Source organism: Pseudomonas sp. NPDC089396, assembly GCF_044749545.1.
Taxonomy (GTDB): Bacteria; Pseudomonadota; Gammaproteobacteria; order Pseudomonadales; family Pseudomonadaceae; genus Aquipseudomonas.
Window position 1 is genome coordinate 53,321 of the sequence record NZ_JBIVIC010000015.1, and the last position, 57,671, is coordinate 110,991.

The 57,671-nt window shown below is 60.9% G+C and carries 40 protein-coding genes, 1 tRNA gene and 1 pseudogene (2 of these 42 running past the window's edge); 31 read left to right on the forward strand and 11 right to left on the reverse strand.

All coding sequences use genetic code 11. The features are described from left to right. Positions 1-41: transfer RNA gene (locus tag ACIPZB_RS23010), tRNA-Gly, on the forward strand (it extends 35 nt beyond the left edge of the window). A 90-nt stretch (positions 42-131) separates the two neighbouring features. Here the strand turns inward: ACIPZB_RS23010 and ACIPZB_RS23015 are convergent. From ACIPZB_RS23015 to ACIPZB_RS23030, 4 genes are all read right to left on the reverse strand, one after another. Continuing rightward, a complete protein-coding gene (locus ACIPZB_RS23015; RefSeq protein ID WP_400642836.1) occupies positions 132-1,217 on the reverse strand; it encodes a fimbrial protein in 1,086 nt (361 codons plus the stop codon). A gap of 43 nt (positions 1,218-1,260) precedes the next feature. After that, positions 1,261-3,786 carry a fimbria/pilus outer membrane usher protein gene (locus ACIPZB_RS23020; protein WP_400642838.1) on the reverse strand — a complete coding sequence of 842 codons (2,526 nt, stop codon included), beginning with the start codon at positions 3,784-3,786 and terminating at the stop codon, positions 1,261-1,263. A 256-nt stretch (positions 3,787-4,042) separates the two neighbouring features. Further along, positions 4,043-9,136 (reverse strand): RHS repeat domain-containing protein, encoded by a 5,094-nt coding sequence (locus tag ACIPZB_RS23025; RefSeq protein WP_400642840.1) that lies wholly within the window; start codon positions 9,134-9,136, stop codon positions 4,043-4,045. Positions 9,137-9,160: 24 nt separating this feature from the next. Beyond that, positions 9,161-10,324, reverse strand: a complete 1,164-nt coding sequence (locus ACIPZB_RS23030; protein WP_400642841.1) for a hypothetical protein — start codon at positions 10,322-10,324, stop codon at positions 9,161-9,163. A 275-nt stretch (positions 10,325-10,599) separates the two neighbouring features. Between ACIPZB_RS23030 and ACIPZB_RS23035 the strand changes: the two genes are divergently transcribed. The 7 genes from ACIPZB_RS23035 (at position 10,600) to ACIPZB_RS23065 (ending at position 27,804) form a co-directional block, all read left to right on the forward strand. Then, positions 10,600-12,450, forward strand: coding sequence for a hypothetical protein (locus tag ACIPZB_RS23035; RefSeq protein ID WP_400642842.1), 1,851 nt, complete (start codon positions 10,600-10,602; stop codon positions 12,448-12,450). A gap of 47 nt (positions 12,451-12,497) precedes the next feature. Continuing rightward, the gene (locus ACIPZB_RS23040) at positions 12,498-14,921 is read left to right on the forward strand and encodes a hypothetical protein (RefSeq protein ID WP_400642843.1); all 2,424 of its coding nucleotides are present in this window, start codon (positions 12,498-12,500) and stop codon (positions 14,919-14,921) included. 2 nt (positions 14,922-14,923) lie between these two features. Further along, positions 14,924-17,863: a hypothetical protein gene (locus tag ACIPZB_RS23045; RefSeq protein WP_400642845.1), complete on the forward strand. Its 2,940-nt coding sequence runs from the start codon at positions 14,924-14,926 to the stop codon at positions 17,861-17,863. A 70-nt stretch (positions 17,864-17,933) separates the two neighbouring features. Beyond that, positions 17,934-21,668 carry an RHS repeat domain-containing protein gene (locus tag ACIPZB_RS23050; RefSeq protein WP_400642846.1) on the forward strand — a complete coding sequence of 1,245 codons (3,735 nt, stop codon included), beginning with the start codon at positions 17,934-17,936 and terminating at the stop codon, positions 21,666-21,668. Positions 21,669-21,779: 111 nt separating this feature from the next. Next, positions 21,780-23,885 (forward strand): hypothetical protein, encoded by a 2,106-nt coding sequence (locus ACIPZB_RS23055; RefSeq protein WP_400642848.1) that lies wholly within the window; start codon positions 21,780-21,782, stop codon positions 23,883-23,885. A gap of 180 nt (positions 23,886-24,065) precedes the next feature. Then, positions 24,066-26,273: an autotransporter outer membrane beta-barrel domain-containing protein gene (locus ACIPZB_RS23060; protein ID WP_400642850.1), complete on the forward strand. Its 2,208-nt coding sequence runs from the start codon at positions 24,066-24,068 to the stop codon at positions 26,271-26,273. Positions 26,274-26,328: 55 nt separating this feature from the next. Next, a complete protein-coding gene (locus ACIPZB_RS23065; RefSeq protein WP_400642851.1) occupies positions 26,329-27,804 on the forward strand; it encodes a hypothetical protein in 1,476 nt (491 codons plus the stop codon). Between the two features lie 6 nt (positions 27,805-27,810). Here the strand turns inward: ACIPZB_RS23065 and ACIPZB_RS23070 are convergent, their stop codons facing one another. After that, positions 27,811-28,554, reverse strand: a complete 744-nt coding sequence (locus tag ACIPZB_RS23070) for a molecular chaperone (protein ID WP_400642853.1) — start codon at positions 28,552-28,554, stop codon at positions 27,811-27,813. Between the two features lie 71 nt (positions 28,555-28,625). Beyond that, complete coding sequence (locus tag ACIPZB_RS23075; protein ID WP_400642854.1) at positions 28,626-29,162, reverse strand: fimbrial protein; 537 nt, start codon at positions 29,160-29,162, stop codon at positions 28,626-28,628. A 209-nt stretch (positions 29,163-29,371) separates the two neighbouring features. On the opposite strand from ACIPZB_RS23075, the gene ACIPZB_RS23080 reads away from it, so the two are divergent. Next, the gene (locus ACIPZB_RS23080; RefSeq protein WP_400642856.1) at positions 29,372-30,844 is read left to right on the forward strand and encodes a hypothetical protein; all 1,473 of its coding nucleotides are present in this window, start codon (positions 29,372-29,374) and stop codon (positions 30,842-30,844) included. 29 nt (positions 30,845-30,873) lie between these two features. Here ACIPZB_RS23080 and ACIPZB_RS23085 read toward each other — a convergent pair whose 3' ends face one another. Together ACIPZB_RS23085 and ACIPZB_RS23090 are read right to left on the reverse strand one after the other, a co-directional pair. Continuing rightward, positions 30,874-31,284: a PA2817 family protein gene (locus tag ACIPZB_RS23085; protein ID WP_400642857.1), complete on the reverse strand. Its 411-nt coding sequence runs from the start codon at positions 31,282-31,284 to the stop codon at positions 30,874-30,876. A gap of 192 nt (positions 31,285-31,476) precedes the next feature. Next, complete coding sequence (locus ACIPZB_RS23090) at positions 31,477-33,924, reverse strand: acyl-CoA dehydrogenase (protein WP_400642859.1); 2,448 nt, start codon at positions 33,922-33,924, stop codon at positions 31,477-31,479. A gap of 279 nt (positions 33,925-34,203) precedes the next feature. Between ACIPZB_RS23090 and ACIPZB_RS23095 the strand changes: the two genes are divergently transcribed. The 3 genes from ACIPZB_RS23095 to ACIPZB_RS23105 all read left to right on the forward strand — a co-directional run bounded on the left by ACIPZB_RS23095 (position 34,204) and on the right by ACIPZB_RS23105 (position 36,671). Then, a complete protein-coding gene (locus ACIPZB_RS23095; protein WP_400642860.1) occupies positions 34,204-34,827 on the forward strand; it encodes a glutathione S-transferase in 624 nt (207 codons plus the stop codon). A gap of 135 nt (positions 34,828-34,962) precedes the next feature. Next, positions 34,963-35,895 (forward strand): ABC transporter ATP-binding protein, encoded by a 933-nt coding sequence (locus ACIPZB_RS23100; protein ID WP_008096463.1) that lies wholly within the window; start codon positions 34,963-34,965, stop codon positions 35,893-35,895. Continuing rightward, positions 35,892-36,671, forward strand: coding sequence for an ABC transporter permease (locus ACIPZB_RS23105; RefSeq protein WP_027919460.1), 780 nt, complete (start codon positions 35,892-35,894; stop codon positions 36,669-36,671). The genes ACIPZB_RS23100 and ACIPZB_RS23105 overlap by 4 nt, the downstream gene beginning before the upstream one ends. A 12-nt stretch (positions 36,672-36,683) precedes the next feature. On the opposite strand, the pseudogene ACIPZB_RS23110 reads toward ACIPZB_RS23105, so the two are convergent. Further along, positions 36,684-37,181: pseudogene (locus ACIPZB_RS23110) on the reverse strand (DUF2062 domain-containing protein); the annotation flags it as partial. A gap of 142 nt (positions 37,182-37,323) precedes the next feature. Between ACIPZB_RS23110 and ACIPZB_RS23115 the strand changes: the two are divergent. The 8 genes from ACIPZB_RS23115 to murB all read left to right on the forward strand — a co-directional run bounded on the left by ACIPZB_RS23115 (position 37,324) and on the right by murB (position 44,165). Next, complete coding sequence (locus ACIPZB_RS23115; protein ID WP_400642861.1) at positions 37,324-39,552, forward strand: DNA internalization-related competence protein ComEC/Rec2; 2,229 nt, start codon at positions 37,324-37,326, stop codon at positions 39,550-39,552. 68 nt (positions 39,553-39,620) lie between these two features. Next, positions 39,621-40,256 (forward strand): MotA/TolQ/ExbB proton channel family protein, encoded by a 636-nt coding sequence (locus tag ACIPZB_RS23120; protein WP_027596066.1) that lies wholly within the window; start codon positions 39,621-39,623, stop codon positions 40,254-40,256. After that, entirely contained in the window at positions 40,253-40,687 is a 435-nt protein-coding gene (locus tag ACIPZB_RS23125) for a biopolymer transporter ExbD (protein WP_008096452.1), read from the forward strand. The genes ACIPZB_RS23120 and ACIPZB_RS23125 overlap by 4 nt, the downstream gene beginning before the upstream one ends. Then, entirely contained in the window at positions 40,687-41,694 is a 1,008-nt protein-coding gene (gene lpxK / locus ACIPZB_RS23130; RefSeq protein ID WP_400642863.1) for a tetraacyldisaccharide 4'-kinase, read from the forward strand. The genes ACIPZB_RS23125 and lpxK overlap by 1 nt, the downstream gene beginning before the upstream one ends. 44 nt (positions 41,695-41,738) lie before the next feature. Then, positions 41,739-41,924: a Trm112 family protein gene (locus tag ACIPZB_RS23135; protein WP_003247142.1), complete on the forward strand. Its 186-nt coding sequence runs from the start codon at positions 41,739-41,741 to the stop codon at positions 41,922-41,924. Beyond that, the gene (kdsB, locus tag ACIPZB_RS23140; RefSeq protein ID WP_400642864.1) at positions 41,921-42,685 is read left to right on the forward strand and encodes a 3-deoxy-manno-octulosonate cytidylyltransferase; all 765 of its coding nucleotides are present in this window, start codon (positions 41,921-41,923) and stop codon (positions 42,683-42,685) included. The genes ACIPZB_RS23135 and kdsB overlap by 4 nt, the downstream gene beginning before the upstream one ends. Further along, positions 42,685-43,149 (forward strand): low molecular weight protein-tyrosine-phosphatase, encoded by a 465-nt coding sequence (locus ACIPZB_RS23145; protein WP_400642865.1) that lies wholly within the window; start codon positions 42,685-42,687, stop codon positions 43,147-43,149. The genes kdsB and ACIPZB_RS23145 overlap by 1 nt, the downstream gene beginning before the upstream one ends. Continuing rightward, positions 43,146-44,165, forward strand: a complete 1,020-nt coding sequence (gene murB / locus ACIPZB_RS23150; RefSeq protein WP_400642866.1) for a UDP-N-acetylmuramate dehydrogenase — start codon at positions 43,146-43,148, stop codon at positions 44,163-44,165. The genes ACIPZB_RS23145 and murB overlap by 4 nt, the downstream gene beginning before the upstream one ends. Positions 44,166-44,357: 192 nt before the next feature. Here the strand turns inward: murB and rne are convergent, their stop codons facing one another. After that, positions 44,358-47,633 (reverse strand): ribonuclease E, encoded by a 3,276-nt coding sequence (gene rne / locus ACIPZB_RS23155; RefSeq protein ID WP_400642867.1) that lies wholly within the window; start codon positions 47,631-47,633, stop codon positions 44,358-44,360. Positions 47,634-48,442: 809 nt separating this feature from the next. Between rne and rluC the strand changes: the two genes are divergently transcribed. The 3 genes from rluC to ACIPZB_RS23170 are packed head-to-tail and all read left to right on the forward strand — an operon-like array spanning position 48,443 to position 51,075. Continuing rightward, positions 48,443-49,399, forward strand: a complete 957-nt coding sequence (rluC, locus tag ACIPZB_RS23160; protein WP_400642868.1) for a 23S rRNA pseudouridine(955/2504/2580) synthase RluC — start codon at positions 48,443-48,445, stop codon at positions 49,397-49,399. A gap of 3 nt (positions 49,400-49,402) precedes the next feature. Further along, a complete protein-coding gene (locus ACIPZB_RS23165) occupies positions 49,403-50,083 on the forward strand; it encodes an HAD family hydrolase (protein WP_400642869.1) in 681 nt (226 codons plus the stop codon). 2 nt (positions 50,084-50,085) lie between these two features. Beyond that, the gene (locus ACIPZB_RS23170; protein WP_400642870.1) at positions 50,086-51,075 is read left to right on the forward strand and encodes a S49 family peptidase; all 990 of its coding nucleotides are present in this window, start codon (positions 50,086-50,088) and stop codon (positions 51,073-51,075) included. A gap of 98 nt (positions 51,076-51,173) precedes the next feature. Here the strand turns inward: ACIPZB_RS23170 and ACIPZB_RS23175 are convergent, their stop codons facing one another. Then, the gene (locus ACIPZB_RS23175; RefSeq protein WP_400642871.1) at positions 51,174-51,752 is read right to left on the reverse strand and encodes a Maf family protein; all 579 of its coding nucleotides are present in this window, start codon (positions 51,750-51,752) and stop codon (positions 51,174-51,176) included. A 96-nt stretch (positions 51,753-51,848) separates the two neighbouring features. Between ACIPZB_RS23175 and ACIPZB_RS23180 the strand changes: the two genes are divergently transcribed. From ACIPZB_RS23180 to pabC, 8 genes are all read left to right on the forward strand, one after another. Beyond that, entirely contained in the window at positions 51,849-52,376 is a 528-nt protein-coding gene (locus ACIPZB_RS23180; protein WP_008096418.1) for a YceD family protein, read from the forward strand. A gap of 13 nt (positions 52,377-52,389) precedes the next feature. After that, positions 52,390-52,572: a 50S ribosomal protein L32 gene (rpmF, locus tag ACIPZB_RS23185; RefSeq protein WP_008096416.1), complete on the forward strand. Its 183-nt coding sequence runs from the start codon at positions 52,390-52,392 to the stop codon at positions 52,570-52,572. A 3-nt stretch (positions 52,573-52,575) separates the two neighbouring features. Further along, positions 52,576-53,586: a phosphate acyltransferase PlsX gene (gene plsX / locus ACIPZB_RS23190; RefSeq protein WP_400642872.1), complete on the forward strand. Its 1,011-nt coding sequence runs from the start codon at positions 52,576-52,578 to the stop codon at positions 53,584-53,586. A 127-nt stretch (positions 53,587-53,713) separates the two neighbouring features. Then, positions 53,714-54,652: an ACP S-malonyltransferase gene (fabD, locus tag ACIPZB_RS23195; protein WP_400642873.1), complete on the forward strand. Its 939-nt coding sequence runs from the start codon at positions 53,714-53,716 to the stop codon at positions 54,650-54,652. A gap of 16 nt (positions 54,653-54,668) precedes the next feature. After that, on the forward strand, positions 54,669-55,409 hold the full coding sequence (fabG, locus tag ACIPZB_RS23200; RefSeq protein ID WP_400642874.1) for a 3-oxoacyl-ACP reductase FabG: 741 nt from the start codon (positions 54,669-54,671) through the stop codon (positions 55,407-55,409). Positions 55,410-55,612: 203 nt separating this feature from the next. Next, a complete protein-coding gene (acpP, locus tag ACIPZB_RS23205) occupies positions 55,613-55,849 on the forward strand; it encodes an acyl carrier protein (protein ID WP_008096410.1) in 237 nt (78 codons plus the stop codon). A gap of 174 nt (positions 55,850-56,023) precedes the next feature. Further along, entirely contained in the window at positions 56,024-57,268 is a 1,245-nt protein-coding gene (gene fabF, locus ACIPZB_RS23210; protein WP_400642876.1) for a beta-ketoacyl-ACP synthase II, read from the forward strand. Next, positions 57,268-57,671, forward strand: the 5' end (the start) of a protein-coding gene (gene pabC, locus ACIPZB_RS23215) for an aminodeoxychorismate lyase (RefSeq protein WP_400642878.1). It continues 412 nt past the right edge of the window; the window shows 404 of its 816 coding nt (coding positions 1-404); its start codon is at positions 57,268-57,270; its stop codon lies off the right edge, out of view. The genes fabF and pabC overlap by 1 nt, the downstream gene beginning before the upstream one ends.

Below are 57,671 nucleotides of genomic sequence, written 5' to 3' on the forward strand. Positions count from 1 at the left end.
CAAGGTCGGGGTCGCGAGTTCGAGTCTCGTTTCCCGCTCCAAACATCGAAACGAAGAAAGGGACGAAAGTCCCTTTCTTCGTTTTCGTTCGTCCGGTTTTCGGCGGGGCATGCGTACATGCCCCCAAGCGTTCAGCGGTAGCTGATGGTGAAACTCAGCGTGCCTTTGGCCAGCCCCGGCTTGACGCTGTCCTCATGCTGGAAATACCGCGCATGAAAATCCAGTCGAGTATTGGGAATCGACAGACCGATTACCGGTACATCGCGGTTCAACACCATCGGTGTAATCCCATCACTGGCCAGCATTTGTATGCCGATACCCTCTGCCGTCGAGTCGCTGGTCAAGCTGAACAGGCCAAGGTCAGGATCCAGGGGCATTGAACCATTTCGCCCGTCCAGGCGGATATGGGCTCTGGCCGTGATGTTGCCGGGGTCGTCTTCGCAGTCATTGAGCATGATGAAAAAGGGCACTGCCATCGTAGTAGTGCCTTTGCCGCTGAAGTGGCTCAGGTCGTGATCACCCAGCTGCACCGGGTTGGCACTGACCGCATCCGCCTTGAGTGTGCACTGGGCCTGATTGATGACCCCGCGCAATCTGAATGTCAACGCATCGGGAATATCGGTCATGCGACCCCTGAGCATTTCCTGATCAAGGGGCTGCGGGCCTGGGGCGATCGGGCCTGTCTTGACCAGGGTGATGGTCGTTCTGAGCCTGTTCACCTGAATGGGCACGGGAGTCACGTTCCAGTCGTTGTAGCCTTGATAAGGTACGTGCTGGTCGCCATTGGCCGGCCGGAAGCTGTTGTTGGAAGCACCATCGAAAGGAATGCCCAAGGTGATTTGTGCGCCTACCCCGGTGATGTTGGTCTGGATGATCCTGGCTGCGTTGAGCCCGCTGCCGAACCGCGCAGGCGGGGCAGGCAGCAAGGGAGGCACGTTGTCGATGTAGACGTCCAGCCGGCTAGCGCCATCGTTGTAACAGCGCGCTTCGCGGCCACCGGTATCCACGCTGTTGAACGACCTCTGCGCAATGGGCGTACCGACAGGTGCATCCCTCGGAATCCACACGGTATTGAAGTCTGCTGCAAAGCTCATCGGGCCGGGAATGCTGTTGTGCCAGTTGCATGTGCCGACCAGTGCATGGGCACTGGACCCCAATAGCAGGGTGATGGTTGCCAGTGCAGCCTTGGCGCCGGTTAACGGGTGAATCGATGTCATGGTGTGATCCTGGTCTTGAGGGTGTTACGGGCGGCAGGGCGCTTCAGGCGTTGTCGCAACGCAGTGTCTGCAGGTGGTAACCGTCCTGCTCCCGCATGCTGTCGGGGTCTACGTTCACTGAGCAGCTCTGTTCCTCACCCGCTTGCCAATGCACGTTCAAGGTCTGTGCTTGCGCGTGGGTGGCAACCAGTGCCTGCCCGCCCTGGCCGACGACGGCCAATGGATTGCCTTGCTGGTCCATAACCTGGGCGCCGAATGGCAGGGGGCGGCCGTCGGCCTGAAGCAGGGTCAGCACCAGCCGTGTCACCTGTCGTGCCGGGAAAGTCGCCTTGACCACAGCGCCGCGCCGCGGGACGACCTGGGTGGTGCCGTTGTCGATCTCCACCTGTGGCCCCAGGTCATCGGTTTGCAGCACCAGCTGGTTGATGCGATAGGGGCGCAGGTAGGGGGCAACCACGTAGCCGTCCCCATTGGTGCGCGCTGCGGGGGCGTTCTCCACGCCCACGTCGGGGATGCCAGGCACATGCACCAAGGCAACGGACTCACCCAGGTACGGGGTATTGAGCAAGCCCCCTTCATGGGCCAGCAGCGCCCCGCTGGCATTGGCCGATACGCTGCGCAAGTCGCTGCCCTCGGTGTAGCCCAGCCCGTAGTTGGCATGTGCCGTCTGCAGGCCCAGCGAGAGCGATGCGGTCTTGTTCTGCTGTTCGTCATTGGCCAGCGAGGCGCGGTAGTTCAGGCGATTGTCCAAGGCATCCGCCGCCAGGCTGGCGCGCTGGCTGTACTTGCCGGCGCTTTGTTGCAGATCGAAGGTGGCGCTGCTGGAAGGCAGGAAGTCCAGTGGAATGGTCAAGCCCAAGCCGATGATGCGGTCGTTCTGCGGTTGATCGCTCAACGATTGCGAGGCGTAAAGGTTGAGGCTGATGTGCTTGCCCACTTGGGTGGTGTACTGGAACTGGTACTGGCGCCGTTGCAGGTTGGTGCGCCAATAGTCGTCCTGCGACAGGGTCAGGCTGACGTTGCTGCGTGTATCCAGGCGCTGGTACACCGCCGCCTCCATGCGGCTGCGGCGGCTGCCGACGAAGTGCTTCGAGGCACTGCGCTGTTGCACGACTTCGTCGAAGTCCCGGTAGCCTTCGGTGGAGTAGCGGTAACCGGCAAAGCGCAGGTGGGTACCGGTTTCGAAGGACTTGCCGTAGCGTGCGGCGAAGCTGTTGCCCTGGACTTCACCCAGTTGCCGGCCGAGATCGCTGCGCGCACGCGTCACATCGAACGACAGCGCCCCGACTGCGCCCAGGTCGCGGGCCACGCCGAGGTTGAACGCGCGGTAGTAGTCGCCCGACAGCATGCCGCCGTAAAGCGTCGAGCCCCATAGCCCGCCCCGGGCCAGCGTGCCTTGCCAGAGGCTGGGGTCATCCAGGTGATCGGCGCTCTGGTAGCGCCCCATGGCCAGGCTGTAGCGCCATACGCCATCGCGCAGCAGGTTGCTCAGGTTCGAGTAGGGCTGGATGAAGCGTCGTACCTGGCCGTCCGCTTCGGTGAGGACGACTTCCAGGTCACTGCCGCCACCGCCTACGCTCAGGTCGTCGATGACATAGGGGCCTTGGGCGACATAGGTGGAGTAGATGGGGTAGCCGTTCTGCAGCACCTCCAGCTTGGCACGGCTCTGCGCCACGCCACGGATTACCGGTGCGTAGCTTTGCATGACGTCAGGCAGCATGCCGAGGTCGGAGGCCAGTTGAACGCCTTTGAACGGCTGGCTGCGAAACACATCGCCATTGCTGAAGGTCTCGCCCAGGGTGAGGGTGCCCCAGTCCTCTGGCAGGTCGTGTTGCAGGTAGGTGTTGGTTCGGGTCCAGTGGCGCTTGCCCTCGGGGTCTTCGCGTAGCGCCTGGCTGCTGCGCAAGCGCCAGCCGCCCAGGTTGACGCCGCCGTTCAGGTACAGGTCCTGGCTGCTGCGGTTAGCCTGGCCGCGGCGCGAGGTGTGCTGGGCCGAGGCCTGGTAATTGACGAAAGCGGCGGGGATGCCACTGTCCCAGTGCTCGCTGGGCACTTTGCCGGCGACGTCGCGGCTCAGGTTGATCTGGGCAATCGAAATGGCCAGGCGCATGGTGGCCGGATCGAGTTCGGCGCGGGCGTCTGGCAGCAGGGTTGCGAGATCGACGCAGGAGTCGTCTTCGGGCAGGGGATGTTCCAGGCTTTGTTCGCGAACACCCAGTGCGCGCAGCAGGGCAGGGGTCAGGCAGGCGGTCAGCTGTTCGCCGTCGGGGCTGTCGTGGAAGTCGATGTCGCGCTTGCCGATCGGTTGCAGGTTGAGCGTGACTTCCACGCTGTAGCGGCCGGCGATCAGTGTCTGCTGCGTGCCCAGGCTGTGCAGGGCAAGGGCACCGGCATCGGCGGGCTGGTCGGCGGCCTGGCGCATGAAACCGCTGTTGAAGTGAAGGGCGGGGGATTCACCATTGGCGTGGCCTGGCAGGGTGATGAGCACCAGGCAGCCGCAACTTAGAGCCCGCAAAGGGGTCGAGCGCAGGCGTGACAGTGGCTGCCGGTGCCTGAGGGGCTTGAGCATAGGATGTTCCGATCGTTCAAACCGCAGTGGTTGCGTCAGCGCGCAGTAGCGGTATGGGACTGATGGGTTCCGTTCAGCTCATGGGCAATTACTTTTGGCGAGCGAACGGTTCTGGTTGAGGTGGGCCAGAGTAAGGAGGGTGGGGGGGGGCAGTATGTAGGAGGAATCGTCAGAAAAGGGTCGCTTAAAACTCGGTGCTCTAAGTAAAAGTCCGGCACAGCTACAGTTGTGCCGGACTAACTATTTGATAAGAGCCTCAGAATATTCGTTTATTGCCGTTCCAGGCAGTATTTCCATGGCCTACAAGTTTCCATTTAAATCTACCTTTTGAATCAGTATCTCTGTCCCATAGGCCTCCATTCGTTACAGCCAGGCCATTTCGCTTGGCGAGATTATTCTCAAGTGCCTTGCTGATGGCTTGCGTAGAATTTTGAGGAGTTGCCGTTGGTGTTGGGGGGGGGAGGGGAGCAATCGAGCTTACATCTGCAACAGAGTTTGATCTGCTTACCGCCGGCGTCGTTGTTGGCGAATAATCAGGCGTACCAATTACAGGCGCATTATTGATGTTGTTGGTATTGCTCCGTACGGAGCCGTTGAGACTACGCGGTGGGTTAGACAGCGTTTCATTAGGTGAGATCGAGTTTCTCGGCGAAGGAGCCGGCGTCGGATTACCGCCCGCCGTTGTCGGCACGTTACCAGCGGCCGCCTTCTCCGCCGCGGCCGCCCTCCTAGCCGACCAAGCTTGCTTGGCCGAGGCAAGGGATGTCATCAGCGCGCCCACGGCGAACACGATCCCGCCCCAGGTCTGCAGCTGCTGGCTTTTCTCCGGATCATCCTCCAGCACACCGGCAACCGACATGGCCACCCCCCCGGCCATCAGCGCAAAGCCCACGCCGACGACAGCGGTCATCAGCACGCCGGCGGGAGGGAAGGCAATCGTGAAGGCGGCAATGGTGACCATGCCGATCACCATGCCAATCACCCCGGCCCAGTCGGCGATGCCACGTTTGCGTTTCTCCGGACGGTTGGGGATGTAGGGGTCGCGAATGCCCTGTCGTTGGTGCCCGGTCGGGTCGGTCCAGTTCACCGGGTTGCCCAGGCAGTAGTTGTACGGGTTGATGCCAGCGGCTTCCGGGTCCAGCGAGTCGGGGCTGTGGAAGCGCATCAAGCCTGGGTTGTAGGCGCGGTAGCCACGGCCGAGCAGGTACCAGCCAAGCACGCGTTCGCGCACCTCGGCATTGAACCCCAGCAACCCCAGCAGGTCCGAGTTTTCCGGGGTTTCACCGTAGGCGCTGTACTGGGTGTAGTGCACGCCTTCGCCACATTCGCCCATGACACTGCCGGCACTGTCGGTCATCAGCAAACGGGTATCGACGGGGGATTCCCCGGGGCGCTGCAGGCCCAAGGGCCGCTCGAAGTTGTACAGGTACTGGGTCAGTACCCCCGCTTCAACGGTGCTGCTCAATCGGTTGTCATCGAAATGGCGCAGTGACTCTGCCCCCGCGTCCACGCGCACACTGACCATATGATCGTGGCCGTCATAGCGGTAGGCCTGCAAGGTCCGACTGTCCGTTGGATCGCGTACCTCCACCAGACGCCCTTGATGGTCATAGCTCAGGCGGTTACCCCACTCGTCATTGAGCATATGGCCGTCGGCGTCGTAGCTGAAGGTCCGCTCGGCCGGGTAGTCCGGCTGCAAGGAATGGGTCACATGCTCCAGCTGGAAGCTGCCATCTTCGGCATAGGTGAATTCGGCCCGGTCACGTTCGCCGTCGTCGAAGTTGGTACGGCAGTAGATCAGATTGTCGAAGTCATCGAACTCGAATATCTGCAGCGTGATGGCGCGACCTGCAGCATTGCACGGCAGCACCGTGCCGTCGCACTCATGCTGGACGAGGCGGTTCTGCTCATCGTACTCGAAGGTTTCGGTCAACAACTGGGTGCCGTTACGCTCGAGGGTGCGGCTATGCAACTGATCATCGTCGCGCCAGGTTTGCGATAACGTTTGTGTTTCCCCTGGCACGCCTTGGGTTTCGACCGTGAGTGTGCGACGGGTCTCACGGCCCAGCACGTCATAAAGCTGCTCGCAGCGCAGGCTACGTTGATTGGCCGCATCGGTGGTCAGCGTGCACGCCAGCAGCCCCACGTCGTTGTAGGAGAAGTCGGCTTGCAGCGCACCTTGGGTGGTCTTGCAGACTCTGCCCAGGTCATCGTATTCGTAGCGGGTTTCCACTTTTGGCAAGTGTTCGCCATGGCTGACCTCGCGGCGCCAGGCTCGCCCTTGCAGCGAGCTGAAATGTTCGCTGCTGAAATCGTCGCCCGCCTGCCCCTTCCACGTGTGCAGTGTCAGGTGGCCGAGGTCGTCGTAGTCGTAGGTGCGTGTGCCGACATCGTTGATGGCGCTGGTGATCTGCCCATTGCGCCGATCATAGTCGTAGGTAGTGGGTTGGCCTGAGGTGGCGGCCGTGATCTTCTTGGGCTGGGTGGTCAAGGCCAGCAGGTGTTCATAGGTGAAACTGCGATTGGCCGCGGTGGTGCGTGTCTGGGCCAGCACCTGTTCGCCTGCGTAGCCGTAGGTTTCGTCACGCGGGCCGGCCTTGAGGTGGGTCAGGCGTTCGATACCGTCATGCTCGCGCTCGCACACCAGTGCCTGTTCCGAGCCATCCGCCGGGTGCAGGTACAGTTTCTTGATCAGTTCGTTGGTGCTGTGCGGCGCGAACTGGCGGGTCAAGGCGGTACCACCGGGCCTGTCGGTGCGTTCCATGCGGCCCCAGATATCGAACTGGTAGCGTGTGGTGCGCAGCACTTCGGCCTGTGTGCCCAGGGGGTCGCGTATGCGCTGTTCTTCGCGGATGCAGCGGCCCAGGCCATCGTAGAAATAATTCAGGCGCCCGACGATCTGCTCCTTGTCGTCAAGCCGATGGACTTGCACAGGAGCGCCGAAGCGGTTCTCTTCGCTCACCTCATGCTGTTGCTTGAGATCTGGCTGGGAGGGGCATTGCAGCCAGGTGCTGGTGATGTCGCCCTCCTTGCCGAACGGTGAGCGTTCACTGACCAGTTCGACCTTGTCTGGTCGGAGGGTCTTGCAGCGCTCGCCCCAGGCGTCGTACTGGTAGCGAGATGTCAGCTCCAGGGTACGGCCTTCGACATAGTCGAGCTCGGTTTCGCTGGCCAGCCGGCCCAGTTCGTCGTAGGTCGCCCGATAGGTGAGGTGAGTGACTCGCTCCGCCGATTGTGGCGAACTGCCTTGCAGTGGCTGCGATTCGCACTCCACGCGTTCGGTACGGCCGACGCCGTCCAGATACGTTCGGGTGACCACCTCAGCAAGGTCTTCGCTCTCTTGCCATGCCTGCACTTCGGGCCCTGCGGGTGTGCTGAGCAAGTTGTAGCGGTGGACGAGCGTGGCGGCGTATTCGGTGCCCGGGGCCACGGTTTCGCTCACTCGTCGACCCAGCCCGTCATAGGCATACAGGGCCTTCACACCATGGATATCTTCACATTGCGCCAGCTCGCCAGAGTGGGCGAAATGGGCGTTGGTGATGGTCTTTTCAACCAGGTCGAAGCCTTGGGTGGTTTGCTGGAACTGCACCAGCGAACCTTGAACGGGGTCTTCGATCTGCTTGTAGTGCCATTGTGTGCGGGTGGTCTTGCTCTCCACGGCCTTGCGCAAGGCCGAAGTGGCGGACGGGGAGTGCAGGGTCACTGACTGCTGGTCGGCACGACCGTGCAGGAACGGTGTGTCGGGTTTATCGAGATATTGGCGGGTGCTTTCCTGCAAGGTGATCGTCTCGACTTCCTTGCCTTGATCGTCGAGGATCACCTCGGACAGGGTTTCTGCGCTCAAGACCAACCACTTTTCACCCACCCATTGGCGTGTAGCAGGCAGGTCACTGGGCAGTGTGTCGAATGCCTCGTAGGCCATGACATTGCGCACGATGCGGGCTTTTTCCAGGCCGCCCTCGCTGGCCGGGTAAATGGTCTGGCTCTTCAGGTTGCGCGCGAACTCTTGAGGGTCGGTCTCCTTGGCGTAGTATTCGTAGACGGTGCGCACACCGTCGGCCTTGATTTCCTCTTTCATGTTGCCGTCGTCGTGATACAGCGTCGTATGGGTCTGCTCACGAATCTTGTTTTCATCATGCTTCAGCCGCCAGCGGGTGGTCACGGTTTTAGGCTGCTGGAAATAGCTCGGCTGTGCCTCGAAACTCGCCCCGTCGACCTCGTGGTAAAGGGTCTCGATTTCTTCGATATGGCCGTCTTGCTCGGTGGTTTGCAGCTGCATCAGGTGATGGCGGTTGTAGGATTGCGCGACCGTGCGTACGGCAACGCCCCCTTCATGGTGCTCAAGGGTCGAGCCATAGCGATAGTCCGGCTGGGCCCGATAGAGGTTGTCGGCACCGTCATCGCGCCAGGTGATGCCGCTGGCATTGCCGACGAAGTTGCCTTCGGTGTAGCGGTAGCGGGTTTCCATGTCCGGCTGGCCGAAGCCCGGCTTGACCACATGGCTGGTGACCCTGGGCAGGTAACGGTCAGTGCCCGGCAGGCGATGCCCCTGGTCGCCGCGTTCGCCGTAACCGACGACCTCTTCGGCCCCGGTGGGGGTTTGCACCTTGCTGATGCAGGTCATGTTCTGCACGGTGCGGTATTCGAAGCGCCAGCTGGCCTGCTCTTCGGTGGGCAACACGATTTCGCGGACCTCACGGCCGGTGAACCTCAGCTCGTAGCGGGCCCTGGGCGTGCCGGGCGTGCTGCCGTGATCAGGGTGCAGGTCGAGGCGCACGCGGGTGTTGTTGCTGTAGTCGAGCGTCAGCAACACCAGGCCGGTGCCATCGGTGATGCGGGTCAGGCACCAGCTCTGGGGAAACTGCGGGTGCGCCTGGTAGGTGAGGTCCAGCCAGTGGCCGGAGGGGGCGAACACGCGGGTGGGCAGGCACACCTTGGCATTGGTGGGGCCGAAGGGCGAGAGCACTTCGATCAGGCCAGAGCGGTGGACCACGCGGTACTGGTTGTCGCCATCATCATGGAAGTGGAAGCTGTCGATCTTCTTCTCGCTGATGCGCGGCTGCGGGCCGCTGCCATCGACGGTGAAGCTTTCGCCGGTGTGCAGGCTCAGGGCGCGGGTGCTGACCACGTACTGGGTCAGGGCCAGGTCCCAGCCCTTGCCAAACCCGGAATCCTGGACGTTCAAGGGGTTGAAGGCCAGGCGCAGGGGCAGGCTGGGGCCGATCAGGTAGTTGCCCACCAGTTCCGGCAGGGAAATGGCCAGGGTGTATTGCCCGGTGCGCGGATCGACACTGTTTTGCAGGAAACTGAGGAAGTTGAAGGCGTTGGAGTGTGCTGCTGAAGTGCTCATGTCGGGTTCTCCATCAGGTGGCGATCAGCGAGAGGGGTGTGGATCATGGAGCGTGCCGCAGCGATAGCGAGTTTTGTCGTTCTCATCGCCAAAATGGGCACGACCTATCAACACCTGGTTATTCGGGCATGTGAACTCACTGCCTTTATCTTCGTTGCCACCTTTGATCTTGCTGTCCTTACCCGACTCCTGAATCTCCGCCGACCATTCTCCGGACACGACAGTCAAACGATTCTCTGGGTTGCCAGTTGCGCCCTTGTAGATAATCGAGCACTGATATTTAGTCGGTCCGTTTTCATCACCCTCGTGATGCCTTCCGGTCAGTACGGTGTTACGCGGGCAACTGAAGTAATACCATTCGTCATCGCCATCGCGATCGATGCCGGATTCGATGATTTCTGACGACCAGCGTGATTCTCCGCGCAGGTAAGTTCCCGCGGCACCCAACGTCGCGCATTTGTGATGGGTCGGTCCATTTTCATCGCCCCAGTGTTGGCGACCGGCCAGGACCTTGTTATCCGGGCAGATATAGGGTTCGTCTACGTTTTCGCGAACGGGCGCACTCCATTGACTATCCAGGGTGGTTTGCACTACGGCTGGCGGTGGGGTGCTGGGGCCTGCGCCAACCGTGATGCGGATGCACGACAAGTGTTCGCTGATTCGTTCATCCCCTCCCATACGGCCGTAATCAAGGACTTTGATCCCTTTGCTGAGATTGCCGGTGTCTTTACCTTTGTTGGTCACATACCCGCCTTTGGGGTAGCCAAAGAGATTGTTGATACCCAACTCTTCCAGCGTCGAAGGCTGACGCGTGGCGATCAGCTCGATCCAGAAGTTCTTGTTGGACGACCAATCATGTTCATCGTCGTATTCATCATCCAGGTCTTTGGAGCAAAGCCAGTCATCGGTCAGCAGGATCTTCGTGGATGAAGGTATATTGCTGGCCTGGATAGAATGAGGGCGTATGTCGTGGCAGGTCCCCACGTTCTCGTAAGCGCCGACCCCGACATTGTTGAGCATGTATTCCACTGTCTCGCCCGCGTAGGCGCGAGGAATAGGTAATGAACATTCTTTGGGGGAGCCGTTCTCACTGAAATGTATAAGTCGCAATACGCCTTCAGGTTCTTGGGCGGGGGCGCCATGGGCAGTGGAATAGCCTGAAAAAGAAATTGCCAAGCCGACGCCCATTATTAGTGGTCCCAAATAGTGGCGTGAAAGTGTCCACCGATTCATAGTGATTCATCCTGTATTGGTCAGGGTTAAGTTGCGGGTTATCAAATATTTAATCCGCATGTTGCAGTCAAGGATTCGAAACTCAGGTTAAGCGGCAACGGGCAGGCGCGCACCTAGCAAAATTATCAGGTGGCTTAAAACACAGGGTGGACCTAGTAATTTTGCCAGTAGTCAGGTGGGGCGTGAGCGCTAACACTGGCATTCAGTTACTTAGCCAGTGAGTTTGAGTCATGAAGGCCAGAATTTACTCTGCAATGCCGGCCCCCGAGAGGCGTGCAGCTGATCGCAAGCCAAAGCCGACCATACCGTCACTCAATGAATTCGCTGAGATCGATGTCGAAGCATTGAATGGGCAGGATCTGCAGACATTCATCAATTTCGATGGGATCGAGAACCACAGTGCGCTTTGGATCAATTGGCGGGGTGCCGATCCTGAGGGGGAGCCAATCGATGATCACCTGAGCCGCATACCGGTGGACGATCCGGATGAAAACGGCGTTCTGGTGCCTATCGAGTACCGTCATCTTGCCGGTGCCGAAGGTGGCTGGGTGTTTTATTCATACCGCGTCGATGACGAACAAGCCGAGGAGTCCATGCGGCTGTTCTGCTATGTCGGACTGCGTGATCGTCAAGGCCAGCGTGAAGGGTTACCCGTGCTGCACGTGCGAGGTTCGCACGACCTGGTCATCGTGCCCGATGACCTGGGCACGGCCGGTGCCGAGCTGGTGATACCGGCCTACCAGGCCATGCAGGTGGGCGACGTGGTTACCTTGGAAGTTCGACGCTTCGATGACGAAGAATACGAACTGCGAGCGTGGAGTACTACCGTCACTGTCACGGCTGAAACCGTTGGCAAGCCGCTACGGGTGGTGATGCCGAAAAACCAGTTCAATCCCATCGTAGGTGGCAGGGTCGAGGCCCGGTACCAGATCCGCCTCATGGGCCTTACCGACGGTATCGATTCGCCCATGCAAGGGTTCAGCGTTGTCCAGCAGACTCCAGCGGCACCTCGGCTGACAGCGCCCGAAATCGAAGGGCACAGCGGCGATACGCTGGACCCTACGCGTTTCAAGGATGGCGTGACAATCCATGTGCCGGCCTATGCGCAGTTGCACATTGGCGATCATGTCCTGATCAACTGGCTAGGCCAGCGCACAGACAGTGATGCGCTACAAACGCGGCGAATGGACCTGAGCAGCACGCACAGTCAGCGGATGTTCTTCCAGCTGGACTATGACCGTCTGCTGGCCAGCATTGGCGATCAGATCAACCTGACCTACCAGTACGCCCGGCAAGGGCAGGCACTGGCCTCCGAAACGCTGGGCTTCACCGTGGCGGCGCCGCGTGAGGATCTACCCCCACCGAATGTGACCGGTGCTATCGCCGAGGGGGGAGGGGGTGAGAACAAGGCTTATATCGAAGCCAATAGCGTGTTGTCAGGGGCGACCGTGACAATACCCGATGAAGTGCAGCTCGCACCGGGCGAATCTTTCGAAGTGCACTGGTGCGGACACCCTGGCCGCGGGCAATACATGGCCGATACCCCGACCGAAGAGGGCGGGCGGACGTTTGCAATTCCGTCAAGTGCTATTGGCGCGAACATGGAGGGGACGAATGCTGGAGAGACAAAACGCTTTCCGATTTTCTACCGCATCAAGGATGCCCAGGGCAATCCTGTGCAGGATTCTGCATCCAGAAACTTGCGAATATGGCCATTGCCGTCGTCGTCGTACAAAGCCATACAAATCGACCTTGCGAACTCTATTGGTGATGTTTCGCTGGCGGCGATAATTCGTGCAAATGGGGCGGTGTTGGTGCTCGAGCCTTGGTCGTTTATGGCAGTTGGCGCGTTGCTGACTATTCGTGTAACCGGGGATCCCGGTGTGGACGAAACACTTCGTGACAAAGGCGCAGTCACCGAGAAGGAAATGACTGACGAATTGGTTACTCAGGCCGCCGCAGTCAGCTTGTTTCAACGTCTGACCCTGAATAAGCAATTCACGGTAGGCGTGAGCTGTAGTTTCGATGAGGGTGAAAGTTGGTTTGAGTTTACCTCGCTTTATCCGACGTTGAAACCTTGATCGCGCAAACGTCAGATACCTTGTTTTCGACATGAGGAATATTCGTGATGAACAAATTATCCGTGGAAGACTTGCTGAAAGAACTGGCTAAAGAACCCAAGACCTTTGGTTGTGATGCGGTGCTGGCCTTCGACAGAAGCATGACCAATAATTTATTGATGCAGGAATATATCGATCGGTTTGGCAGTGACAGTTATTTCCCTCCGCTCAATAGCGAGATCGAAACTCATGCAGGCCTGACCTGGCACCAGATGCGCGGGTTCATGCTCGACAAACCGCGTTTGTCATTCGAGAACGCGTCCATCAGCGACTCCAAGGCCCGGCTTACCTTGCGCATCGTGGGTGGCAAGCAGTTGGAGATCAACCAGTCTCTGGGTTCGACGGTCAAGCGCCTGACCCGGCTGGCCGCAGCCAACCCATTGCATGGACCTTCGCTGATCTTCGATATCGACCTGAAAAAAGTGACCGGCTCGGTCGATTCGGCGGGGCGGGTGGTATTGGATTTATCGCAAGGCACGTCTTACACCTTCACGGGTGTCGACACAGCGCTTGAACGAACCAAGATGGGGGAGCACTTCAAGCAGTTGTTCGAAAGTTGGGATGACGATAAAAAGGTTTTTGAGCTGAATGAGCTGAAGGTCAAGGATGACGATCTGGTTCAGCCGGGCAACTTCGTGATACGTACACATCCCGCGCCTGGCGCGACGTTGGTACGGTCTGAGGATTTTGGCAAGGGCGCGGTTTTATTGTTCATTTCGATGAAAGGGCGAGAAGGGGGCTCCCCCCCGATCAGGGATGAGCAACTTCCTTATCTGTTACCCGACGCAGAGCCGCCGTTCTCGGCCAATATGCTGCTATCGCATGAATATTTGTTGGAACATGTGCTGTTCAACAAATTTGATGAGCTTGAAGGGCTGGAGCGCTTAGAGTTTGAACTACAGAATGACGTGCGTGGGCCTTTCAAGAAGCTGGTCGCTAAGAGTGGGGACTGGCTCGTAGCTGCGACATGGGACGAGGAGGAGGTAGATAAACGCATTAGAAGATGCAGTTCATTGCTGAGCAAAGTTAGTTTGGCTTCGCAAACCCCTCTCAGTTTTGAAATCAAAGAAACAGCCTCAGCGCTGGAGGCAGTATGGGAAGGTGTGTTTACTCCGAACTGTTCAGTGTTTGACAGTGGACGGGGGGGGGAGGGCCAACAGAGCGCCCGTGCTGATGTCCCGATCGGCTGGAAGTGGAACTGCAGTTACAAATTCGAAGTCGTAGAGGACGAGCTTGGTAAGCGGTTGGTTTTCCGCGCAATGCCTGGGGAGAATCTGTCATTGACGTTTGATTTTCCTTCTGACTTTAACCAGGGTCGTTTACCTCCCACGACGGCAAAGCTCAAACAACTGCTAGATGAGAATATCAGCAGGAGATTTGCTTCAATCACAGCCCCGTTGCTCCACGCCTCCATCGAACTCGACGCCTTCCGCCTCAACAGCCTGCTGTTCAGGACCCATGACGTGGTGCAGTTCAGAGAGTCGCACTGGCCCGGCGACCTGACACTGCTCAGCGATCTGGCGCCCGACCGGACTGCCTTTGCCGTTGTTCCCCAGGAGAAGATCCTGCTGGCCGGTGCAACGCACATGTTCACCGTGGAGCCAAGCACGCCAGGTGTGAAATGGTCGGTGGCCAACCTGCCGGACGAGCAGGGCAACCCCGGCTCCATCGACCCCGATACTGGCAATTACCAGGCGCCCGCCGTAGCGGACCTTGACGGCGATTTCAGGCGAGTGGTGGTGACGGCCAGCACGGCCGATGTGACCAACAAGTCGCTTGTCAGCGTGGTGGCGCGCGATGTTTCCGTCTACCCGATGGTCGTCACGGTAGGTTTCAGCGGTAAATACACCGTGTCTGCCAGCACCGTGGACGGTTCGCCCTTGACCTGGAGAATGGGTGATGGGGCGCTGGGCGCTTTGGAAACGGACCCCAACCCTGACCCTAACGTTCAGGACAGCAGGATCTATGTCGCCCCTGCCAGCGCGCCACCGTTCGTGCCCGACAAGCCGTATCACGAATACGTCATACGCATGGATCAGATCCAGGTGTCACGGCCATCGGCACCAGCGCAGCCCATCGATGTGTTGATACCCATCGCCCAAAGCAGCAGTTACTGGCTGGAGGCGGAAGCTGAAGGCGACTCGGTACAGCTGCGGTTCTTTAACCGCAACGCCAGAGGAGTAGTCATTGAAGTGCCGCAGGAGCAGGCGCGTTGGTACCTGGTCAGAGGCGAAGGTGATGTCGTTGATGGTCTGTTCACACCGCAACAGAACTCCACACAACTCTTTGCCGTGATCGTGGCGATGCGTAATCCCGAAGAGGATTATGAGGAGGGTGAGTACTTCAGATTCGCCACCATGATCGTGCCTGTTCCCTTCGTCAGCAGCGAAGACTTCGTTGCGCTGCTTAAACACGCGCCTAAGGAGGCATGACCATGGCTGACCATTCCAAAGAAGCGCTGCTCAAACGCCTGGCCGAAGGGAGTGTCCTGCACGGCTGGGGTGCGATCGTGGCAACCGACAGGGCGCGACTGAACCTCTTGCTGCGTGATCAGTTTCTGCAAGGCCTGGCCGACCTCAAGCTGATGGAGCCCTATACGGGCACCTTCGCCATCGAGGAGGGCGACCAGGTCAGGGTCACGCTGCGCAACCTGGTACTGGGACCACCGCAGTTGTCGTTCGAAAAAGCCGTGCTGGGCAGTGCGGACGTCAGTACGCGCATGAGCCTTATCGCGGGCGAGTACACGCTTGAATTGCATCCCCCTGGCGAGCCGCCGATTGTCAAGGAAGCGTTCACCTTGCGTGAGGACATGGGCTTCACCTTGGATGCCGAAGTCACGTTGAGCGTTCGCATGAGCGACACCGGGCAACGCGCGACTGTGAACCTCGAGCTGGCCAACGGCCGTGATTTCAGCTGTGGACTGGGCAGCACAGCTGTCGCGCGCAGTCTGATCGGTGCGCAGCTGAAGGAATCCATCATCGGTCAGTCTTCTTACCGCCGCTCTTATACCTTGGGCGCTTTCGACCTCGAGGATTATGGGCCGTTGAGCCCGCGCCACCTGGCGGTGATGACCCAGGCGGCGCCATGGAGTGCCGAGGCCGGGCCGGACCGTCAGGGCGATGGCTGCATGGCGTTGTTCATGCAGTTGGGGATCAACCAGCGTAGCGGTACGTTACCCGTTCCGAACAGTGATTTCCCCTATCTGTTGCCGGATGAGGGACAGAGCCTGGCCGAAGGTATTTCGGGCACGCTGGTGGTCGACTCATTCATCAAGCAACTGGACTGCAACGAAGCGGATAAAGCGCTCGCCCCCTGGCGGCTGCCCAACAGCCGTGCCTACAAGCGGCACGCCAATGAAGAGTACCAACCCAAGGACATCGTGGTATTCGGCCAGATCGCCGCAACCACCGCGACCTTCGAGGTGGACCCGCCCATCGTGCAGGTTACGGCGGGTGAGCAGCAGCAGTTCAAGCTGGTCGGCGACGGTAATGTCGGCAGCTGGTCCGCCCGTAATATCAGCCTGCCTTTGGCCGTGGGGCCAATCTCCGATGCGGGCGCTTATCAGGTGAAGACTGAAAACCAGTTCGCCCAAGATCAGCAACTGGTCGTTGTCACCGGTCAAATTGGCCAGGATGAACAAGGGCTACGTCGGGCTGCCCTGGTGGTGGAGTCGAGCCAGGCGGTGCAGATTGCCCCGCGGATCGTGGCCTGGGCCAAGGGCTTGCCGCCGATCGAACTCAATACGGCCAACAGCGATGCCAACCCGCTGACCTGGAGTTTGGTCGACAGTCTGCAGGGCTCTTCAGGTGCCAAGGTACGCACCGGGGCAACCCAAGCAGCGGCTACGCAAGCCCCGTTGGGTGAGCTGGTCGATCTTGGCAATGGGCGGGCACGGTTCACCCCTTATCCCCCCGACAAGACCGACCCACAGATCCTCATTCAACTGATTCGTGCAACGGACCGTGTCACGGGTGCCTATGGCGAAACCTCGGTCATCATCATTGCCTATCCGCAGTACCTTTCCGTCGAGCCTTACCATGTGCCCAAGCTATCTTCTGCAGAGCCCGTGCAATTCGCACGCAAGACCCCAGGGGATCAGAACGCTGACGCGGTGTACACATGGTATGTGGTCGGCGAAGGGATTATCGACAACAGTGGCAAGTTCACCCCGCCGGCTGAGCCTTCGCGCCCGGCCAGCGTGGTGATACTCAACCGCGACGACGAGGATGTCGGTTACGCCATCGTCGAGTTCGCCAAGCATGCCCCGTCATCGGTGTCGGCCGCGCGCTGGAAGGACCTGTCAGTTTTCGGCATCGAAGTGTTGGGCAGCACCGAATGCTTTGCCAATGGTCTGCAGCAGATCGCGCTGCGTATCACCATTGAAACCGCCACGCTCGATGACGGGGAGCACCCACCGATCAGCGATGTGGAACTGGCTTCGCTGCGTCTGTTCAGTGTGGGTACCAATGCTGAGGTCAGGTTCCTGGAGCCGGATGAAGAAGGCCTGCTGATTCCCGATGACATCACCCAGGGCGACTGGGCGACCAACCTCGCGAAAAACCGCTTCGACCCGCCCGGGCGATTTGCCCAGGCCAGCGCGGTGGCGCCGCGGCAGTCTTCACCCGGTACGCGGGTCAAGGACCTCTATGTGCAGACCACCTACCGTGGCGTGCAGAAGTTTCGCGCAGAATTTCAGAACGAAACCACCAAACGGTGGTTCAACTCGGAAGCATACGATCCCGGCGCTGGGGCCAAAGTCGTTGACCTCAAGGGCAATCCACCTGCGAACTACTCGATCGAGCGTTATCAGTTCGAGCGTGATCGGGTCAGCGATGATGGAGGAACGGTCGAGGGCGATGAGTTCTCCTACGTCGACCGATCACTCGATTACTGGCGGCTGCCTTATGTGCGCAAGCTGGATGAGAGCGTGATGAAATTCAGCATGCTGCGCCTGACGGTCGACAGCAATGTATCGACGATCAAGTGGGAGTCCGAGCATTTCAATGAAACGTACTTCAGCTATACCGGCATGGCGTTCTACCCCAACTACAGAGACAACCTGAAACCCACCGAAATGACCTTCGATGGCCAGTTGTGCCGACTGGCCAGCCAGCAAAAGGCGAAATTGGACAACGGCCTGGACCAGAGCAAGCCTCCGGCGCAGGGCGAATTGCTCTTCGGCCTTTATCGGGTACCGAACTTCAACTTCTGGCATGACGGCCAAGGCAATGAAGACCAACGCTATCGCGAACTACTCGACCGGCCGGTGGAGTTCGAATTGGTCGACCAGGAAGGCAACCCTCACAAGTTGAGAGTCGCCTTCCAGACCAGTGGTGAAGGGGCTCGTAACACACTGGTGCTGTCGATGCGCTAACCGCCCGAGATCCCGCTCTTGGGCGGGGTCTGCTTTTCATTTTGCAGAATGATGTCACCCAGGAGGTCTCATGAGCCAGACAGCCGTTCATTCCAACGCCTTCAACTTCCTCAGTTTCCTGCAAAACAGTGTCGATCCGCGCACCGGGCAATACACCCTGGCCATTTCCCTGCCGGAACTGGTGGGCAACTACCTGATCGGCCCCAGCCTGCCCCTGCGCCTGGCCTTCAACCCCTTGAACGTCCAGGATTCCGGGTTTGGCAAGGGCTGGGACCTGGCCCTGACCCAGTACGTGGTCAGCACCCGCGCCCTGAGCCTGCACACCGGCGAAAGCTTCACCGTCGATGGCAGCGGCCCGCAGCCACGCATCAGCGAGAAGAAGATCGACAGCTTCCACTTCCATGATGATGGCGACAACCAGTACCGCGTGGTCCACCGCTCTGGCCTGATCGAAGTGCTCTCGCCCTTCGGCCCCACCAATGCCAAGGTGTGCCTGCCCACCCGCGTGTTCGCCCCCTCTGGCCACTGGCTGGACCTCACCTACGATGCGCATCCGCAGTTTCCCCAGAGCTGGTGCCTGACCCGCATCACCGATGGCACCGGCCTGGTGTTGCTGACGCTCGACTACAGCAACAACACCCGCGTGCGCCTCGACCTGCACCCTGATCACGGCAGCACGCCCGGCACGCCCAGGGCCCGCTACGAGCTGAGGTTCACCGGCCGTGAGGTCCGCGAAATCGTGTTGCCCACCGAAGAGCAGGCCAGCTGGCGCTTCGAATACCGCACCGTGCAGAACATGACCTGCATCAGCAAGGTGCAAACCCCCACCGGGGCCGAAGAGGTCGTCGGTTACGGCGAACGCGGCGACCTGGGGCATCGCCTGCCGGGCACTGACCGTTACCTGCCCAGGGTCACCAGCCATGTGGTCAAGCCGGGCTTCGGCCAGCCGGACATGGAAACCCGCTACCGCTACACCGAAGGCAACTTCGTCGGCAATGCCAGCGGCATCACCTGGCGCGATGACGGTGCCGACAACCTCTATCGGGCCCAGCCGGACTATCGCTATGGCTCGACCCTTGAGCACCATGAAGGGGGCGTTGCCGTACGCACGGTCACGCAATCCTACAACCGCCATCACCTGATGCAGCTGCAAACCACCGAGCAAGACGGCCATATCGAAGAAATCGAGACCCTTTACCACGAGGTCGACGGGGCGAGTTTCGAGGCACAGCCGAGCTATTTCCAGTTGCCCAAGCGCACGACGCGGCGCTGGTCTTTTCAAGACAATGTGCGCGAGGAAGTCGAGGACACCGACTACGACGGTTTTGGCAACCTGATCGAGCAGGTGCAGGCCACCGGCGTCAAGACGACGTTTGCCTTTTATCCAGCAGCCGGCGAATCAGGCAGTTGCCCTCCAGACCCACACGGGTTCGTCAGTCATCAGAAGAGCAAGACCGTGTGGCCCGATACCTCCGGTGAAGAGGGCGCGGCGGTTTTGCGCACGCTGTATCGCTACAAGGAACTGCCCGTGATCGCGGTGCCAGACGTAACGTCGACGCAGGGGCCGGCTGCCTATTGGGTATTGCCTTGGGACGAGCAATTGGTCGAGGTAAATGGGCAGCAGGAAACGCTGTTACGGGTAACCTCCCAGAAGCATGTCAGCGATCCATCCGATGTGCTGGGTTATGGCCGCCTTTGCGAAACGTGTACAACCCTGGACCACAAGGATACCCTCATCGAGTATGCCTACAGCCGTGAGCCCGACAACCCTGACCCGGTGTTGGTCACCACCCAGACGATCACCGGTTTCGATCACGACGTAGAACTGCCCGACGGCTCCAGGCGTCATGCCCGCAAAGTCATCACCCTCAAGCAGTCCATGCTCATCGACGAGCCATTACTCAACCGTGATGACAACGACGTGGAGATTGAATACCAATACGATGCGCTGGCACGCGTAATTCGCGAAACCGTAGCACCCAATGATCCGCAGTATGTGGCTTCACGCCACTACAGCTATGTGCTGACTTCCTCGCCGGGGCAGCAGGCCTTGCAAACCATGACCGACGTCAAAGGGGTAACTACCCGCACGCAGCTCGATGGTCTGCAGCGCGTGGTAGCGCAGCAGCGCCAGGATGCCGACAACCTCTCACCGGCCGCACGCGCCGAGTTTCGGGAAATTTACGCTGCGCGGTTCGATGCGTTGGGTAATCTGGTTGAAGAAATCAGTCATGACTGGCTGGAAGATGATCAGTTAAGGCTTAGGCGCACGTTCGAATACGATGCCTGGGGGCAGCAACGTTGCGAAACCGGCCCGGATGGGGTGAAACAGTTCGAAGTCACCAACCCGATCGGCACGGCTGCCTCAAAATGGCTGCCTATCAAGGAGAGCTGGCGCGAATCGGCCGATGGAAGCAGCCGGACTGGCATAACCGTGACCTGGTTGAACCTGTTCGAGGAACCTGCACAGATCGAACGTTTCGATGTGCTCGGCCGTTCGATCAGTGTTCAGCGTTTTTACCATGACGGCCTCGGCAGGCTGGCCCGCGAAATCGATGCGCGTCAGGCAGTCACGGATTACCGCTACGATTGCTTCGATCGATTGCTGACAAAGACGCTGCCAGATACGGCTGTCGTGACCCGCGCTTACGCCATTCACAGTGCTGAAGACCTGCCGGTCTCGATAGACGTGGATGGCACGGTGCTGGGCGAGCAGCAGTTTGACGGGCTCGACCGCTTGGTGCTTGCGACTACTGGGGGGCGCAAGCGCGTCAGTAGTTATGCGCCCGGACAGCGCCAACCCAGTCACGTGATCACCCCTTCCGGGCAGCAGATCGATTATGAATATCGACCCGCACTGGGGGAGGAACCTGTCCTGCGTCGGGTTCAGCAGGTGACGGGCGACTATGAGTACGATTCGCAAAACGCGCGCCTGATCTACTGTCGCGAACAAGGGGTCGAACTGAGGCGGGATTACTTCAGCACGGGGGAGTTGAAGACCGAAACGTTGAGCCATGACGGTGTGCCGTACTGCATGAGTTATGTGTCTAGTTTGCAGGGCCTGCAGTTGCGCTATACCGATGTGCTGGGCCAGACCCAGGAGTATCGTTACGACGAGGCCGGGCGGTTACATAGAACATGGCTCGCAGAGGTCAGTGCAACTTTCCAATACGATGACCTGGGGCGCACGTCATCGATCCTCACCGAGGCAGACGGCCAGTGGTTACTGACAGAACTCGAGTACGACGATTTCGAGCGTGAAATCCTGCGTCGATTCATCACTGAGGATAGCCTGCAGGTACTGGAGCAAGACTATGACGAAGCGGACGCCATTATCAGCAAGACGTTGAGTGATGGCGAAGGCGGGATATTGCGCGCAGAGTCTTTCGAATACGACGAGCGGGCCAGGCTGGTGTACTACGGCTGTGAGGGTGAGTTGTCGCCAGTCGACCCCTACGGCAAAGTCATCGTGTCTCAGATGTTTGAATTCGATGCGTTGGATAATATAACTCTGGTCGTCACCCATTTTCCAGGTGAGTCGGGTATGGAGCGCGACTATGCCGAGTACCAGTTCGACAATGAAGACCCGTCGCAATTGTCTGCTATCACGCATACCCATGCTGATTACCCTGCTTCAATACCGCTTTATTACGACAAAGACGGCAACCTGATTCAAGACGAACAGGAGCGAATACTGGACTACGATGGGCTCGGTCGTTTGCAGAGCGTTGCGCAACCTCCGGGAACGACATTGGCTACTTATGGCTATGACCCCCTGGATCGTTTGAGCAGCCAGGGAACTTAGCGTTCATTGACTGTGGATCTTACTGTGCGCCCCGTGTTGTGAGCGAATCACCGCACGGGGCGCACGTCTGTGTGACGGTTGGGAAGTGTCGACCTAGTAAAAATGCTAGTTGTGAGCGTGCCGCTGTTGCGATTCAATGAAGTGCACCCTGTTCATTTGGGTATTACCATTTCAAGGGTAGAGGGCGATCAGGTCATGAACACACCTATGAATAAGCTTGCGCCTGGCGAGCAGGCACGTCAGGCAGTGCGTCTTGAAAGAATACGGCGGGGTAAAGCCCAAAAAATGGAAGATGATATAAAGCCGCCCGAGATGGAAGAAGCTGCATTTGCGGACGCGCGGGATGGCACGCTGTGGAGTAGGTTGCTGCGGGACGAAAACTGGAAGCTGACATTGCAAATTCCTGAGTGGCTAAACTTGACGGACCCGAGGCGTGGTGTAGATGTAGTGAAAGTCTACAAGTTGCTGGATGCTGAACAGGTCTTGCATGAGGGCGAATATACGACGGATGATAAAGACAAGTTTCCCCTGCAGATTGGAGTCGATCACGCCACGTACAATCGCTGGGGGGACGGCCCCCATGATTTTGTGTATGACTTGAACCTGGTAAATGGTGGCCCAAAGCGTTCCTTGCCGTTAACGCTGCGCTTCGATCGAACGCCGCCGTACGACGCAGGCTTGCCGGTGGCGTTTCCTGATCTCCTGCCGATTCTGGAAGGCAACATCAAAATAGTAGTATTGAACTTGCCCGAATATCCCGATTGGGCGCAGGGCGATAGGGTTGCTTATTACTGGCTAAAGCTCAGCGAACCCCCGGAAGATCTTGGGGAGCTTGAGTACGTCGATTTCGTCGAGGTCGACGCAGTTCCGAAGGATCTGCCTGTGCCCGAAGATTACATCAGGGAAACTGGCAATGGCGGTATTTACGCGATCTACCAGTTGTTCGACAAAGCCGGTAACCCGAGTTTCCCGTCTGTGTTCACCAGGGTGGGCGTGGCCTTGGGGGACCTGCCAGCAAATTTGCTGCCGCCACGTGTGCCGCTGGCGCCGGACGCTGCGGATAATCTTATTGACGTAGCCGATGCCTTGTTGGGCGTCGAAGTGGAAATCGACGAGTTCGATAACCATGACCCGGATGATGAGATCAATATCACGTGGGGAGGTACTGAGCTTGGCTGGGAAAGGATCGGCAATAGGAAGTTTCCTCTGCAGATTCCTGTTCCTCACAGGGTGCTGCGTGAAGAATACGGTAATGCCACCACGGGTAACAAACCGACCAATGTCAGTTATGCGCTTCGCCGTGGCACCGTGCCGCAAGGGGGCGATGACATTGATATCCTCGTGAACTTCGAAATCATCGAGCGCGACCCGGGGGTGGACCCGATTCCCGAATGGCCGAACCCCGTCAATCCACGGTTGCCGCTACCGGATGTTTACGGGAAAGGATCATCGGACGCCAACGTGCTGTTGCCCGAGCATGAAGGCGATGATGCAGAATTGAAGGTTAAGTTGTATAGCGATATTAAAGTAGACGATCTGATTGCGTTTTATTGGAAAAACCAGCACATCATGGAAATTGATTACACCATCACGGCAGCCGATACGCCGGATGACGAGATTTCGCTCACTGTGCCCTGGAAATACATCAAAGAAGGCGGCAACGGTGTCGTGCCGGTCTGCTACAAGGTTACCCGCCCTATGGTGCCCAATCCCGGTATCTCCGGTAATCAGGATGTGGATGTAGACACCATTACGATCAAGCCGGACATGGCTGATTTTGAACGCGGACCTTCTGCGCCTCCAGGGTGGGTGAATTGTGACTCTTTGTTCGCAGATAAGGGAAATCCAGATCCGCGCGAACCTGCAGTAAGAATAATCGTACCGGATCTGACGGGGTATGGGCTTGCGGCAGGTAGCAAGGTAAGTATGCTCTGGGAGGCATTTCAGGGTGCGGATGACACCCCATTGCCTGGAGCCAATAAGCCTGAGGAGATTACGCTGGGCGTTGAATATCCGGTGACAGGTTTTACTTGGTATGTTCAGCCCTATGTCGACCATATTGAGCCTATCTATGTTCCCGGGGATGCTGCCGGAAGTGCACTAGTAACCTACGCCTTCCAATATCAAGGGAGAATCGTAACATCCGAACCACTCTATATCATCGTAGGTATGTACGACAACAATGGTTCCTGCGCTCTGCCTCTGCGGAAAAAGTAGCGGTTTTTTACGCAAGCAGCACTGCATAACCGTCGCGCGAGTGCCATGTAGGATTTTTGAGCCTTTTTATAAGAAAAATCCTACATAGCTGTAGGACTGATGCTCTGTAAATTTAGCCACCTTTCATTCGAGGCCTTGGGCCTTGGGTAAGTTTGGCATTTACATAGGGGTGTTTTATACATGAGCATTCACAGCAGATTCGAGCTAAGCCCACTGGCGCGGGCACTCGCCTTGATGGTTGTCGGCTCGCTGTCTCTTGTGGTCAGCCAGCCGGCACAGGCCACGACGGTAGTCGACGATCAATTGGCCATTGATGGTGCGACACCTGTCGATGACTACCGTGTCAATCAGGGTGCGACACTGGTCGGTGATGGCGCGAGCACTGCGCACATCCGTGCAGAGGCTGGCGCGTCGGTGACGCTGAACAATACCCAGGTTTCAGCCACAGGGCTGAACACCGGTCTTACACTTTTCGGCGCTACTGCAGCTATCGGTGGCAACAGCAGAATCGTCAGTGAGCGTATAGGGCTGGTAGTGGGTCTTAAGCTGAACGATTTCTCTACAGGCAGTACCGCGACCGTTACCGATAGTTATGTCGAAGGGGCCACCGGCGGTGCCACGGTATCCGCTAATTCGACATTGATCCTGCAGAACAGCGAATTGGTTGGGAGCGGGGCGGGTAGCCATGCCGCGACGCTGTTCGGCAATGCCACCTTGCAAGCCCAGGGAAGCCGCCTGACAGGGGCCGCGCAAGGAATCCAGGTGTTCTCCGACACGCTGGGTACCGGGGCGAACGTGACGCTGGTCGGTACCCGGGTAGAGGGGCTCGATGGCTCGGCCATCGTGGTTGGCGACGAGCTGGGCGCGGCGTCGGCCAACATCGAGGTGCTGGAAGGATCGACCCTCGTCGGTAGCAACGGCACCTTGCTCGAAGTGGTCGGTGGTTCGGATGCGACCATGCGCGTGAGCAACAGCCACTTGGTGGGGGATGTGCGTGTCGAGGCGGGTTCAAGCGCCGAACTGACGTTGGAAAACCAATCCAGCCTTACTGGTCGCCTGGAAAATGTCGAGCGTCTGGCCCTCAACAATGGGGCACGCTGGAACATGGTGGAGGACAGTGCACTCAAGAACCTGGAGATGTCGGGTGGCTCGGTGCGCTTCGGTGAGCCTCTGCAGTATCAGCGTCTGACGCTGGAGAACCTGTCCGGCAGTGGCACGTTCATCATGGATGCTGACTTCAGCACCGGCGAGACCGACTTCCTCGATGTGACCGGTACCGCCACCGGGCAGCACAGCCTGCTGGTGGGGAGCAGCGGGGCGGATCCGGTTGCGGAGAACCAGCTGCACCTGGTGCATGCCGAGGCGGGCGATGCGAGCTTCTCGTTGGTCAACGGGCGGGTCGATCTGGGGGCATTTTCCTATGAGCTGGTTCAGCGAGGTCAGGACTGGTTCCTGGACGGCTCACGTAAAATCATCAGCCCCGGTACCGCATCGGTGATGGCCTTGGCCAACACGGCGCCAACTGTCTGGTATGGAGAACTCACCTCGTTGCGCAGCCGCATGGGCGAATTGCGCCTGGATGAGCGCAAGTCAGGTGCATGGGCCAGGGCCTATGGCAACAAATACAATGTTTCTTCGGCTTCCGGTACGCCTTATACCCAGAATCAACAAGGCTTCTCGCTGGGTGCCGATGCACCGTTGCCATGGGGTGACGGACAATGGATGGCCGGGGTGATGGCTGGGCACAGTACCTCGGACCTGAGCCTGTCGCGGGGCGCCGATGCTGATGTGAAGAGTTATTACCTGGGGCTGTACACCACCTGGCTGGATGCCAGCACTGGGTACTACCTCGATGGTGTCCTCAAGGTCAACCGCTTCGACAACCATTCGAAAGTCGACCTGAGCGATGGCAAGCGTACCGAAGGTGATTACGACAACATGGGTGTGGGTGGTTCGGTTGAATTCGGCCGGCATGTGAAGCTGGCGGACAACTACTTCATCGAACCTTTCACGCAGTGGTCGTTCGTCAATATCCAGGGCAAGGATTACAGCCTCGACAATGGTCTGCAGGCATCTTCGGGTGATACGCAGTCGTTCATGGGCAAGGCCGGTGCCACTGTCGGACGCAATTTCGACTTTGGCCAAGGGCGGATTGTGCAGCCGTATCTGCGCATGGCTTACGTGCATGAGTTTGCCGACAACAATGCAGTCAAGGTCAACAACCATCGCTTCGATAATGACCTGTCCGGCTCGAGAGGCGAGCTGGGTGCAGGGGTGGCGGTTACCTTGATGGACCGTCTGCAACTGCATGCCGATTTCGACTACAGCAACGGCGAAAAAATAGAACAGCCTTGGGGCGCCAATGTGGGTGTCCACTACAGCTGGTAAACAGAAGGAAGGCTTCGGCCTTCTTTTTTTTTGAGTGTCAGCGGAGGTTCACATCATGGGCATAATCCTGTCTGACGGCACCCTCGTGGAGGAGCTGGAGCCTCCCGAGGTCCCGGCGATGATGGAGGACATCCCAGGGGGGGCGCCTGGCCTGTTGCCGATTGCGGCGCTGGGGAGTCCCTTGCTCGTGGTAGTGCCCATGTGGAATGAGTCCAATCCACGGCCTGGGCGCCCGGAAGTGGTGCGGGTCTTTTGGGGTGACGATGTCGTGTCCTGTCGAGAGTGGGAGGCGCCGGTTCTCCCGGAGGAGCTTGAGTTTCATGTGCCTGTCGAGGTGTTGGTCGAGGGTGTGCATAAGGTTTCATATGACCTCAAACTGGCCAACACCAATCTGCCGACCCCCTCGCTGGCGCTGACCCTGACCATCGACAGGACGCCTCCGTTGTTGAGCGCAGAAGATGAGGGAGCCTTGAAGTTTGATCCTGAAGTCATCGGGGAGGAGGGCGTCAGCTACCGATATCTGGAGGAGAACGATGACCTGTTGGTCGCAGACGTGCCGGCCTACCACACGCCGATGCCCGGCGACCGCATCCTGTGGTACTGGGATCGCCAGCTCTATGACTATGAGCTGGTCGATGAGCGCACGTTGTATCAGGAGGACATGGGCAAGCCATTGCAACTGGAGTACAGCGGCGAAATGATCCGCGAGCGTGGAGACGGAGCGCGCTTCGCTCATTACGAACTTTACGACCGTGCTGGCAACAGGAGCGCACGCTCCCGGCAGGTTCAACTGAATGTGTCGGCTACACCGCCGAGCAGGGTCTTGCAGTGGCCGCAGGTGTCGGATACTAAAGGCTCAGGAGAAGAGGTCACGTTCGACCTGAACGCCTTCAATGGCGGACTGTTCGTGACCGTTGCGCCTGAGGCCATCATAGAGCCGGGAGAAACCGTCGCAGTGCAATGGGCCGCGCCGGGCGCCGTGGGCAGTTTCACCACCGATGACGACTCGGCCAAGGCCGGCCAGTTTCCGATTCCCGATGACAAGATTTCAGCTCACTCTGCAAAGGTCATCCCGGTGTACTACGAGGTGACTGATTTGAAGGGTGTGAAGCATCCCTCGGCGCTACGCCGTGTCAGGGTTTCGCGGTTGACGAGCGGCTTTCAGGCGGCGCAGATCAAGGAGGCAACCACCGAGAGGCTGTATCTGAGTGATGTGGGTACGTCCGCCACCATTACCTTGGCCACCTGGTTTCTGATCAGCACCGATCATCGAGTGACGCTCACCGTGACTGGCCCTGCGCAAGCAGGCGGCAGCGTCACGTATCCGGTATTGACGGCCCATCCCGTGTCGGTTGCGGAAATGGATAACGGCCTTGGAAGCAATGGGGATGTGACTGTACCGAAAAGCTTTCTGCAAACATTGGCGAGGGGTCAGCAGTTCAGCGTCCTGGTCATGGTCAGTTTCGATGGCGGCGAGACATGGCCAGCGGAGCCGAATTTCCCGGCCTTGTCGCCGACCTTGTTCGACTGATCCAGCTCAAGGGTGGGCGAGCTGCAAAGGCTGGATGATCTCGGCGGTGCTGCCGCCATAGTCATTGATAGTGGTGAAGCGCACGCTCGGTGTTCGTGGCGTGCGGATATTGCCCAGTGAGTAGGACTGCGTTTGCATAGGCAGTGCCATGGCACTGGATTGGATTTGTTCGGTCTGAGTGCCGTTGATGACCTCTAGGCGCCCGAATGTGTAGTGGTAGGGGGATGGGTTGTGGACCTGCAGGTGCAGCGTGCCGCTCTCCTCACGCAATGACCAGCGCAAATCCTTGATGTAGTCGTTGGGAGAACCTTTGAGCTGACTGGGGCGATAGAACACTTTCAGTCGAGTGCGCAAGGCGATGCTCAGCGTGTTTTCGTCTTTTGCGTCAGTGTGAGGAATTTCCTGGACATTGAAGTAGAACAACGTTTCACGATCTTGCGGCAACGTGTTGCTCAGTGCGCTGAGCTGCACCAGCTGTTTCTTTTGCGGATCGAGGCGAAACAGTGTGGGTGAGGCGAGAATTGGCACCGCCGTGGTGGTGTCGTCGGTTTCGGTGTTGACCCAGGTCTGTACCGCATAGGGGCGTTCGCTTGGGTTGGCGACCAACACTGAAGTATTGCGTTTGTCACTGTCGTAAACGATGCGGGTGGCGTTGACGGTCAGTGCAGCGTGCGCCCCTGGCAGGGCGACGCTCAGGCCGATTGCCAGGGCGGTCTGACGCCAGTTGAAGAAGCGATGTGACGTGGGCATGTAGAAGGGACCTGCTTAAGGCATTGTTGAGCATGGGAGAACGCCGGGAGGAGGTCGCCCGGCGTGGGTATTCAGCGGATGGCGACGACGAATTCGATGTCAGTCTCGGCGGGGCCAGTGTCTACCGTGGCAGCGGTGGAAATGTAGGAAGCATTGAAGCCAATCGTGGTGACTGCGGTATCACTCAGTGCATAGCCCGTAGACTCCTTGCCATGTTCAATGACCGTGGCACGGTAGTCGCGGATTCTCAGGCCAAGCCCCCGGGCGCTACCTGACTTGAGTGCGTAGTCGGTATTGCCGCCGCCAGTGGCGCCGTAGCGGGAGACGAAGGTGATGTAGGCACTCTCACCTGCACCCACCGTGCATTTGCTTGGGTCGATCATCAGGCCGAACGGGCGGGTAGCCGCTTCAGTTCCGATGCTGCCGAACTGGTCAGGATGCACCGTGCCCATGTTCAGGCGATTGGAGATCACGCCAGTGCCTGGATCGATGATCTCAATTGGGCAGGTGCTGCTATCGACTTTGCCGTAGAAGTTGATGTCGCCGGTGTTGGCCAGTGCAGTACTGCTCGCCAGGCAGATGCCGAGGCCGATCATGATTTTTTTCATGTAGGAAATTTCCTTGGTGGTTAGGGACTATGTCGAGCGTGTTTTGTTTCAAATGGGTTTGCCCGCTTAGGCAACGGACGGCGAACAGACTACTTACAGGCGAGGCGAAGAGGCGTCGGTGGTTTCTGCTAAAGGTAAGGATAAGGCCACAGATAATGGTGGTGAGTGCGTCACCACTGCACAGGAGCTGTAACAGAGGAGGAAAAATCATGAGAAGGAAATCTGAAAAGTTGAGCAGCTATCACTTGGTTTTTTACTGGAGCACGAAAGTATTCAACGAGCGCTGGAGTGCTTGTTATCAGCAGCTTGGCGATACGGTGGATCCCTACAATGAAGTTATCGTTTCGGAAGAAATGCAGGGGAATGGGGCCTGGGAAATTTCAGCGGAGCAGTTAGGCACTCCAAAATTGAGCCTTTACGATGATTTCATAGATCACAAGTTGGTCGTGGAGAGAAAAATTGTTCGCGCGGTACGGCTGGCACTGAGAAAAGAAACCGGTAGCAATGCTCGGCAAATGTTGCGAGTCCATACCTGGGGTGCGTCGCTGGGGAGCAGGCTCAGCGCAACCATTGTGAACTATTCGAACATTGCTTGGCGTTATCAGGCCAATGATGCAAGCAGAGTCAGAATAGAATGGGCCAAGGCCGAGGATTTGCAGCTGACGGTCGAAGGAGGTAACGCTGAACGATTTCGTCAGTTTTATGAGTCGCGAAAGTTAATGCGCTTGTTTCGTGTGCCCGAACCTGAATCGAATATTTTGAAGAATGTGGGTTGGCAGCTGTTGGCGCTCGATAACAAAGTCATTATTCATTTGGGTAGGCCAAATGCCCCGAGGGCGCTTGCACTCCTGTCACCTCCCGAAGCTGAAGATGGTTTGCTAGCTGTTTCGTTTACGGGCTCCGCTTTTCCTATTATCTACTTAAGGAAGCCGCCAAAAGACTTGGATTGGGTCAACTATCTTCTGTGTCCGTTGAGCGGCGCAACGCTCGTCGAGCAATACTATCGTTACGCCGCCGGAGATTATATAGCTCGGTATCAGGAGCCTGCACAGCCATCAGATTCCAGTCGGCTGGAACCTCTGGCCGTGTCGCCACTCGCTCACATACTTTCCGCAGGTGGCCCAGAGGTGCTGCTTGAGTCAGAGACTGGCGTGGGTTGGGCATTGGTCGCTGGCTACCATGGGAAGGTGGAGTCGAAATCAGGTCGCACTTTTTACCTGCCGCCCGCTCCATCGTCATCGGTAGTTTATACAAATCCAGGTGAAACGCTTATACCGGCGGCGTCAAAGGAAAGTCTTGCATCTCCGGTTGACGTCGACAGGGTCAAGGCCTCGCTTGGGCAACGCTCGGAAGATGTATCTTTTGTTGCCTGTAAGGTGACACCGACCCACTTTATCCGGGTTTCACAGCAGGGAATGGATCTACGATTGCGCTTTTGTTTCGTGAATATCCGCGGTGAGGAAAAGGAAGTATCGGCCGAAAATACCAGTTGGCAAATACTGGCCGGAAACGGTGTCATTGACTCCCGAGGTATATTCAGCATTGCGACGCAGGAACCAACACCGCACACCATCGTCATGGCCGTGGACAAATCCAAGGATGACGAGTGGCGCTGGGCGGTTACCGTCATCCCTATGCCACTGTTCAGCAGTGAGGATACAGAACGCTTCTTCAGCGACTGATCATCTCATCCCAACGGGGACTTGTTGCATCAATGCTGGATGTCAGTCGGCGCCTTGGTCAGCAATTGCTTCGCTTGATGCCAATCGAAAGGTTGGTTGTTGACTTCGGCTTCATGACGGCGCTCTTCCAGCGTCTGGTACAGGTCAAGCTCTTCATCGGGCATGAAATGCAGGCAATCACCGGCGAAGAACCACAGCAGGTCGCGCGGTACCAGATGGGCGATTTGTGGGTAGCGTTGAATGACCTGGCAGATCAGGTCCTGGCCCAGGTACTGGCTTTGCAGGGGATCCTGCGGCAGCAGGGTGAGCAGCTCGTCGAAGCGCTCGAGAAACAACGCGTGGCTTTCCTCCGGGACCTGTTCGGCCTCACCTAGCGCCACCAGGATGGTGCGCAGATGGTGGAGCAGTTGCAGGTGGTATTCCAGGTTGGGGTTGGCCATGGAGGGGTCCTCGGGGTGATTGAAACGGGCGCGGAGTATACGCCCGTTGAGGCTGGGGTGGGAAAGAGGGGTGGTTGTTTCCGGCCCATCGCCGGCAAACCGGCTCCCACAAGTACCCCACTGAGCCTGAGAAAAGTGGGGTTTCTCTGGGAGCCGGCTTGCCGGCGATACGGCTGCACGGCGGCCCCGTTATCAGCGCACCTTGCCAGACTCCGGCAGCAGTTGCGCCTTGTCGAAGGCATCCACATCGATCACCGCCCGGCGTGCGATTTCCGCCTCCTGCAGGCGCTGGCCTTCACTCGGTTGGAGCACGCCCGCTGCAACCGCTGCTTCGATGACTGACTGACCCGGCGTCGGTTGCAGCGTGCCATCCTTGATAGCTTGGCGAAGTGTCTTGTGCAGTGGCACGGCTTCATCCAGCAAATCGCTGGCTCGCTGCAGTGCCGCCACCGGATCGCCTTCGGCCTGCGGACGGAAGCATCCCGCCAGCAACTCCTCCAGTGCCGGGTCGCCTTTGGCCCGGCCGATCAGCGCGGCCACCTCGGCATCCAGCTCATCGCTCGGCCCGGTGTGACAACGACCAAAGGGGAATACCAGCACCCGTAGCGCGCAGCCCACAAAGCGGTTGGGGAAGTTATCCAGCAGGCGGTCCAGTGCGCGCTCCGCCTGGCCCAGGCTCTCCTCCATGGCCCAGCGTAGCAACGGCCGCATATGTTCCGGCGAGCCCAGGTCGTGGTAGCGCTTGAGTGCGGCAGAGGACAGGTACAAGTAGCTCAATACATCGCCAAGCCTTGCGCTCAGCCGTTCCCGGCGTTTGAGTGCGCCGCCGAGCAGCATCATCGACAGGTCTGCCAGCAGGGCGAAGGCCGCTGCCTGGCGGTTCAAGCCACGGAAGTAGCCCTGGCTCAAGGCGTCCCCCGGCACGCTTTCCAGGCGGCCCAGGCCCAGGCCGAAGATCAAGGTACTGGCGGCGTTGCCGGCGGCGAACATGATGTGCTTCATCAACAGCTCATCGAACTCCCTGAGCGCCTGGTCGCGATCCTCGCGCCCGGCCAGGGCCATTTCACTGAGCACGAACGGGTGGCAGCGGATCGCGCCCTGACCGAAGATCATCAGGTTGCGCGAAAGGATGTTGGCGCCCTCGACGGTGATGAAGATCGGCGCACCTTGCCAGTTGCGGCCCAGGTAGTTGTTCGGGCCCATGATGATGCCCTTGCCACCGTGCACGTCCATGGCGTGCTGAATGCATTCGCGGCCACGTTCGGTCAGGTGGTACTTGAGAATCGCCGACAGCACCGACGGTTTTTCGCCCAAGTCCACGGCCTTGGCGGTGAGCAGCCGGGCGCTGTCCATCAGCCAGGCGTTGCCGCCGATGCGCGCCAGCGACTCCTGGATGCCTTCGAAGGCTGCCAGCGGCACGTTGAACTGCTCGCGGATGTTGGCGTACTGGCCGGTCACCAGGCTGGTGTACTTGGCAGCGCCTGTACCCACGGCGGGCAGGGAGATCGAGCGGCCCACCGACAGGCAGTTCATCAGCATCATCCAGCCCTTGCCGAGCATGGCCTGGCCGCCGATGAGGAAGTCCAGCGGGACGAACACGTCCTTGCCGCTGTTGGGGCCGTTCATGAACGCCGCGCCCAGCGGCAGGTGGCGCTTGCCGATTTCCACCCCGGGGGTGTCGGTGGGGATCAGCGCCAGGCTGATGCCCAGCTCTTCTTCCTCGCCAAGCAGATGGTCCGGGTCGTAAGCCTTGAACGCCAGCCCCAGCAGGGTGGCGACCGGGCCCAGGGTGATGTAGCGCTTTTCCCAGTTCAGCCGCAGACCGATGACTTCTTCGCCTTGCCATTGGCCTTTGCAGATGACGCCGGTGTCGGGCATGGCGCCGGCGTCGGAGCCGGCCAACGGACCGGTGAGGGCGAAGCAGGGGATCTCATCGCCGCGTGCCAGGCGGGGCAGGTAATGGTTGCGCTGTTCGTCGGTGCCGTAGTGCAGCAGCAGCTCGGCCGGGCCGAGGGAGTTGGGCACCATCACCGTGGACGCCAGATCGCCGCTGCGGGTGGCCAGCTTCATCGCCACCTGGGAGTGGGCGTAGGCAGAGAAACCTTTGCCGCCGTATTCCTTGGGAATGATCAGGGCGAAAAAGCCATTTTCCTTGATGTGCTGCCAGGCTTGCGGTGGCAGGTCCAGGTCCTGGCCGATCTGCCAGTCGCTGACCATGGCGCACAGGGCTTCCGTGGGGCCGTCGATGAAGGCCTGCTCTTCGTCTGTGAGTTTGGGGGCCGGGTAGGCGAGCAGCGTGCGCCAGTCGGGGCGGCCGCTGAACAGCTCGCCGTCCCACCACACAGTGCCGGCATCGATCGCTTCGCGCTCGGTCTGCGACATGGGCGGCAGGGTGCGCTGGAACCACTTGAACACCGGGCCGGTGAACACCTTGCGTCGCCATTCCGGCAGCGCCACCAGGGCGATTTTTACGGCCAGGACGATCCAGATCAGGGTCAGCAGCCAGCCGGGGGCAGTGCTGAAGATGCCCATGAGCAGCACGTAGGCCGCCATGATGCCTAATATCTGCAAGGGCGCGAGGCGCCGGTGCGTGAGGTACGCCGCGCCGATCACCAGCACTACCAACCACAACAGCAACATAATCGGTCCTCCTTGGAACCAGGGGCTTGGGCCGTCCCACAGAGCTTAGACGCAACGCAAAGAACGGCAGGGTCAGAACAGTGACAGGGTGGGGCGGCGGGAGTTTCAGCGGGTCTGCGCCTGTACCGGCCCTATCGCCGGCAAGCCGGCTCCCACAGGAAGCCCACCGAACCTGAAGCGGTGGCTCACCTGTGGGAGCCGGCTTGCCGGCGATAGGGCCAGTACAGGCGGAGCAGGTCTGGAGTAGACTCACCCCTCTGCATTCATAAGGACATTGCCATGCTGAAGATCTGGGGCCGCAAGAATTCGAGCAATGTGCGCAAGGCGCTGTGGATCGCCCACGAGTTGGGCCTGGACTTCGAGGCCATCGACGCCGGTGGCGCCTTCGGTGTGGTCAACGAGCCGCATTACCGAGCCCTCAACCCCAATGGCCTGGTGCCCATGCTCGAAGATGGCGACCTGGTGCTGTGGGAGTCCAACACCATCGTCCGCTACCTGTGTGCCGAATACGGCGCAGAGCAAGGCTGGTACCTGGACGACCCGCGTCAGCGCGCTCTGGCAGACAAGTGGATGGACTGGACCACCTCGTCTTTTGCCACCCCGTTCCGCCCGCTGTTCTGGGGCCTGCTGCGCACGCCCGAGGCGCAGCGCGACTGGGTAGCGATCAACGCCGCACACAAGCAGTGCGCCGCATTGCTGTCCATCGCTGACGCCACGCTCGCGAAGCAACCCTATCTATCCGGTGACCAGATCGGCATGGGCGACATCCCACTGGGTAGTTTCGTCTATGCCTGGTTCGAAATGCCCATCGAGCGCCCGGCCATGCACCATCTGGAAGCCTGGTACGAACGCCTGAAGCAGCGCCCGGCCTACCAGGCTGCGGTGATGACCGCGCTGACCTGACCCTGCTTCGATAGTCATTATCAATAGATGTGACTGTACTTGTGCGGCTTGGCCTTGCACCATGGCCGCACTCACTGCGCCAGTGATTTCGCCTGGCGTGTCCTGAACCATTCTTTATTCGGTACGTGACCCGCTATGAGTTCCGCCCTGTCCATCCGACAGCTGACCAAGACCTACGGCAACGGCTTCCAGGCCCTCAAGGGTATCGACCTGGATGTCGCCGAAGGTGACTTCTTCGCCTTGCTCGGTCCCAATGGCGCCGGCAAGTCCACCACCATCGGCATCCTCTCGACCCTGGTCAACAAGACCAGCGGCACGGTGAACGTGTTCGGCCACGACCTGGACCGCGAGCCTTCTGCGCTCAAGCGCTGCCTTGGCGTGGTGCCACAGGAGTTCAACTTCAACCAGTTCGAGAAAACCTTCGACATCGTCGTGACCCAGGCCGGCTACTACGGCATCCCGCCCAAGCTGGCCAAGGAGCGCGCCGAGCAGTACCTGACCCAGTTGGGGCTGTGGGATAAACGCGACGTGCAGTCGCGCTCGCTGTCCGGTGGCATGAAGCGCCGGCTGATGATCGCCCGTGCGCTGATCCACGAGCCACGCCTGCTGATCCTCGATGAGCCGACCGCCGGGGTCGACATCGAGCTGCGTCGCTCGATGTGGAGCTTCCTCACCGAGCTCAACCAGAAGGGCATCACCATCATCCTCACCACCCACTACCTGGAAGAGGCTGAGCAGCTGTGCCGCAACATCGGCATCATCGACCACGGCACCATCGTCGAGAACACCAGCATGCGCAAGCTGCTGGGCAAGCTGCATGTCGAGACCTTCGTGCTTGACCTCAAGCAGGACCTGGCCCAGGCACCGATCCTTCAGGGCTACCCGTGCCGCCTGCTGACGCCGCACACCCTGGAAGTGCAGGTGGAGAAAGATATCGGCATCACCGCGCTGTTCGGCCAGCTGGCGCTGCAGAACATCGAAGTGCAGAGCCTGCGCAACAAGACCAACCGACTCGAGGAGCTGTTCGTGTCCCTGGTGGAAAAAAACCTGTCGAAGGTGGCCGTATGAGTGTGGAGCTGCGCACCAACTGGGTCGCCCTGAATACCATCGTCTACCGTGAAGTGCGGCGCTTCCTGCGCATCTGGCCGCAGACCTTGCTGCCGCCGGCGATCACCATGGTCCTGTACTTCGTCATCTTCGGTAACCTGATCGGTCGGCAGATCGGCGACATGGGTGGCTTCACCTACATGCAGTACATCGTGCCGGGGCTGATCATGATGTCGGTGATCACCAACTCCTACGGCAACGTGGTGTCGAGCTTCTTCGGCAGCAAGTTCCAGCGCTCGATCGAAGAGCTGATGGTGTCGCCGGTGTCGCCGCACACCATTCTCGTCGGCTATGTGCTGGGCGGCGTGCTGCGAGGTTTGGCGGTAGGGGTGATCGTGACCATCCTGTCGATGTTCTTCACCGACCTGCAGGTGCATCACCTGGGCGTGACCGTGGTCGTGGTGCTGCTGACCGCCACCATCTTCTCGCTGCTGGGCTTCGTCAACGCCGTGTTCGCGCGCAATTTCGACGATATCTCGATCATTCCGACCTTCGTGCTGACGCCGCTGACCTACCTGGGCGGGGTGTTCTACTCGATCAACCTGCTGCCGCCGTTCTGGCAGACCGTGTCGCTGGCCAACCCGGTGTTGCACATGGTCAACTCGTTCCGCTACGGCATCCTAGGGGTGTCGGACATCAGTATTGGGACGGCGATCACCTTCATGCTGGTGGCCACTGCGGTGCTCTATGTACTGTGCGTTCGCCTGCTGGTCAGCGGCCGCGGCATGCGCGCCTGAGGCCTTGAGTTTGCGCCGGCGCCACTGCCGGCCGACCCACCAGCGCCAGTACAGCATGGTGGTGAAGTAGGCCACGATGCCCAGCACCACCCCGCATACCACCGAACCCAGCAAAAATGGCTGCCACAGCGTGGCCAGCTGGTCGGTGATCCATTCGAAGGTCAGTTCGTCGGGCAACGTGCGCGGCGGGACCTGCATCAGCCAGGCACCGGTCATGTAGGTGACGAAGAACACCGGTGGCATGGTCAGCGGGTTGGTCAGCCACACCAGGCTGACCGCGATCGGCAGGTTGCCGCGCACCGGGATGGCCAGCGCCGCCGCCAGCAGCATCTGCATGGGGATCGGGATCAACGCCGCGAACAGGCCCACGCCCATGGCCCGCGCCACCGAATGGCGGTTCAGGTGCCAGAGGTTCGGGTCATGCAGCAGCTTGCCGAAAAAGCGTAGGGACTTGTGTTCCCGAATGCTGGTTGGATCCGGCATGTACCGTTTGAAAAGTCGGCGCGGCATGTAGGCTCCTGGCGCGTTGATCGGGGCAGTATGCCTTGATTCCATCTCAGGCTCGTTCAGAGTTTGTGACAATTGTTGAGCGAGCCAGGTCGACATTTCAGCTAAGCCTCAGTAAGCGATTTTGCTTCTGGAGCTCTACCTCATGCGCACAGGGATGCTTGCGCTGGCGCTCGGGCTGTTGTGCCTGAGTCTTCTACCTGCATTGCCGTCGGTCGGGTGGCTATGGCTTTTGCTCTGTGGCGGGCTGCTTTGCCTGTGCTCGCGGGGCTGGCCGGTGGGTTGCTTCCTGCTTGGATTGTGTTGGGCCTGCTGGTCCGCGCAGCAGGCGCTGGACGACCGCCTGGCGCCACAACTCGATGGCCGCACGCTGTGGCTGGAAGGCAAGGTGGTCGGGCTGCCGAGCCAAATCGGGCAGGGCATGCGCTTCGTTCTGGAGCAACCCCGTTCACGCCGCGCCGAACTGCCCTCGCGCCTGCAGTTGAGCTGGTTCGATGGCCCGCCGGTGCGGGCAGGCGAGCGTTGGCGCCTGGCGGTGACCTTGCAGCGGCCCGCTGGGTTGCTCAATCCCCATGGCGCCGACAGGGAAGCGCAATTGCTGGCGCGACGGGTGGGCGCAACCGGTACGGTCAAGGCGGGCCACGCGTTGGATGCCCAGGGGCCAGGTTGGCGCGATGCGTTACGCCAGCGCCTGCTGGCCATTGACGCCAAGGGGCGGGAAGCGGCGTTGGTGGCGCTCGTGCTTGGGGACGGTGCCGGATTGGCGCGCAGTGAATGGCAAGTGCTGCAGGCCACGGGCACGGTGCACCTGCTGGTGATCTCGGGCCAACACATCGGCCTGGTGGCCGGTTTGCTCTATGCGCTGGTGGCTGGCCTGGCGCGCTGGGGCCTGTGGCCTCGGCAGTTACCCTGGCTGCCCTGGGCGTGCGCTTTGGCGCTGGCGGCGGCCCTGGCCTACGGCTGGTTGGCCGGCGCCGGGGTGCCGGTGCAGCGCGCTTGCCTGATGTTGGCGGTGGTGCTGCTCTGGCGCCTGCGCTTTCGCCAGCTTGGGGCGTTCTTTCCCTTATTGGTGGCGCTGAACCTGGTGCTGATCACGGAGCCTCTGGCCGCCTTGCTGCCGGGCTTCTGGTTATCGTTCGCGGCAGTGGCGACGCTTGTCTACTGCTTCAGTGCTCGCCTTGGTGGCTGGCGCCCCTGGCAGGCGTGGACCCGCGCCCAGTGGGTGATCGCAGTGGGTCTGCTGCCGGTGCTGCTGGCCACGGGGCTGCCGGTCAGCCTGAGCGCGCCGCTGGCGAATCTGGTGGCCGTGCCCTGGATCAGCCTGGCGGTATTGCCGCTGGCGTTGCTTGGTACCTTGTTGCTGCCGTTGGCGGGTGTTGGCGAAGCGTTACTGTGGTTGGCTGGCAGCCTGCTCGATGGCTTGCTGCGGGTGCTGGAGGCAGTGGCGGGCTGGCGTCCGGCCTGGATGCCGCCAGCGTTGCCGCTTTGGGCCTGGCTGCTGGTATGGCTTGGGGCGCTGTTGGTGCTGCTGCCGCGCGGTATACCGCTGCGTGGCCTGGGCGGGGTGATGCTGGTGGCCCTGTGGGTACCCAGGGAGCCCGTGCCGCACGGGCTGGTGGAGGTGTGGCAGCTTGATGTTGGCCAAGGGCTGGCGGTGCTGCTGCGCACGCGACACCACACCCTGCTGTATGACGCAGGCCCGGCACGGGGCGAGACGGATCTTGGCGAGCGGGTGGTATTGCCTACCTTGCACAAGCTGGGCGTGCGGCAGCTGGACCTGATGTTGATCAGCCATGCCCACAGTGACCATGCAGGTGGTGCGTTGGCCGTAGCCCGTGGGTTGCCGGTAGCGCGGGTGCTCAGTGGCGAAGCGCAGGCGCTTGCCGCGCCGTTGATGGCGCAGCCGTGTGTCAGTCATGACGGGTGGGAGTGGGATGGCGTGCGTTTTTCGCTGTGGCACTGGACGCAAGGGCAGGGCAGTAATGATCGCTCCTGCGTACTCTTGGTCGAGGCGCAGGGCGAACGTTTGCTGTTGGCCGGTGACATGGAGGCCGGCGCCGAGCGGGCCTGGCTGGCCGAGCACGGGGCGCCCGGCATCGATTGGTTGCAGGCGCCGCACCATGGCAGTCGCAGTTCGTCGACCGAGGCCTTCATGCGCGCCACGGCGCCACGCGGGGTGATGATTTCACGGGGGCGCAACAACGGCTTTGGGCACCCCCACGAGCAGGTGATGGCGCGCTATCGGCGCCATGGGCTGGCAATTCATGATACGGCGATGGAGGGGGCGTTGCGTTTGCTGCTGGGCAGCCAGGGCGCGGTCGAGAGCGTGCGCGGCCAGCGACGTTTTTGGCGTGACCCGGCGCCAATTCCCTGACCTTCGGCAGATGAGCCCCCAGCGTGCGTATGGTAGAGTGGCGGCCTTTTTCCGAAGGGGCGTTTACTGTGTGGGAATTGGTCAAGTCCGGTGGTTGGATGATGCTGCCGATCATTCTGAGCTCCATCGTTGCCATGGCTATCGTCGTCGAGCGCCTGTGGACCCTGCGCGCCAGTCGTGTCACCCCGCCGCACCTGCTGGGCCAGGTGTGGATGTGGATCAAGGACAAGCAGCTCACCAGTGACAAGCTCAAGGCCCTGCGCGCTGACTCGCCGCTGGGCGAGATTCTCGCGGCGGGCCTTGCCAACTCGCGCCATGGTCGCGAGATCATGAAAGAGTGCATCGAAGAAGCGGCTTCGCGGGTCATTCACGAGCTTGAGCGCTATATCAGCACGCTCGGCACCATCGCCGCCATGGCCCCGCTGCTGGGCCTGCTGGGCACCGTGCTGGGCATGATCGACATCTTCAGCGCCTTCATGGGCTCGCAGATGACTGCCAATGCCGCCGTGCTGGCGGGCGGTATCTCCAAGGCCCTGGTCACCACGGCGGCCGGCCTGATGATCGGTATCCCCGCCGTGTTCTTCCACCGTTTCCTGCTGCGCCGCATCGATGAGCTGGTGGTGGGCATGGAGCAGGAGGCGATCAAGCTGGTGGAAGTTATCCAGGGCGACCGCGAAGTGGAAGTGGCCGGAGGCAAGGCGTGAAGTTCCGGCGCAATCGCCAGCGGGAGAACGTCGACATCAACCTGGCGTCGCTGATCGACGTGGTCTTCGTCCTGCTGCTGTTCTTCGTGGTCACCACCACCTTCACCCGCGAGACCCAGTTGCGCGTCGAACTGCCCGAGGCCGCCAGTGCCGAGCAGCCGCCAGCGGACCAGGACAAGCTGGTAGAGGTCACCATCAGTGCCGAGGGCGTGTATTCGGTGAACAATCACCTGCTGCCCAAGAGCGACCTGGCCACCCTGACCGAAGCCATCGAGCGTGAGTCCGGTGGTGACAACAAACTGCCCCTGGCGATCAGCGCCGATGGCAAGACCCCGCACCAGGCCGTGATCACCGCGATGGATGCCGCCGGCAAGCTCGGTTTCAGCCACCTGCGCATGACCACCGTCGAGGCGGCCCAGGGGACACCTTGATGGCGCTCGCCGACCGTCTGCTGGCGGCCTGGTATGCCGGGCATCCAGCCCTGGCCCTGCTGCGCCCGCTCGAGGCCTTGTATCGCCGCGTGGTCACGCGCAAGCGTGCACGCTTTCTCAGTGGTGAAAGCCCCAGCTATCGCGCCTCGGTGCCGGTCATCGTGGTGGGCAACATCACCATTGGCGGCACCGGCAAGACGCCGATGATCCTCTGGCTGATCGAGCATTGCCGCCGCCAGGGGCTGAAGGTCGGCGTGGTCAGCCGTGGTTATGGCGCCAAGCCACCACAATTGCCGTGGCGCGTCGAGGCGCAGCAGCCTGCCGAGCAGGCGGGCGACGAACCGCTGCTGATCGTCCAGCGTACCGGCGTGCCGCTGATGATCGACCCTGATCGCGCCCGCGCCGTTCAGGCGCTGTTGGCCAGTGAGCCACTGGACGTGATCCTGTGTGACGATGGTATGCAGCACTATCGTCTGGCGCGTGATCTGGAGCTGGTACTGATCGATGCTGCCCGTGGTCTGGGCAATGGCCGCTGCCTGCCGGCCGGGCCGTTGCGTGAGCCGGCCGAGCGCCTGCAGGAAGCCGATGCGGTGCTGTTCAATGGCGCCGACGCCGATCCCCCCGATGGCTTCGCGTTCCGCCTGCAGCCCAGTGCCCTGGTCAACGTGCGCAGCGGCGAGCGGCGCACGCTCGACCTCTTCCCCGCAGGCCAGCGCCTGCACGCGGTCGCCGGTATCGGCAACCCACAACGTTTCTTCAACACCCTGCTGGGGCTAAACTGGCAGCCGGTGCCGCATCCCTTCGCCGACCACGCCGAGTTCAGTGCCGAGCGCCTGGCGTTCAGTCCGCCGCTGCCGTTGGTCATGACCGAGAAGGATGCGGTGAAATGCCGGGTCTTCGCCGCCGATGACTGGTGGTACCTGGCCGTCGAGGCGCAGCCCACGCCGGCCTTCGTCGCCTGGTTCGACAACCAGCTGCAACGCCTGCTGGCGCAGCGCAAGCCCTGAGCCTGTTTTCATTTTCCGGCCACCTGGCCTCAAGGAAGCTTTCCATGGACACCAAACTGCTCGACATCCTGGCCTGCCCGATCACCAAGGGCCCGCTCAAGCTCAGCGCCGACAAGACCGAGCTGATCAGCAAGGGCGCCGGCCTGGCCTACCCGATTCGCGACGGCATCCCGGTGATGCTGGAAAGCGAGGCACGTACCCTGACCGACGACGAGCGCCTGGACAAATGAGTGTCGACTTCACCGTGGTGATTCCTGCTCGGCTGCGCTCCACGCGCCTGCCGGGCAAACCGTTGCAGTTGATCGCTGGCAAGCCGATGGTCCAGCACGTCTGGGAGCAGGCCCGCAAGAGTGGCGCCAGTCGCGTGGTCATTGCCACCGACGACGCCAGCATTGTCGAGGCGTGCCAGGCGTTTGGCGGCGAAGTGCTGATGACCCGCGCCGACCATGAGTCGGGCACGGATCGCCTGGCCGAAGTGGCCGCGCAGCTGGGGTTGCCCGCCGATGCCATCGTGGTCAACGTGCAGGGTGACGAGCCGCTGATTCCGCCGGTAATCATCGACCAGGTGGCCGCCAACCTGGCCGCTCACCCGGAGGCAGGTATCGCCACGCTGGCCGAGCCGATCCATGATCCGCAAACCGTGTTCAACCCCAACGCGGTCAAGGTGATCAGCGACAAGCAGGGCCTGGCCTTGAGTTTCAGCCGTGCGCCGTTGCCATGGGCGCGCGATGCATTCGCCAAGGACCGTAGCCAGCTGCCGGATGGCGTGCCGTATCGTCGCCATATCGGCATGTACGCCTACCGTGTCGGCTTCCTTCAGGACTTCGTCAGCTGGGGCCCGTGCTGGCTCGAGCAAACCGAAGCGCTGGAGCAGCTGCGCGCCCTGTGGCATGGCGTGCGTATCCATGTGGAAGACGCCATCGAGGCGCCGGCCGTGGGCGTGGATACCCCGGAAGACCTGGAGCGCGTTCGGCGCTTGCTGGAGGCCTGATGCGCGTTCTGTTCGTGTGCCTGGGCAACATCTGCCGTTCGCCCACTGCCGAAGGTGTGCTGCGCCATCAACTGCACGTCGCGGGGTTGGCCGAGCGGGTGCACGTGGCCTCTGCCGGCACCGGCGACTGGCATGTCGGCAAGGCGCCCGACAGCCGCACCTGCAAGGCCGCATTGGCACGGGGTTACGACCTTTCGGCGCAGCGTGCGCAGCAGGTCAAGACGGCGCATTTTGCCGAGTACGACCTGATCCTGGCCATGGACGAAAGCAACCTGGGCCACCTGCGTGCCATGCGCCCGCACACGGCCAAGGGTGAGCTCGACCTGTTCCTGCGCCGCTATGGCGCCGCCCTGGACGAGGTACCGGACCCTTACTACGGCGGTGCCGACGGTTTCGAGCAAGTGCTGGACCTGATCGAGGCCGCCTGTCGTGAGCTGGTAGTGGAAATCAAGGGGCGGTTATGACTGTGGGATGGCAACGGCAGGTATCGCTCAAGCCCTACAACACTTTCGGCATCGATGTGAGCGCCCGGTATTTCACCCAGGCACACAATGACGACGAAGTGCGTGAAGCGTTGGCACTGGCGCGCCAGTTGGCTGTGCCAGTGCTGGTGATCGGTGGTGGCAGCAACCTGCTGCTGACCCGGGATGTCGACGCGCTGGTGCTGCACATGGCCAGCCAGGGGCGTCGTGTGCTGAGCGATGACGGTGAGCGGGTGGTGGTCGAGGCCGAGGCCGGCGAAGCCTGGCACCCCTTCGTGCAGTGGACGCTGAGCCAAGGGTTCAGTGGCCTCGAAAACCTGAGCCTGATCCCAGGGACAGTGGGCGCCGCACCGATGCAGAACGTCGGTGCCTATGGTGTGGAAATCAAGGATGTATTCGTCGGGCTGACCGCGCTTGACCGGGAGACCGGTGAGCTGCGCGACTTTGGCCTGGACGCATGCGCCTTCGGTTACCGCGACAGCCTGTTCAAGCACAACCCTGGCCGTTGGCTGATCCTGCGGGTACGTTTTGCCTTGAGCCGTGTTCTGCAGGCGCACCTGGACTACGGCCCGGTGCGTCAGCGTTTGCTGGAGCACGGTGTCGAGCAGCCGACTGCGCAGGCGATCAGTGATGCCATCTGCAGCATTCGTCGCGAGAAACTGCCTGATCCGGCCGAGTTGGGTAATGCGGGGAGCTTCTTCAAGAACCCGGTGGTGGCAGTTGAGCTTGTGGATCGTATTCGCGCCCAGTATCCAGGTGTGGTGGCCTATCCCCAGGCCGACGGTCAGGTGAAGCTGGCGGCAGGCTGGTTGATCGAAGGGGCGGGGTGGAAGGGCTATCGCGAGGGCGATGCCGGCGTGCATCGGCTGCAGTCGCTGGTGCTGGTCAATTATGGCCAGGCGAGTGGGGGGCAGATGCATGACCTGGCGCGGCGTATCCAGGCGGATATCCTGGAGCGCTTCGGGGTTGAGCTGGAGATGGAGCCTAACCTCTACTGATTGCCGGGCCTGCACCGGCCTCATCGCCGGCAAGCCGGCTCCCACAGGTACAGCTGCTTGCTTGAGAGCAGTGCAATAACCTGTGGGAGCTGGCTTGCCAGCGATGAGGCCACAGCAGACAACTTAAATAGCCAGCCAAGAAAAAGCCCCGCCAGTTCGCACTGGCGGGGCTTTTTCATTCAGCCGTTGCTATCAACCGTGATGAGGTTTGTGCTCATCGGCGGTTTCCAGCGCGGGCTCAGCAGCGACTGCCTGAGCAGCCTTGGCGGCCGCCTCGGCTTCACGCTTGCGGCGACGCACTTCACGCGGGTCGTTCGGTGCGCGGCCGTTTGGCAGCATGACGGTAGCGGCTTCGACCACTGCCGAAGCTTCTTCCGGGGCAGACTCGACAACCACGGGCGCCACTTCGGCAGCGACCGGGGCTGGCTCGATTGCCACCTCTGGTTGGGCTTCGACGACCGGCGCAGGCAGGGCGGCAGGCGCGGCTTCGAATGCAACCGGGGCCTTCTCAACTTCACCGGCCTCTACGGCTGGGGCTTCGACAGGCGCGTCGGCGACTACAACCGGCTCGGCGGCAGGTGCAGCTTCGGCTTCGGCAACGGGCTGTGGTGCGACTTCGACCACTGGCTCGGCACTGGCTTCGACCACGACAGTCGGTTCAAAGGCAGCCTGCTCGACCACTGGCGCGATCGCGGCTTCCTCGACCTGGGCAGCGACTTCGACCTGCTCGGCCGGCTGAGCGACTTCGCTATTGTCGGTCACAGCGGTTTCAGCGGTGGCGCGTTCGGCCTGCTGGTTGGCTTGCGCCTCGGCATCGGCGCTGATGTGGCTGCTGGCGACAGCGGCGGTGACGGCCAGGCCGGCAGCCAGTTCGGCACCCAGCTCGGTGGCCTGGTGCTGTTGCGGCTGCTCTTCGCTGCCTTCGTCTTCGCTGCCTTCGATCAGTTCGCCATTGGCATTGCGCTGGCGTTCACGACGGTTGCTGCGACGACGCTGGCCACGGGAGCGGCGACGTGGACGCTCGCCATCGGCGCCTTCCTGCTCATCCTGCAGCAGCTCTTCGTTCGGCAGTTGCTCTTCGGCAAGCTCGTCAGCCTGTTCGGCTGCGCGCGGCGGGCGCGGTTGACGTTCTTCGCGAGGCGCACGCTCTTCACGTGGGGCGCGTTCTTCGCGAGGCGCACGCTCTTCGCGTGGGGCGCGTTCTTCGCGAGGTGCACGTTCTTCACGTGGTTCGCGTTCTTCGCGAGGTGCACGCTCTTCGCGTGGTGCGCGTTCTTCGCGAGGTGCACGCTCTTCGCGTGGGGCGCGTTCTTCGCGGGCTACACGTTCTTCACGCGGGGCTCGCTCTTCGCGCGGCTGACGCTCTTCGCGAGCGGCCGGTGCAGCGTCCAGCGGTTCACGCAGTTCGCGTACCGGGCGCTCTTCGCGGTTGCCGCGGCGGTCTTCGCGTGGCTGGCGTGGTGCACGCTCTTCGCGTGGAGCGCGTTCTTCGCGCGGGGCACGCTCTTCACGTGGCGCACGTTCTTCGCGCGGAGCACGCTCTTCACGTGGTGCACGTTCTTCGCGAGGCTGGCGCTCTTCGCGCGGGGCGCGCTCGGCACGCTCTTCACGCGGTTTGCGCTCTTCGTCACGACGGCCGTTGCGGTTGCGGCTCTGCTGGCGACCGTTGCGACGCTCTTCGTTGCGTGGCGTGCGATCGGTAGCAGGCTTCTCGGCGGCCACGGCCGGGGCGGCGACAGGCTCGTCCTTGCCGGCGAACAGGCTCACCAGGGACTTGACCAGACCTTTGAACAGGCTCGGCTCCGGCACGCTCGGGGTAGGGGCTACTGGCGCGGCAGGCTGTGGCTCTTCGACGGTCGGTACGGGTGCATTGGCGCGAGCTGGAGCCGTCTTCACCGCGGCTTCCTGGCGTACCAGGGTGCGGGTGGCGGTCGGTACCGGCGCTTCTTCGGTTTCGCTGGCAGCGATCTCGTAGCTGGACTGGTTGCTCAGCACTTCCGGGTTGTCGTCGCGCAGGCGCTGGACTTCGAAGTGCGGGGTTTCCAGGTGATCGTTCGGCAGAATGATGATGCGTGCACGGGTGCGCAGTTCGATCTTGGTGATCGAATTACGTTTCTCGTTGAGCAGGAAGGCAGCTACCGGGATCGGCACCTGGGCGCGCACCTCGGCGGTGCGATCCTTCAGGGCTTCTTCCTCGATCAGGCGCAGGATGGCCAGGGACAGCGATTCGACGTCGCGGATGATGCCGGTGCCGGAGCAGCGTGGGCAAACGATGCCGCTGCTTTCGCCGAGCGACGGGCGTAGGCGCTGACGGGACATTTCCAGCAGGCCGAAGCGCGAGATGCGGCCAACCTGCACACGGGCACGGTCGGCCTCCAGGCATTCGCGCACACGTTCTTCCACGGCGCGCTGGTTCTTCGCCGGGGTCATGTCGATGAAGTCGATGACGATCAGGCCGCCGATGTCACGCAGGCGCAGCTGGCGGGCGATTTCCTCAGCCGCTTCCAGGTTGGTCTGCAGGGCGGTTTCCTCGATGTCGCTGCCCTTGGTGGCGCGCGCCGAGTTGATGTCGATGGAGACCAGGGCCTCGGTCGGGTCGATCACGATCGAGCCGCCGGACGGCAGGTCGACCACGCGCTGGAAGGCGGTCTCGATCTGGCTTTCGATCTGGAAGCGGTTGAACAGCGGCACGCTGTCTTCGTAGAGCTTGACCTTGCTGGCGTACTGCGGCATCACCTGGCGGATGAAGGTCAGGGCTTCTTCCTGGGCGTCCATGCTGTCGATCAGCACTTCGCCGATGTCCTGACGCAGGTAGTCGCGGATGGCACGGATGATGACGTTGCTTTCCTGGTAGATCAGGAACGGCGCGGCGCGGTCCAGCGAAGCTTCCTTGATGGCAGTCCACAGCTGCAGCAGGTAGTCGAGGTCCCACTGCATTTCTTCGCTGCTGCGGCCAAGGCCTGCGGTGCGCACGATCAGGCCCATGTCGCCCGGTACGGTCAGGCCGTTCAAGGCTTCGCGCAGTTCGTTGCGCTCTTCGCCTTCGATGCGACGGGAGATACCGCCAGCACGCGGGTTGTTCGGCATCAGGACCAGGTAGCGGCCAGCCAGGCTAATGAAGGTGGTGAGGGCGGCGCCTTTGTTGCCGCGCTCTTCCTTCTCGACCTGGACGATGACTTCCTGGCCTTCGCTCAGGACTTCCTTGATGTTGACGCGGCCTTCAGGGGCTTTCTTGAAGTACTCGCGGGAGATTTCCTTCAGCGGCAGGAAGCCGTGACGTTCGGAGCCGAAGTCGACGAAGGCCGCTTCGAGGCTGGGCTCGATCCGGGTGATCTTGCCTTTGTAGATGTTGGCCTTTTTCTGCTCGCGCGCGCCGGACTCGATGTCCAGGTCGTAGAGACGTTGGCCGTCCACCAGGGCTACACGCAACTCTTCGGGTTGAGTTGCGTTAATCAGCATTCTTTTCATGTTGTACCGTCGGTTTCCGGGCTGCCGGAAACGGCGTTCGGCACACACGACTTCTCATGGTCGGTGCCAAGGTGCGCAAAGGGTGGCCGGGCCACCCCCGTGTCGAGCAACGTTCGGCACCAGCCGGTAACCCAGCCTGCCGTTGTCGCGACGACGCGTCCTGTTTGCTGCGGTGCCAAGAGGCCCCTGCGGTTTCTGCAGAGATATCCGAATCGATATCCGAATCAACCCAGCAGGCCTCGTGCACTCAGTCAGGAGGAGGAATCAACCGTCAGCCGTGGACGCCCGGAGGCATCTGTTCAGGACCTTATCCGCTCGCCGGCCATTCAGTGGGCCGGTGGCCGGACGCGGTGCTACACGGTCCGAGGGCTGTGCATCTCCACCCTGCACGTATCCCTGATAATTCGGGTGCTGCCGCGCGCTGAATCCGCAACGGGTTGCATTTTTCGCCAGCGCAGTTTCTGGGCTGGCGCCATTCATGTCCAAGGCAGGTATTTCCGAAGCATTCGCCGGGCGTTGCGTGGAAGCGACGGGCGGGCAGAGGTGCGGCGAAAAGAAGCGGGTAAGCAGGTGAAACACCGCGCTTGTCGTTTTTTTTCGGTCTTCTCTACACGGCGCTGGTGGCGATTCCAGGCAATTCGGTAAACTGGCGAAAACCCCGTAGGACGGCCTCGCGTCCTGCAGAATTGCTTTGGTCAGGGACCGGCTAAGGGCCTGGTGCCGCTGGCCTGCCGCTTTTGGCGGCGTTCGCGACTATAGCAGTAATGATTAAGTGCTTCAATTCCATAAAAAATTGTTATGATCCCGTAATGACGACCAATACCCCTCCGACTTCCGGCGTAAAGCTGATCGAAGTCGCGCCGGAGCTTGCCGGCCAACGCATCGACAATTTCCTCATCACGGCGCTCAAGGGCGTGCCCAAGACGCTGGTGTACCGCATCCTGCGCAAAGGCGAGGTGCGGGTCAACAAGGGCCGCGTCAAACCTGAGTACAAGATCCAGGCCGGTGACATCGTAAGGGTGCCGCCGGTCCGCTTGCCCGAGCGTGACGAGCCGGCGCCGGTTGCCCAGGGGCTGCTGCAGCGCCTGGAGGCGGCCATCGTCTACGAAGACAAGGCGCTGATCGTGATGAACAAGCCGGCCGGCATCGCCGTGCATGGCGGTAGCGGCCTGAGCTTCGGGGTGATCGAGGCGCTGCGTCAGCTGCGCCCGGACGCCAAGGAGCTGGAGTTGGTGCACCGCCTGGACCGCGACACCTCGGGCCTGCTGATGATCGCCAAGAAGCGCAGCATGCTGCGCCACCTGCATGCCGCCTTGCGCGGTGATGGTGTCGACAAGCGCTACATGGCGCTGGTGCGTGGCCACTGGCCGACTTCGAAGAAGCAGGTCAACGCGCCGTTGCTCAAGAGCAACCTGCGCTCGGGCGAGCGCATGGTCGAGGTGAATGACGAAGGCAAGGAGGCGTTGACCCTGTTCCGCGTGCTGCGCCGCTTCGGCGAGTTCGCCACCATCGTCGAGGCGCGGCCGATTACCGGGCGTACTCATCAGATCCGTGTGCATACCCTGCACGCCGGGCACATGATTGCCGGTGACAGCAAGTATGGTGACGAAGATTTCAGTCGCGAGATCCGCGAGCTGGGAGGCAAGCGCCTGTTCCTGCATGCCTACGCCCTGACTGTGCCGCTGCCCGATGGCGGTGAGCTCAAGCTGGAGGCGCCGGTGGACGAGGTATGGGCGAAAACGGTGGAGCGTCTGAGTGCGTCGTGATCTATGAGAAAAGCGTATGAGCTGCTGATCTTCGATTGGGATGGCACCTTGGCCGACTCGATCGGTCGTATCGTCGAGGCCATGAATGCCGCCGCCGAGCGTGCCGGTGAAGCGCAGAGCGATGAATCGGCGGTCAAGGGCATCATCGGCCTGGCGCTCGGTGAGGCCATTTCGACGCTCTATCCGCACCTCGAGCCGGTGCAGGTGGAAGCTTTCCGTCAGCACTACGCCGATATCTACATGGCGCTCGATCAGCAGCCTTCGCCGTTGTTCGAAGGGGTGGTCGAGTCACTGGATGGTTTTCGTGCCGAGGGGTATCGCCTGGCGGTGGCAACCGGCAAGGCGCGTCGCGGCCTCGATCGGGTGCTCAAGGCCAACGGCTGGGAGCGGTTTTTCGACATCACCCGCGCCGCCGACGAGACGCGAGGCAAGCCGCATCCCTTGATGCTCGAAGAGATTCTTGGCCACTGTGGTGTCGAACCCGGCCGCGCGCTGATGGTCGGAGATTCGGCGTTCGACCTGCAGATGGCCAGCAATGCTGGCATGCATTCTGCGGCCGTCGGTTATGGCGCCATGTCGCTGCAGGCGCTGGCAGAGTTTGGCCCGCAAGTGTGTATCGATCATTTCTCCCAGCTGCGCGAGTGGCTGGCGGGTTCCAAGCAATTCCAATTCCAAGGTAGGTGAGCATGGCTGACGAGTGGAAAGCACCTGAGTCCGAGCCTGAGGAGCGCGAAGAGCGCAAAAGCTGGAAGCTGTTGGAAAAGACCCTGCTGGCGGGGGTTCAGGAGCAGCGTCGTGCGCGGCGCTGGGGGATTTTCTTCAAGCTCCTGACCTTCGTTTATCTGTTCGGCCTGCTGGCCCTGTTCCTGCCGTTCATGGATGTGGACAAGGCTGCTTCGCGTAGCGGCAGTCATACAGCATTGGTGGAGGTGCGCGGGGTAATCGCCGATCAAGAGGCAGCCAGCGCCGACAACATCGTCAAGAGCCTGCGTGAGGCGTTCAAGGACTCCGGCACCAAGGCAGTGGTGATGCGCATAAACAGCCCGGGCGGCAGTCCGGTGCAGGCGGGTTACGTGTATGACGAAATCCGTCGCCTGCGCGGCGAGTATCCCGCTATCAAGCTGTATGCGGTCATCGCTGATCTAGGGGCTTCCGGCGCCTATTACATCGCCAGTGCGGCGGACGAGATCTATGCCGACAAGGCCAGCCTGGTCGGCTCCATTGGTGTGACGGCGGCCGGCTACGGTTTCGTCGGTTCGATGGAGAAGCTGGGAGTCGAGCGGCGTACCTACACTGCGGGCGAGCACAAGGCTTTCCTCGATCCATTCTCGCCAGAGAAACCGGAAGAACGAGCGTTTTGGCAGGGCGTGCTGAATACCACGCACCAGCAGTTCATCGCCATGGTCAAGCAGGGTCGCGGCGATCGCTTGAAGGACAAGGATCATCCCGAGCTGTTCAGTGGCCTGGTGTGGTCGGGTGAGCAGGCCAAGGCGCTGGGGCTGGTGGATGGCCTGGGCAGTGCCAGCTACGTGGCGCGTGAAATCGTCGGCGAGAAGGATCTGGTGGACTTCACTGTCCAGGAGTCGCCGTTCGATCGCTTCTCCAAGCGCATTGGTGCCAGTGTGGCTGAGCACCTGGCCATGTGGATGGGCTTCCAGGGGCCTGTTCTGCGCTGATCTGTTCCGGCCCTATCGCCGGCAAGCCGGCTCCCACAGTGAGTGCACCTCTGTACCTGTGGGAGCCGGCTTGCCGGCGATGGGGTCGACGCATTCTCTCAGGGGATCACCACCCCTTCCTTGGTCAGCATGTCCACCAGTCGAATCAACGGCAGCCCGATCAGGCTGGTGGCGTCGCACCCATGCGTGCTCTGGAACAAGCTCACCCCCAGTCCCTCCGCCTTGAAGCTGCCTGCGCAATCCAGCGGCTGCTCCGCTGTCACATAGCGCTCCACGCGCTCCCGGTCCAGCTCCCGCATCATTACGGTAAATGGCACGCAATCGACCTGGCATTGCCCTGTGGCGCTGTTCAGCAGCGCCAGCCCGGTGAGGAAGGTGACGTGCTGCCCGCTCGCTTCCAGCAGCTGTTCGCAGGCGCGCTCGAAGGTATGTGGCTTGCCCAGGATCTGTTCGCCCAGCACGGCAACCTGATCGGAGCCGATGATCAGGTGCCCGGGGTGGCTGCCGGCAAGCGCTTCGGCCTTCTGTCTGGCCAGGCGCCGCACCAGTGCCGTGGCCGGCTCGTCATCCAGACGCCGCTCGTCTAGGTCGGGGCTTGCCCAGGTGAAGGGCAGGCGCAGGCGCGCGAGCAGTTCGCGTCGGTAGGCAGAGCTGGAAGCCAGCAACAGAGGCAGCATGGTAGACTCCTGGTCAGTTGAACCCGATTCTAACATGCGAGATGCCGCCGAATTTCCTTTGACAGAGGCGGGGGGCATCCCTAGAATGCTGCGCCTATGTTGAATGACCCGATTCCACCTCACGTTGACCCGCGCAAATTAGCCGATCGTGGCGTAACCCTTAACGGTTCGCTGCAACTCGCTGATTTGGAAAGACTCTGCGACCCGCTTTCCGACAATGTCGGTACGGTGCAGGCGAAGTTCGATTTTGAACGAGATGAACAGCACGTGGTGGTTATCCACACCGAGCTGGACGTCGAGGTCAAAATGGTTTGCCAGCGTTGTCTTGAGCTGGTCACCCTGCCGATCCACAGCGAGTGTACGTACGCTGTGGTGAAGGAGGGTGCGAATACCCAGTCGTTGCCGAAAGGCTATGACGTGCTGGAACTGGGCGAAGATCCTTTGGATCTGCAGGCCTTGATCGAGGAGGAGCTTCTGCTCGCCTTGCCCATCGTGCCTGCTCATCATCCGGAAGAATGCCAGCAGCCGGCGGGCGCAGACGAGCCCGATTCGAGCAAGGACGAGGTATCGCGGTCCAACCCGTTCAGTGTTTTGGCGCAGTTAAAGCGTGACCCAAACGTTTAGGAGTTAATCAATTATGGCTGTTCAGCAGAACAAAAAATCCCGCTCTGCCCGTGACATGCGCCGTTCGCACGACGCCCTGTCGGAAAACGCGCTGTCGGTAGAGAAATCCACCGGTGAAGTACACCTGCGTCACCACGTTTCGCCAGAAGGCGTATACCGTGGTCGCAAAGTGATCGACAAGGGCGCTGACGAGTAATCCTTGTCCGCTCAGATCATCGCGATCGACGCAATGGGCGGGGACTTCGGTCCCCGCAGCATTGTCCAGGCCAGTATCGCCTGCCTTTCGGCTACTCCCTCGCTGCACCTGACCCTCGTCGGTCAACCCTCCCTCCTTGAAGATCTTGTCAGCGGCCTAGCGGCTGCGGATCGCGCGCGTCTGCAGATTGTCGCTGCCAGCGAGGTGATCGGTATGGACGAGCGTCCCTCTCAGGCATTGCGGGGCAAGCCGGATTCGTCGATGCGCATCGCCCTCGAACTGGTGCGTGACGGCAAGGCGCAGGCCTGCGTGAGTGCCGGCAATACGGGAGCGCTGATGGCGCTGTCGCGTTTCGTGCTCAAGACGTTGCCCGGCATCGATCGGCCAGCCATGGTCGCGGCGATTCCCACCCAGGCGGGTTACTGTCAGTTGCTCGACCTCGGCGCCAACGTCGACTGCAGTGCAGAAAACCTCTATCAGTTTGCCGTAATGGGTTCGGTGGCTGCCCAGGCCCTGGGTATTCATCGGCCGCGCGTTGCGCTGCTGAACATCGGTACCGAGGACATCAAGGGTAACCAGCAGGTCAAGCTGGCGGCTACGTTGCTGCAGAGCGCCCGCGGCCTCAATTACGTCGGTTTCGTCGAAGGTGACGGGCTGTATCGTGGTGAGGCAGATGTGGTGGTGTGCGACGGCTTTGTCGGCAACATCCTGCTCAAGTCCAGCGAAGGCCTGGCGACCATGATCGGGGTTCGCATCGAGCGGCTGTTCAAGGGGGGAGCCTTGTCGAGGTTGGCTGGGGCCATGGCCATGCCCTTGCTCAAGCGCCTGAAAGCCGACCTGGCACCGGCGCGGCACAATGGTGCGAGTTTCCTTGGTCTTCAGGGTATCGTCATCAAAAGCCATGGCTCAGCGGGTGTGGAGGGGTTTCAGAGTGCGATCCAGCGGGCCTTGATCGAGATACAGGAAAACCTGCCGCAGCGCCTGCATGGTCGCCTAGAAGATTTGTTGCCTTAGGCATTTCGCCGATGAAGTGCTTAAATGTGACCGCTTGGTCTGCGTATACATCCAAGTTTTCAGATTCTGCGTCCAGCCCACGGCTCGGCGCACCCCATTCGACGACAAGATCATAAGGGCTTGTTCAATGTCTGCATCCCTCGCATTCGTCTTCCCCGGTCAAGGTTCCCAGTCGCTGGGCATGCTCAAGGAACTGGGCGCCGAAAAGCCGGTGATCGTTGAGACCTTCAAGGAGGCCTCCGACGCTCTGGGTTACGACCTGTGGAAGCTGGTCCAGGAAGGCCCGGAAGAACAACTCAATCAAACCGACAAGACTCAGCCTGCGATCCTCACCGCTTCCATCGCGCTGTGGCGCCTGTGGCTGGAGGAGGGCGGCGCCAAGCCGGCTTTCGTTTCCGGTCACAGCCTGGGTGAATACAGCGCCCTGGTTGCCGCTGGCAGCCTGTCGCTGAAAGATGCCGTGCGCCTGGTCGAGCGTCGCGGTCAGCTGATGCAGGAGGCCGTCCCGGCCGGCCATGGCGCCATGGCCGCGATCCTCGGCCTGGATGACGTCGTGGTGGTCGAGATCTGTGCCAAGGCGGCCGAAGATGAAGTGGTCAGCGCGGTGAACTTCAACTCGCCAGGCCAGGTTGTGATTGCTGGCAACAAGGCTGCGGTGGATCGTGCCATGGAGCTGTGCAAAGAGGCGGGTGCCAAGCGCGCCCTGCCACTGGCGGTCAGCGTGCCGTCGCACTGTGCCCTGATGAAGCCGGCCGCCGAGCGTTTCGCCGAGAACGTCAACGCTATCGAATGGAAGGCCCCGCAGATCCCGGTGGTGCAGAACGTCACCGCCGCCGTCGCCGCCGACCTCGACACGCTCAAGCACGACTTGCTGGCGCAGCTGTACCAGCCGGTGCGCTGGGTCGAGTGCGTGCAGACCCTCGCCGCAAATGGCGCGGTCAACCTGGTCGAGTGCGGCCCGGGCAAGGTCCTGGCAGGCCTGAACAAGCGTTGCGCCGACGGCGTCACCACCTACAACCTCAATACCCCTGACGCTGTCGCCGCCACCCGCGCGGCGCTGGCCTGAATTTGGAGAAGCTTGCATGAGCCTGCAAGGTAAAGTTGCACTGGTTACCGGCGCCAGCCGTGGTATCGGCCAGGCCATCGCCCTCGAGCTGGGCCGCCAGGGCGCGACCGTGATCGGCACCGCCACTTCGGCCTCCGGCGCCGAGTGCATCGCTGCCACCCTGAAAGAACACGGCATCACCGGCACCGGCATGGAGCTGAACGTGACCAGCGCCGAATCCGTGGAAGCGGTACTGGGCGCCATCGGTGAGCAATTCGGCGCACCGGCCATCCTGGTCAACAACGCCGGTATCACCCGCGACAACCTCATGCTGCGCATGAAGGACGACGAGTGGTTCGACGTGATCGACACCAACCTGAACAGCCTCTACCGTTTGTCCAAGGGCGTGCTGCGTGGCATGACCAAGGCGCGTTGGGGTCGTATCATCAGCATCGGCTCGGTCGTTGGTGCGATGGGTAACGCCGGCCAGGCCAACTACGCAGCCGCCAAGGCAGGCCTCGAAGGCTTCAGTCGCGCCCTGGCGCGTGAAGTGGGCTCGCGCGGTATCACCGTCAACTCGGTGACCCCGGGCTTCATCGATACCGACATGACCCGCGAGCTGCCAGAAGCGCAGCGCGAAGCCCTGCAGACCCAGATTCCGCTGGGCCGCCTGGGCCAGGCCGAGGAGATCGCCAAGGTGGTTTCCTTCCTGGCATCCGACGGCGCAGCCTATGTCACCGGCGCCACTGTGCCGGTGAACGGCGGGATGTACATGTAACACTGCAACTCAATGTGACGGATTGCTTAAAAAAAGAGTCATACTCCGAGCCTAAAATCCGTTATAAAGCTGCAACCAGATTCCAGGCAGGGGGTCGGGTGACTAACGCGAAGGTGCGTTCCGCTTGAAAAGCGAACGTCTTTCTATAAAATTGGTCACCGGCCAGCTGCCTGACATATGTCCATTAGGAGTGAAAACTAGGTATGAGCACCATCGAAGAACGCGTCAAGAAAATCGTCGCCGAGCAACTGGGCGTCAAGGAAGAGGAAGTGACCAACGAGAAGTCCTTCGTCGATGACCTGGGTGCCGATTCGCTTGACACCGTTGAGCTGGTGATGGCTCTGGAAGAGGAATTCGAGACCGAAATCCCTGACGAAGAAGCCGAGAAGATCACTACCGTTCAAGCTGCCATCGACTACGTCAACAGCCACAAGGCCTAAGACGCTGTAGTCGTCGCTTCTTGACGAGAAAAACCGCACTGCCTTTGCCGGCGTGCGGTTTTTTCTTTGCGAAACGCTGGCGTCGATCCGCTCGCACCGAGAGCCTGTTGCCATTTCATTCCATTGCCTGAATGCAATGGCAAGAGACTCTAGTTATTAGAAAAGGAGAGTACTGTGTCGCGTAGACGCGTCGTGGTCACCGGTATGGGTATGCTGTCGCCACTGGGTACCGATGTACCGAGCACCTGGCAGGGCATTCTGGCTGGCCGCAGTGGCATTGGTCCGATCGAACATACGGATCTGTCTGCCTACTCCACCCGTTTTGGCGGCTCGGTGAAGGGCTTCGAGGTCGAGCAGTACCTGTCGGCCAAGGAAGCTCGCAAGCTTGACCTGTTCATTCAATACGGCCTGGCGGCTGGTTTCCAGGCAGTTCGCAATGCCGGCCTGGAAGTCACCGACGCCAACCGCGAGCGCATTGGCGTGGCCATGGGCTCGGGCATCGGCGGCCTGACCAACATCGAAGAAACCAGCCGTACCCTGCACGAGCAGGGGCCGCGCCGCATTTCGCCGTTCTTCGTGCCGGGTTCGATCATCAACATGATCTCCGGTTTCCTGTCGATCCACCTGGGTCTGCAGGGGCCGAACTACGCCATCGCCACGGCGTGCACCACCGGCACCCACTGCATCGGCATGGCCGCGCGCAACATCGCCTACGGTGAAGCCGACGTGATGATCGCCGGTGGCGCCGAAATGGCAGCCTGTGGCCTGGGCATGGGCGGCTTCGGTGCCTCGCGCGCGCTGTCGACCCGCAACGACGAGCCGACCCGGGCCAGCCGCCCGTGGGACAAGGGGCGTGACGGCTTCGTGCTCTCCGACGGTGCCGGCGCCCTGGTGCTCGAAGAGCTGGAACACGCCCAGGCGCGTGGTGCGACCATCTATGCCGAGCTGGTCGGTTTCGGCATGAGCGGCGACGCTTACCACATGACCTCGCCGCCTGACAGCGGTGAAGGTGCGGCCCGCTGCATGGCCAATGCCTTGCGCGACGCCGGCATCCAGCCGGAAGCCGTCAGCTACATCAACGCCCACGGCACCTCGACGCCCGCCGGCGACGTAGCCGAAGTGGCGGCCATCAAGCGGGTATTCGGCGAGCACGCCTACAAGGTAGCCGTCAGCTCGACCAAGTCGATGACTGGTCACCTGCTGGGTGCTGCGGGTGCTGTCGAGGCGATCTTCAGTGTGCTGGCAATCAACAGCCAGATGGCACCGCCGACCATCAACCTGGATGAGCCGGACGAAGGCTGCGATCTCGACTTCGTGCCACACGTGGCGCGCAGCATGGCGATCGACGTGGTGCTGTCCAACTCGTTCGGCTTTGGTGGCACCAACGGCTCGCTGGTGTTCCGCCGGTTCGCCGGTTGATGCACAGCTGGGTCGACGGCCTGCCTGCGACCACGGTCAACTTGCAGAACCGTGGCCTGGCCTACGGCGATGGCCTGTTCGAGACCATCGCCGTGCGCGCGGGCCGGCCCAGCTTGCTGGACGGCCACCTGGCCCGCCTGGCGCTGGGTTGTCAGCGCCTGGGGCTCGACGCTGACCTGGCGCTGTTGCGGGATGAAATCCAGCGCTATGCCTGCCAGTTGGGTGACGGTGTAGCCAAACTCATCCTCACCCGTGGCGACAGCCAGCGTGGCTATGCACCGGCGGCGGGTGTCGCACCGCGGCGAATTCTGCAAGGCAGCCCGCTGCCCAGCTATCCTGTCGAACATGCCGAGCTCGGCGTGCGCTTGTTTCCCTGCCAGACCCGGCTAGGGGAACAACCGTT

Bases quoted from the DNA above. Each gene is read 5' to 3' on its own strand.
- rne (WP_400642867.1), bottom strand. From the start codon at position 47,633: ATGAAAAGAATGCTGATTAACGCAACTCAACCCGAAGAGTTGCGTGTA.
- ACIPZB_RS23065 (WP_400642851.1), top strand. From the start codon at position 26,329: ATGGGCATAATCCTGTCTGACGGCACCCTCGTGGAGGAGCTGGAGCCT.
- ACIPZB_RS23090 (WP_400642859.1), bottom strand. From the start codon at position 33,924: ATGTTGCTGTTGTGGTTGGTAGTGCTGGTGATCGGCGCGGCGTACCTC.
- lpxK (WP_400642863.1), top strand. From the start codon at position 40,687: ATGGCGCTCGCCGACCGTCTGCTGGCGGCCTGGTATGCCGGGCATCCA.
- ACIPZB_RS23040 (WP_400642843.1), top strand. From the start codon at position 12,498: ATGAACAAATTATCCGTGGAAGACTTGCTGAAAGAACTGGCTAAAGAA.
- ACIPZB_RS23075 (WP_400642854.1), bottom strand. From the start codon at position 29,162: ATGAAAAAAATCATGATCGGCCTCGGCATCTGCCTGGCGAGCAGTACT.
- ACIPZB_RS23165 (WP_400642869.1), top strand. From the start codon at position 49,403: ATGAGAAAAGCGTATGAGCTGCTGATCTTCGATTGGGATGGCACCTTG.
- ACIPZB_RS23170 (WP_400642870.1), top strand. From the start codon at position 50,086: ATGGCTGACGAGTGGAAAGCACCTGAGTCCGAGCCTGAGGAGCGCGAA.
- rluC (WP_400642868.1), top strand. From the start codon at position 48,443: ATGACGACCAATACCCCTCCGACTTCCGGCGTAAAGCTGATCGAAGTC.
- ACIPZB_RS23145 (WP_400642865.1), top strand. From the start codon at position 42,685: ATGCGCGTTCTGTTCGTGTGCCTGGGCAACATCTGCCGTTCGCCCACT.
- acpP (WP_008096410.1), top strand. From the start codon at position 55,613: ATGAGCACCATCGAAGAACGCGTCAAGAAAATCGTCGCCGAGCAACTG.
- ACIPZB_RS23105 (WP_027919460.1), top strand. From the start codon at position 35,892: ATGAGTGTGGAGCTGCGCACCAACTGGGTCGCCCTGAATACCATCGTC.
- ACIPZB_RS23035 (WP_400642842.1), top strand. From the start codon at position 10,600: ATGAAGGCCAGAATTTACTCTGCAATGCCGGCCCCCGAGAGGCGTGCA.
- ACIPZB_RS23180 (WP_008096418.1), top strand. From the start codon at position 51,849: ATGTTGAATGACCCGATTCCACCTCACGTTGACCCGCGCAAATTAGCC.
- ACIPZB_RS23050 (WP_400642846.1), top strand. From the start codon at position 17,934: ATGAGCCAGACAGCCGTTCATTCCAACGCCTTCAACTTCCTCAGTTTC.
- ACIPZB_RS23095 (WP_400642860.1), top strand. From the start codon at position 34,204: ATGCTGAAGATCTGGGGCCGCAAGAATTCGAGCAATGTGCGCAAGGCG.
- ACIPZB_RS23025 (WP_400642840.1), bottom strand. From the start codon at position 9,136: ATGAGCACTTCAGCAGCACACTCCAACGCCTTCAACTTCCTCAGTTTC.
- ACIPZB_RS23070 (WP_400642853.1), bottom strand. From the start codon at position 28,554: ATGCCCACGTCACATCGCTTCTTCAACTGGCGTCAGACCGCCCTGGCA.
- ACIPZB_RS23030 (WP_400642841.1), bottom strand. From the start codon at position 10,324: ATGGGCGTCGGCTTGGCAATTTCTTTTTCAGGCTATTCCACTGCCCAT.
- ACIPZB_RS23100 (WP_008096463.1), top strand. From the start codon at position 34,963: ATGAGTTCCGCCCTGTCCATCCGACAGCTGACCAAGACCTACGGCAAC.
- murB (WP_400642866.1), top strand. From the start codon at position 43,146: ATGACTGTGGGATGGCAACGGCAGGTATCGCTCAAGCCCTACAACACT.
- ACIPZB_RS23115 (WP_400642861.1), top strand. From the start codon at position 37,324: ATGCGCACAGGGATGCTTGCGCTGGCGCTCGGGCTGTTGTGCCTGAGT.
- ACIPZB_RS23045 (WP_400642845.1), top strand. From the start codon at position 14,924: ATGGCTGACCATTCCAAAGAAGCGCTGCTCAAACGCCTGGCCGAAGGG.
- ACIPZB_RS23080 (WP_400642856.1), top strand. From the start codon at position 29,372: ATGAGAAGGAAATCTGAAAAGTTGAGCAGCTATCACTTGGTTTTTTAC.
- ACIPZB_RS23060 (WP_400642850.1), top strand. From the start codon at position 24,066: ATGAGCATTCACAGCAGATTCGAGCTAAGCCCACTGGCGCGGGCACTC.
- rpmF (WP_008096416.1), top strand. From the start codon at position 52,390: ATGGCTGTTCAGCAGAACAAAAAATCCCGCTCTGCCCGTGACATGCGC.
- kdsB (WP_400642864.1), top strand. From the start codon at position 41,921: ATGAGTGTCGACTTCACCGTGGTGATTCCTGCTCGGCTGCGCTCCACG.
- fabG (WP_400642874.1), top strand. From the start codon at position 54,669: ATGAGCCTGCAAGGTAAAGTTGCACTGGTTACCGGCGCCAGCCGTGGT.
- fabD (WP_400642873.1), top strand. From the start codon at position 53,714: ATGTCTGCATCCCTCGCATTCGTCTTCCCCGGTCAAGGTTCCCAGTCG.
- ACIPZB_RS23135 (WP_003247142.1), top strand. From the start codon at position 41,739: ATGGACACCAAACTGCTCGACATCCTGGCCTGCCCGATCACCAAGGGC.
- ACIPZB_RS23175 (WP_400642871.1), bottom strand. From the start codon at position 51,752: ATGCTGCCTCTGTTGCTGGCTTCCAGCTCTGCCTACCGACGCGAACTG.
- ACIPZB_RS23020 (WP_400642838.1), bottom strand. From the start codon at position 3,786: ATGCTCAAGCCCCTCAGGCACCGGCAGCCACTGTCACGCCTGCGCTCG.
- ACIPZB_RS23015 (WP_400642836.1), bottom strand. From the start codon at position 1,217: ATGACATCGATTCACCCGTTAACCGGCGCCAAGGCTGCACTGGCAACC.
- ACIPZB_RS23085 (WP_400642857.1), bottom strand. From the start codon at position 31,284: ATGGCCAACCCCAACCTGGAATACCACCTGCAACTGCTCCACCATCTG.